The sequence below is a fragment of the Pseudomonas sp. PS01298 genome (assembly GCF_029959745.1).
Lineage (GTDB): Bacteria > Pseudomonadota > Gammaproteobacteria > Pseudomonadales > Pseudomonadaceae > Aquipseudomonas > Aquipseudomonas aylmerensis.
Genome location: NZ_JASCPP010000047.1, coordinates 1 through 48,143 on the forward strand (window position 1 = coordinate 1; position 48,143 = coordinate 48,143).

Sequence of the window (48,143 nt, forward strand, 5' to 3'; positions counted from 1 at the left end):
ACCACAGATCAAATGTGGGAGTGGGCATGCTCGCGAACGCGGTGGTTCAGTGCCAGAGATGCTGCCTGACACTGCGCATTCGCGAGCACGCCCGCTCCCACAGGTTGAGTTGCATTAATCCAGCCACGACGCAGTAGACCGCCAAGAGCGGATCCACCAGATAATCCCAGTAGTTTTCCGAAGCCTTGAGCCGCAGCGCGAACGCCAGGGTGCCCACCGCCAGCATCCACACCGCCAGCGCATTGCGCAGCCACAGCATCAACAGCGCGGCCGCGCCCACCAGCACAATCATCGGCCGCGGATTGAAGCCCCATCGGTAGGGATCGAAATACGTCAGGCCCAGCGTGGCCGGGTATAGCACCAGGCTCAGCAAGCCAAACAGCAGCAACATTTGCACGTGGTGCTGCCGGTTCAGCGGCTGTACCACGCCCACGCGACTCAAGCCCACCCACGCCAACAACACCAGGGTGCTGATCGCCAGGTCATCGGTAAAACTGCGCACGTACGCCGCCAATGGCAGCTCGTTGATAGGGATAAAACTCACCGCCACCAGCACCGGCAGCAGCCACGGACGCCAGGGTGCGGTGAAGCGCAGCGCGCACAGCAACACAAAGCCCAGCAGTACAAAACTCAAATGCGCCTGCCACATCGAAACCATCAGAGACGCTCCGCCAGCCAGGCTTCGTTGAAGCTGACATGTTTGATAAAGGTGTTATTCCACGAGTACACCAGGTGGTACATGCCGTCCGGGCTGCGGCTGAAGTACGGGTATTCGTATTCGAAATCGCAGCCTTGGGGTTTGCACACGCGGTAGTCGAGGTTGCTGAGAAAACGCTGCTCCAGCGGCAGGCGCCGGGCGCCGCTGGAGGCGCGGAAGCCTTCGCCGATGATCGCCTTATAGGCTTCGGGGGAGAACGGTTGGCCGAGCGGGTCTGGCGACTCATCCAGTTGCACCACGGTGCGCCAGTGGCTGAGCTGGGCGTCGGTGCCGTAGAGGCTGAGTTTGAAACGGCCATCCTCCAGGTCGTTCAGGGCCACCAGCAACCCATCGTCCACCGTGCCCACCGCAGCCAGCGACGAGTTGGGATTGGCCGGCTCCAGCGGGTACGGCTCGCTCCAGGTCTGGCCGGCGTCTTCGGTGCGGCTGGCCAGGACCCGGTGATGGGTGTCGCCGGCGTAGCGCAACATCGCCACGGCGCGCTTGCCGTCCAGCGGCACGATGGTCGGTTGCAGCGAGTGCTTGCCGCGACTGATGCGAAATTTGTCGATCACTGCGCCATCGGCACTCAAGTACAGGTACTCGGCAAACTTGCCCATGAACTCGTGGTACACCGGCAGACCGATCGAGCCGTCGGCATGGAACACCGGGGCGGCGCGCACCAGGGTGCTGATATTGAAGAACGGTGATGTCACCAACTGCCTTGGCGCCGACCAACTGGCGCCGAGGTCCTCCGAGACCATCAGATTGATCGCACTGGCGGCCCAGCCACCGACTGACACCGATACGTAAAACATCCACAGGCGTTTATCCGGCCCGAGGGCGATGACCGGGTTGCCCAGCTTGCGGATATAGCGCTGGGTGCCGTCGCGCGTGCTTTCCCGCGTGGCCAGCACCTGCTCGGCGCCCCATTCGCCGCTGCGCGCATCAAAGCGCGCGGTGCGCACCTGCACATCGGCCGCGCCTTCGCGGGAGCCGGCAAACCACACTGCCATCAAATCGCCGCCGGGCAGGGCGGTGACGGACGAGGAATGCACAAAGTCAGTGAGTTGGGTGGACACGAAGCGGCTGGTGTATTGCGCCGGCGCCGCCACTTTCGCGGGGTTCGGGCTGGCCTCGGCAAACGGTGCCAGCACATGGGGCGGATGGCTTTGCCAGGCCGCGAAGAATACGGCCAGCAGGCTGCAAATCAATAAGGCGGAGCGCATAGGGAACCTGTCGGCAAAAGGATTACTGCGCACGCTCATCCGGCAGGCGCTTCCTGCGACCGCTGAGCATCGATAACGGCAGGTTGTCCCGCACCTGGATACTTTCAAACAGCGCGGCCAGCACATGCACGCAGACCAGGCCAAGAAGCACATTGGCGGCCGTCTCGTGGATTTGCTGGGGCCAATCGGCACCCCATAGCGCATCGACTTCCTGCATCAGGAAGCCGCTGACGCCGAGGGTCAGCAAGGCCAGCAACATCAACAGCATCACCAGCGCACCAATGGGCGAATGACCCAACCGGTGCAGCGGGCGGCGGTTGAGCAGCGAGCGCGCGTGGGCACCCAGTCGTTTCGGCGTGGGCCAAAAGTCCGCCCAACGCGCACTGCGCGGTCCGACAAATCCCCACACCAGCCGTACCAGCAGCCAGGCCATGGCGTAGTAGCCCAGCCAGACATGCCAGTCATCGCCCGCTTCATTGAAGAAGTAATTGGCGACAAAGACCCCGGCGATCGACACATGAAACAGCCTCACCAACGGGTCCCACAGGCGCAGGGATTCGCCTGGCATCAGCCTTTGATCTCAGTCTTCACTGCTTTGCCGGTGACCGGGTCGTGGTAGATCTCGACTTTGCGCTTGTCTTTGTCGAAACCGTAGATCTCGTAGCAGTTGCCGTCGGTGACCTTGAACTTGCTGATTGTGTAGCCTTCGGCCTTGAGCTTGTCCTGGAAGGCTTTCTCGTCTTGCCATTGCGAGCGCTCGGCGGTGGTGCACTGCGGGCCGGCGATGGCCAGGGGGCTGGCGATAATCAGGGACAGCAGGAGAATTTTGCGCATGGAAAAGCTCTCAGCAGAAGTGGGAGGTTTCACAGTGCAAAACCAACCTTAGCGCAACCTTAGTTGGCAACGAGCCGTAACATCTTTGCCGAAATGCCCCGTGTCATAACCCGGCATGATGCCGCCGATTCCTACAGAGATTCCGCTATGCGCCTGCTCCTTGTCGAAGATGATCGTGCCCTCGGCCAGGGTATTCGGGTGGCGTTGGGCGCCGAGGGCTATACCCTCGATTGGCTGCAGGATGGCGTCGCGGCCCTGCATGCGCTGCGCACGGAGAACTTCGATTTGCTGCTGCTCGACCTCGGCCTGCCGCGCCTCGACGGCCTCGACCTGTTGCAGCAACTGCGCGCCGAGCAGCATGACGTGCCGGTGCTGATACTCACCGCCCGCGACGGCACCGCCGAACGCATCGCCGGGCTGGACGCCGGCGCCGACGACTACCTGGTCAAACCCTTCGACGTAGAAGAACTCAAGGCCCGCGTGCGTGCCCTGTTGCGCCGCAGCCAGGGGCGTGCGCAACCGATGCTGGAGCATGCTGGCATCCACCTCGACCCGGCCACCCAGCAAGTGCGCTACCTGGACGAAGACATCATCGTCACGCCGATGGAGTACCAACTGCTGCACCAACTGATGGTGCGCCCCGGCAAGGTGGTGACGCGCGAGCGGCTGTCCCGCGCGTTGTATGGCTGGCAGGACCGCGTCGAGAGCAACACCCTGGAAGTGCTGATTCACAACCTGCGTAAAAAGCTCTCCACCGACCTGATCCGCACTGTGCGCGGTGTCGGCTATGTGCTGGTGCTCAAACCATGAGCTCGGTTCGCGCGCGCATCCTCATCCCCGTCTTGCTGCTGATATTGGCGGGTGACGCCCTGATCAGTTGGCTGGTATTGCGCGACAGCCACCACGAAATCGAAGAGGTCTATGACGCCCAGCTCGCCCAGAGTGCGCGCCTGCTGCAAGGTGTCCTGCGCCAGCGCGATCCCGGCGAAGCGGACTGGGACCGGTTGTACGAGGCGTTTGACCAGGCCATGAGCCGGGTCGGCGTGGAGGGCGTCGCCCATCCTTATGAAACCCGGTTGACCTTCCAGGTATGGCGCACTGACGGCCAGTTGCTGGTGCGCTCCGCCGAAGCGCCGATCCTTGCAGCGCCGCCGACCACATTCGGCTCCCACGACATCCTCGACAACGGCAACGACTGGTGCGCTTTCCTGCTCGCCGATCCGCAACAGGGCTTACTGATCTGGGTGGGCGAGCGCGACGACATTCGCCAGGACCTGATCCAGCGCATCGTGCGCCACACGCTGTGGCCCACATTGATCGGCGTGCCGCTGCTGACGTTGTTGATCTGGCTGGTGATCGGCTGGGGCCTCAAACCGCTGCGCGCGATGGTCTTGTCGATTCGCGGACGCAATACCGACACCTTGCAACCGCTGCACCTCAAGCCCCTGCCGACTGACCTTGAGCCCATGCAAACCGCACTCAACCGACTGCTGGTCCAAGTGGACGACCTGCTCGAGCGCGAGCGCCGCTTCATCGCCGATGCCGCCCATGAACTGCGTACACCCTTGGCGATCCTGCGTATCCACGCCCAGAACGCGCAAAGCGCCGCGACTCCGGAGCAACAGCGCGAGGCCCTGGATTTCCTGGTCAATGGCGTCGACCGCGCCACCCGTATTGGCAGCCAGCTGCTGACCATGGCGCGCATCGAACCGCAACTGAACAACCCCAAGCGCATCCCCGTGCAACTCACCGAACTGGTGCGCGAAGAACTCGCCGAACTGACCCCGCTGGCCATGGAGCGCGGCGTGGAACTGGTGCTCGAAGGCAATGAAGAGTGCTGGGTCGAAACCGAGCCGGTGGCACTGGCCATCGCCCTGCAAAACCTGGTGACCAACGCGCTGAACTTTTCCCCTGCGGGCAGCGAAGTAAAAGTGGTGATTGGCACCGATTGCCTGAGCGTGGAGGATGAGGGGCCAGGTATCGACGAGGCGGAGTTGGCGCGCCTGTTCGAACGCTTTTACAGCCGCGGCAATGCCAACGGCGCGGGGCTGGGACTGGCGATTGTCGAGATGATCGTCGGCAAGATCGGCTGCCGCCTGGCATTGCATAACCTGGAGCAAGGCGGGTTATGTGCGCGGCTGGTGTTCAGCGTGCGCTGATGCACCGCTTTCGCAGCCTCGCTAAGGCTCGACAACTCCCACAGGTGAGCTTCATCGCGTCGGATATTGCGATCACACAGGGGATTGAAATAAGGGTGACACCGCCAATCCCCTGTGGGAGTTGTCGAGCTTCAGCGAGGCTGCGAAAGGATCACCTCGGTATGCCTGCCAGACCTGCGCATTTGCATCGCCGCCTTCCCGAAGTGTGACGGCTCGCCGTTTCAGTGCGGAACAATCCGTTTAAACTCGGGTCCAGTCATCACTCACTCTCACCTTGATAAGGACATCCTCCCGTGAAGCGAATCGCGCTGCTCTCCCTCGCCCTGGCCTTGGGCGCCTGCCAATCCAACCAACGCGACTCATCGCCCAGCCTGCTCAAGGACGGTATCCAACTGCGCCAGAAAACCGTGGCCGTGGATGCGGATCATGCCAAGGTCATCATGAAGGCCAGCGGTGGCACCAACCCTGTCGAATTCGCCGTGCGCCGCGAAGGCGACCCCGACCAGCGCCTGGAAACCCTCGGCACCGTCATGGACACCGGCGAAGGCAAAGTCTTCAACTGGATCGCCAAGCTCAACCAGACCGTCGCCAGCGCCGTGTTCAAGCGTTTTCCGCAGCTGGAACTCCAAGCGGATCCAGGCAAGAAACTCACCGTCTCCAGTTCAGCGAGAAGCCAGGGCAACGGTGCTTACTACAGCTGCGGCCCGGTGATGAGCACGTTCAGCCCGGAAAAGGCCAAGGTGTATCTGGTTGAGTTCCAGTTCAGGCTCAATAGTGCGGCGTGTGCCCAGCAGGTGTTTGATATTACGGATCCGGCGAATCGGGTGTTGATTGGAGGGGAAGGGAGTGAGGCGAAAGAGGGCTAAGCGAAGTTGATTAAACGGTGGGTTTTGCCCACCGTTTGCGTGGTAAAGGGTGGCCAGGTGCCTTGCCATCGGAAGGAAATTTGGTAGTCGAGGCGGTCGGGTTCGATCATGTGCTGGAAGTACGGCTGAATAATCGTTATCCAGTTAGGTTGAACGTTGAATACGTCGGCGTATATCGCGGTTTCTTCGCCTAAACCCAAGGTTTCAAAAACACTGTCTGGATCTGCGATATCCGCTGAATACTCATCCGCCTTCAAATCATTGCTGTGTTTTTCGTACCATCGCAGTCTGATTTTCATCAGCATTTTGGAAGCCTCTCTCTATCGGCGATTGCGGCACTTTTGGTGAAGACGCAACCGGGATATCTGGTGTGTATGGGGGACTGGTAGTGAGATGAAGGCGAGTTAAGTGGACGGACCAAATAAATGTGGATGCTGTGCTCGGAAGGACTTGAAGGTTTGATACTTCCAACGCTCTGTGCCAGGGGCTTCATCGGTCGTGCTGACTTCGCCGAAGTACCAATGCTCTGACTCGAAGACGGTTCCTTCTTCGTCCTCGTGGATGAAGTGAAAGCCAACTTCGTGGAGGCCTGGCGGAACCACCAACTCCCATTCGCGGGCAAGGCTTTGGCCGATGATGCGGGTTTGGCGAAAGTACTCGTAGTCAAAGGGCTGGGTGTGGCCGAGATGGCGAGCTTTTTCGGTGTAGACACAGACTCGGCTTGAGAACATGTCCGGGACCATGATGCAGGCGACAATCCAGCACTCAGGGTCACCGTCTGATCGTGCTTCAACCAGGTGACCTGCAACCTTGATCATCTGTTGAGCGCAATGCGCCAGAATTTCCGGTGTGGTTTGATTGCCTTCAACAAGGTTTTCAATAACTGGGATTTTTAGGTTGATGTAGTCGGGTCGCAGCGGTAACTCTTCGTAAAAACAGCCTTCGAAACTGTCTGCCCAGCGGGTCAGAGCTCTGAGGTGCCTGGGGATGTTGCGGAGTTTTTTGTTTGTGAGTGACAGTCTGCGCATTCAGCTGAATTCTCGAAGTCTGTGTTATTCGTTTGCATCTTCGTAATCAAACGCGATGAAGTAGTCGCTTTCTGAAAGAGCAATTTCATGAGAAAAACGTGCCTGTATCAGTGGTAGCCACTCCCTGCGCAACTCAAACATCCCGTTATTGACATCTTCGGCTGTCGACAATCCAAGCTCGGAAATCGCGGAATAGTCGTCTCCCATATCCGCCGAGTGCTCCGCGCCACGTAACTGCTCTGTGGTTCTGTCGAACCACTCCAATCTCACTTTTAGTCCCATGTAGCCCTCACAGGTATTTTCTGATATTTCGTTTTTTCTTCGGTTCTTTTAGCTGCTCGCCGGTTACGTGGCTGAACGCCCCTAGATGGCTCCCATCACTTGCTAGATAAACTTCCAACTCCCCATGTTGAGAGTCCCACTCATAGATTCTCCGGCCTTTTTCCTCAATCCAACGCTCTCTTAACCCGGCGCCTCCCTGTCTGGGAGTCATGGGTTTTGCTTTGATCAGGCCTGCAAAGCCAATAATTTGTTCGGTATTAGGCGCCTTGTGGTACTTGTGATCCCCAGCCTTGACACTGACAACCACATACAGCGGCCGAACCCCCGACTCCACCGGGAACACCAGAATAAAATCCCGATACTCCGGCGGATAAATCGGGTTCACCAGAATCTGTGCGGCCTTCTGCGTCGGCGGATAAATCCAGATTGCCGGCGCTTGCGGCGCGGCCTCCAAGGCTGGAATGCCCAGCGTGTCACTTGGATCAACGGCGGGCGTCCAGATCAGCTCCACGCCTTCGTCCAAATCCGCCACAAACTGATCGCCACGGGTTTGAAACTGCACGACATCAATCATCTGCCAATCGGCATGGTTACCCGTGTAAAACCCATACCCCTTGAGCGTACCGTCCTCGCGTTGCTCAATATGCAACCGCATCTGCGACCGCGCCCGCTGCATCGAACGCAGCTGCTCCTCGCTGTAGAGCGCGCTATCACCGAGCTCCGACGGCCAGGCCAGCGCCACCAACCCCGTCAATAAACCTCCGGCGACGGACCCGACGGCAGTGGCTGCCGACTCCAAAACCGCCGAACGCAACGCCAACTGCCCGAGGCCAGCGGGCAATGTGCTGCCGCTGATCTTGCGCAAGGCAACTGCGCCCCGGCTGTCCACCTCACGCCCACCCAGCAGGCTTAGATGGCCATACTCCTTGACCAACTCCAACGGGACATACCCCGCAGGGTTGAAGTAATGGGTGATGCCGTCAGGCAGTTGGCAGGGCTTGATGAAAACGCAGCCGCAAGGTTTGGCTAACGTGGGTACCGGGGCAGGGGTTGGCTCGAAAAAATCAACCGTCGGCGAATACGGCACACGCAATGGCTGCGGAATCAGGATGCGCTGTTTGAGTTGCTCTGCTTCGGTAGGGGGATAAAAGCGTTCTGACATGAGCGGCTCACTTCCTTGTGCGAGGAAGTGAGCCTACGGAGGCGAATCAGCGCCTGATACGCGCTTTGTTCGATGAGTTGCGTGGGAAAGTTCAGCGGCTTACCAGCGGCCCTCAGCACTGATACTTGAGCCCACCATCAGATGGCATGGGTCACCGCTGAAGTAGGTATTGTACCGCCCATACCCGCTGTAATACTGGCGGTCGAACACGTTATTCAGTGACCGATGCACTCAGGTGCTTGTCGATGTCATAGCGCGCCAGCAGGCCCACCACTGCGTAGCTGCCTTCCTTGGCGTAAGCAATGAAGAACCTTGGGACGCCAAGGTCTTTTTTTGTCCGCGGATCAGCCCAGCAGATGCTTGGAAATCAACCGCGAGATTTCCACGATCGACGTCTTCCCTGTGAACTCAAACCTCACTTTCCCCAGCGACGAAAAGTAAATCTCCAACTCCGAATCCAGGTCAAACGTCCCGGATGTCTCCACCGAATACGCGACGATGTTTTTATACGGCAGCGACGTGAAGTCCTTCTTGCTGCCGGTAATCCCCTGCACGTTGACCGCAATAATCCGCTTGGTGGTGAACACCACGCCGTCGCGCATGGCCTTGTAGGCGTCGATCACTTCTTCACCGTCGAGCAGCAGGGCCGAGACGCGTTCGGCGTATTCGTTGTTTTGCTTGAGCTTGAAGAAACCTTTGTTGTTGAAGTCGATCATGGGCCGGTCCTTAGATAAGTAGTGCCGTGGGTGTATGACGTTTTGCTCGCGGATCTGTATCTAACGCGCGCATTTTGAACGCCCTACCATGGCGTCCAACCCTGCAACGTTGGCCAAATGTTTCACGTCGACAGAACAATACCCCAGGAGCCGAAGAATGCCTGAACTGTCCAGCTGGCTGGCCTATGCGCTGATTTCACTCGGCATGGTGCTGACGCCCGGCCCGAACATGATTTACCTGATTTCTCGGTCGATCTGCCAGGGACGAACGGCGGGGTTTATCTCGCTGGGCGGCGTGGCGCTGGGGTTTGTGGTGTACATGCTGTGCGCGGCATTGGGGATAACGGCCTTGGTGATGGCAGTGCCATTTGCCTACGACGCCCTGCGCTTCGGCGGTGCGCTTTACCTGGTTTACCTGGCCTGGCAGGCGATCAAACCGGGTGGTCGTTCGCCGTTCCAAGTGCAGAGCCTGCCCCAGGACAGCCCGCGCAAGCTGTTCACCATGGGCCTGGTGACCAACCTGCTGAACCCCAAGGTGGCGGTGATGTATCTGTCGCTGCTGCCGCAGTTCATCGATCCGAACGGCCATGGCAGTGTGTTGGCGCAATCCTTGGTGTTGGGCTTTACGCAGATCTTCATCAGCGTGAGCGTCAACGCGGTGATTGCCACGATGGCGGGCTCCATCGCGGTGTTTTTCGTCACCCGGCCGGGTTGGCAGGTGGTGCAGCGCTGGCTGATGGGCTCGGTGCTGATGGGGCTGGCGGTGCGGATGGCGGTGGAGGGGCGGCGCTAGGTTGGCTTACTGGATGTCTTTAAGGTAATCCTTGAGGGCATTCAGCGGTGCCGGCAGTTCATCAAGCTGACCCACGCTTTGCACATCAGCCGCCAACCGTTGCAGTTCGCGACCCATCACCGTATTGGCGCCGCCCAATGCCTCAAGTGCCTGGTCAACACAGTCCGCTATCTTGGATTGAATAGCCGCCAGGTTTCCCTGGCGCACCAGCAGCCCAAACACTTCGCGCTCATACCCATCCATCACCAGGTCATCCCGCAAAACCGGGCTGCCGCCGTCCGTCTCGTGCACCAGTTTCAGTGCAAAGAGCGCAACCGCTTCCAGCGTCAATTCCATGGTTTCGGTGCCTCTGTTTTTTGGGGGGAGGGCGATGATCACTGTTCTTTGGTCGAAAAAAAAGACCTGGGTGCAGGAGTCAGCTACCAGGCTGGATAGGGCCGGCGGCATTGATATCGGCGCAGTCTCGGAAAGACAGGGATAAACGCATTCTTTACTTGATGGCTGCAACTCGCCGATACTAGGATGAGATCAGTTCTCAAATGCATCTATCTATCAGGCCGAGGCTTTCCGTGTCGTCGTCATCCACTCCCCCAGTGCCTCACGTCGATGTTCGCACCTTGTATGTCAATCATCACGCGTGGCTGCTGGGTTGGTTGCGCAAGCGAATGCGCCATGGCGACCACGCTGCCGACCTGGCCCACGATATCTTTGTGCAGATCCTCGGCAAGCCGGAACAATTGCAGGAACTGCGCCAGCCGCGTGCCTGGTTGAGTACCGTGGCGCGTGGCGTACTGGTGGATCGGGTTCGCAGGCAGCGGATCGAGCGAGCCTACCTGCAGGCCATTGCGCACCTGCCGGAAGCCGAGGTGCCATCGCCCGAGTCGCAGTTGATTCTGTTGGAAACACTGTCTCGCGTAGATGCATTACTCAATGGCCTCCTCCCCAAGGTGCGCATGGCCTTCCTGATGTCGCGCCTCGAGGGCCTCAGCTACAAGGAAATCGCTGAGCGCCTGGCCGTCAGTCTCAGCTCGGTAGAGAAGTACATGGCCAGCGCCATCCGCCACTGCTACCTGGCCCAACGATGAGCCTTCACTCTCTTCCCGAACTCCCAGACGCTGTGCTCGACCAGGCCATCGGCTGGCTGGTCAGGATCGAGTCCGGTGGCTCGAATCCCGAGTTGCTGGAGGCCTGCCAACGCTGGCGTCAAGCCGATGTGATGCATGAAGCCGCCTGGCAAGCATTGCGCAAAAGCGACGCGGCTTTCCAGGGCTTGGCCGCTTTACCCGGCACAGTAGCGCTGGATACCCTACAAAGCCTGAACAGTGGTCGCCACAGCCGGCGCCACGCGATCAAGTTGCTGGGGATGGGGCTTGTGGTCAGTGGTGTGGCCGGCTGGTCGCTGCGTGAAAGCACGTGGGTACCCTGGGGAGCGGACTATGCCACCGGGGTCGGCGAGCGACGCCAGTTCATGCTCAATGATGGCACCCGCCTGCAATTGAACACCGCCAGTGTGGTGGACGTTCAATTCACTGCCCAGCACCGACTGATCGGACTACGCCGTGGCGAAATTTTCATCGATACCGGCAAGGACAACGCCGCGCCGGACGGGCGCCGCAGCTTCTGGGTCAGCACCCCGCACGCACGTTTGCAGGCCATCGGAACCGCTTTCGCCGTGCGTGACGACCATCAGGGCACGCGAGTGCGTGTAGAAGACGGTGTGGTGGCTATTCATGGCCAAGGTGAGCCGGTCTTGATCGCTGCCGCCGAGGAATATGTGATCGATGCCAACGGCAGTCACCGTGTCGACGTAAGCAGCATTAACGCCAGTGCGTGGACACGTGGCCAGTTGGTGGCCAAACGCATGCTGCTGCGCGACCTTGCCGCCGAACTGGCGCGTTATCGTCACGGCTGGCTGCGCTGTGATCCGGATATTGCGCAACTGGAAGTATCCGGCGTATTCCAGCTTGATGACATTGACCGGGCCCTGAGTGCATTGAGCGATTCGTTGCCCGTACGTGTTGAACGTTTTACCCCGCTCTGGACCCGCATCGTTGCCCGTTAAACGCGATGAGAAAAAATCTCAAAAACGTTTACGGGTTTCTCCGAGCCCTTCGACAGACAGGAAATACATTCAGTCATTCGAAAGGAGCTCAGCGTCCATGTCCTCTGCCTTTAATTTCCCTCAGCCGCTCCAGCGCAGTGCGCTTGCGCTTACCCTGCGTAGTGTTTTGCTGGCCGGTGTGACCAGCCTGCCCCTGGCCAGTTTTGCGGTGCAGGCAGAAAACGTCGACAGCCGTCATTACGATTTGGCGGGCGGGCCGCTGGACGACTCGCTCAATCGCTTTGCACAGGTTGCCGGTATCAGCCTTCCCTTTGATCCGGCGTTGGTGCAAGGCAAACGCGCGCCGGCGCTGCGTGGTGATTATGGCGTACACGAAGGCCTCAACCGCCTGCTCGTCGACAGTGGCCTGGCGGCTATTCGGACTGCCAGTGGCAACTATTTGCTGGTCGCGCGCACCCGCGACAGTGATGCACTCGAATTGGGCGCTACCACCATCAGCGGCCTGAGCCTCGGGGCAGCCACTGAGAACAGTGGTTCCTACACCACTGGGGTCATGCAGACCGCAACCAAATTGCCGTTGTCCCTGCGCGAGACCCCGCAATCCGTGACGGTGATTACGCGCCAGCGCATGGATGACCAGGCCATGCGCAGTCTCGATGATGTCGTCCAGGCCACCCCGGGGCTACGAATGTCGGCTGCGCGCCCGGCCAACAGCGAGTTTTTCGCCCGCGGCTTTCCTATCACCAATATTATGTTCGATGGCCTGCCGACCACTTACAACGCCGACTGGGTCGCCACCGCCGATCTGGCGCCTTACGACCGTGTCGAAGTAGTCCGTGGCGCCACCGGCATGATGCAAGGCGCCGGCAACCCGTCGGCAGCCATCAACATGGTGCGCAAGCGTCCCACCAAAGAGTTCCAGGCCAGTATCACCGGCAGTGCCGGCAGTTGGGACAACTATCGCAGTGAGTTGGATGTGTCCGGCCCGGTTACTGACAGCGGCAGCGTGCGAGGCCGTTTTGTGGGTGCCTACCACGACAAGGACAGCTATCAGGATTACGCAGGGCGTGAGCGCGGCGTGTTCTACGGCGTCACCGAGTTTGACCTGACCGACAGCACCACCCTCACCGTGGGTGCATCCGATCAGAACGACAATAACAACATCAATTGGGGCGGCTTACCGGTGAACCCGAACGGCAGCCACATGGGCTTCTCCCGTTCCAAATCGTTCGGCTACAGCTGGTCGCACCAGGACATCGATAACAAAACGCTGTTTGTCGAGCTCGACCAGCGTTTCGACAACGACTGGCGCCTGCATGCAGGGGCGTCGAAAAACTGGTCTGACTTCAAGTTGGTGGGTGCGGTCCTGGAACGTAACAACGACACGACCTACCGGCAAAGAGTGTTCAACCAAGGGCGTGACTACGACCAGTCCACCTATGATTTCTTTGCCAGCGGCCCCTTCGCCCTGATGGGGCGTCAGCATGAGCTGGTAGTCGGCGCCAGCAAGCGCCAACTCAAGACCGAGGCCGTGGGTGGCACGACCTTCATCAATAATATCGACATCAACCATTTCAACCCGAATACGCCCCGGCCGTTCGTTCCCGATATCTATTCCATCAACGACAAGGTCGATCAAGAGGGCCTATACGTCACCACGCGCTGGAATCTCGCCGACCCGCTGAAAGTCATTCTCGGCGCGCGCCTGGACTGGTACGACTCGACCTCGATCTATAACGAGACCAACGACCAGTACTACACTTCGGGCAAAACCAAGGAAACGCGCCACGTCACCCGTTATGCCGGCTTCATCTACGACCTGGACGACAACCACTCCTTCTACGCCAGCTACACCGACATCTTCCAGCCCCAGAGCGAAAAGAACAGCGACGGCGCCGGGATCAAGCCCATCACCGGCGAAAACTACGAAGTGGGTATCAAGGGCGAATACTTCGGTGGCGCACTGAACGCCAGTGCCTCGCTGTTCCAGATCGACCAACTGAACCGCGCGGCGGAAGTGGCGGACGCCAGCACCTGCCGGGTTATTCCTGTCGGCGCCTATGGCTGTTACGAAGCCGCTGGCAAAGTTCGCAGCCAGGGTATCGAGCTGGAGATCAACGGTGCACTGACGCCAAACTGGCAGGTCGGCGCCGGTTACACCTTCGCTCAGGCGAAGTACAAAAAGGATGCGGACAGTTCCAAGGAAGGCACCCTGTTCGACACTGACGTGCCTCGCCACATGTTCAAGGCCAGCACCACCTACCACCTGCAGGGTGATCTGAACAAGCTGCGTGTCGGTGCAAACGTCTACAGCCAGAGCAGTACCTTCAATAAAGGCCGTAACGTTTTCGGCAACTACCATATCGAACAGGAGGCCTATGCGTTGGTGGGGCTGATGGCTGGCTACCAGGTCAGTAAACACCTCGACACCCAACTGAACATCAACAACGTGTTCGATAAAAAGTACTACCAGGGGATTGCCAGTAACTCTACGTGGAGTCCGTACGATGTGTATGGTGATCCGCGTAACTTTACGGTCACTGCCAAGTACACTTTCTGATTGGAGGGGGGCTGGCGTGATCGCCCGTAGCCAGCTCCCACAGGAGACTGCATTTCAAGGTAGCGACGGCGGCGACCGGTCATTTCGCGGGCTGGCCACTTTTCTACAGACGAAAAAAAAGACCTTGAATTTCAAGGTCTTTTTTTAAGATGGTGCCCCGAGGGAGACTCGAACTCCCACTCCTTTCGAAAACGGATTTTGAATCCGCCGCGTCTACCAATTCCGCCATCAGGGCTCAATGGCGGCGAAGTATAGAGAGGTGATTACCGTTGGTCAATCACGTTTCATGGTCAATTTTGACTATTTCCGCTAGACTTCCCGGCCCTGCTAGACGAACCCCATCATGCGCGTTGCTGACTTTACTTTTGAGCTCCCTGATTCGCTGATCGCTCGCCATCCTTTGGCCGAGCGTCGCGCCAGTCGACTGCTGACCCTGGACGGGGTGAGCGGTGCCCTCGCACACCGTCAATTCACTGATTTGCTTGAGCATTTGCGCCCTGGCGATCTGATGGTGTTCAACAATACCCGGGTGATTCCGGCACGGCTGTTTGGCCAGAAAGCGTCCGGCGGCAAGCTGGAAATTCTGGTGGAGCGGGTGCTGGATAGCCATCGCGTGCTGGCCCATGTGCGCTCCAGCAAGTCGCCGAAACCGGGCTCGAGCATCCTCATCGATGGTGGTGGCGAAGCCGAGATGGTCGCGCGTCATGATGCGCTGTTCGAGCTCAAGTTCGCCGAAGAGGTGTTGCCGATGCTGGAACGCGTCGGCCATATGCCGTTGCCTCCTTATATAGACCGCCCCGACGAAGACTCGGACCGCGAGCGCTATCAGACGGTGTATTCCCAGCGCCTCGGCGCCGTGGCTGCACCGACTGCCGGGCTGCATTTCGACCAGCCGCTGCTGGATGCGATCGCCGCCAAGGGCGTCGAGACCGCCTATGTGACCCTGCACGTGGGGGCCGGCACGTTTCAGCCGGTGCGTGTGGATAAGATCGAAGATCACCATATGCATAGCGAATGGCTGGAAGTCAGCCAGGAAGTCGTGGACGCGGTTGACGCGTGCAAGGCACGCGGCGGGCGGGTGATTGCGGTGGGCACCACCAGCGTGCGTTCCCTGGAGAGTGCAGCGCGTGATGGCGTGCTCAAGCCGTTCAGCGGCGACACCGATATCTTCATTTACCCGGGCCGGCCGTTCCATGTGGTCGATTGCCTGGTCACCAACTTCCATTTGCCGGAATCCACGCTGTTGATGCTGGTGTCGGCATTTGCCGGTTATCCCGAGACCATGGCCGCTTATCAAGCCGCCATCGATAACGGATACCGTTTTTTCAGCTACGGTGATGCGATGTTTATCACCCGTAATCCGGCGCCGCGCGGCCCAGAGGAACAACTATGAGTCGTATGTCGTTTGAACTGCTCGCCACCGACGGCAAAGCCCGTCGGGGTCGCCTGACTTTCCCGCGCGGCACCGTCGAGACCCCGGCGTTCATGCCCGTGGGCACCTACGGCACCGTCAAGGGCATGCTGCCGCGTGACATCGTCGCCACCGGCGCGGAAATCATCCTCGGCAACACCTTCCACCTGTGGCTGCGCCCAGGCACGGAAGTGATCAAGAAGCACGGCGACCTGCATGACTTCATGAAGTGGCAAGGCCCGATCCTGACCGACTCGGGTGGTTTCCAGGTGTTCAGCCTGGGCGCCATGCGCAAGATCAAGGAGGAGGGCGTGACCTTCGCCTCGCCGGTGGACGGTTCCAAGGTGTTCATGGGCCCGGAAGAGTCGATGCAGGTGCAGCGTGACCTGGGCTCCGACATCGTGATGATTTTCGACGAGTGCACGCCGTACCCGGCCGATGAAGACGTCGCGCGGATTTCCATGGAGCTGTCCCTGCGTTGGGCCCAGCGCTCGAAGAATGCGCATGGCGACAACACTGCCGCACTGTTCGGTATCGTCCAGGGTGGCATGCACGAAAGCCTGCGCAAACGCTCGCTCGAAGGCTTGGACAAGATTGGCTTTGACGGCCTGGCCATCGGCGGTTTGTCGGTGGGCGAGCCCAAGCACGAAATGATCAAGGTGCTGGATTACCTGCCGGGCCTGATGCCGGCTGACAAACCTCGTTACCTTATGGGCGTTGGCAAACCCGAGGATCTCGTAGAGGGTGTGCGCCGCGGTGTGGACATGTTCGATTGCGTGATGCCAACCCGTAATGCCCGCAATGGGCATCTGTTCATCGATACAGGCGTGCTGAAGATCCGTAACGCGTTCCATCGCCATGATGATTCGCCGCTGGATCCCACCTGTGATTGCTACACCTGCCAGAACTTCTCCCGTGCTTATCTGCACCATCTGGACAAGTGTGGGGAAATGCTGGGTAGCATGTTGAATACCATCCACAATTTGCGTCACTACCAAGTCCTGATGGCTGGTTTGCGCGAGGCTATTCAACAGGGTACATTGGCCGCCTTCGTCGATGCCTTCTATGCCAAGCGCGGGCTCCCTGTGCCGCCCTTGGACTGAGTTTTCCGACCCTAAGATTCACTATTTGCAACTGGAGTGCTAAATGAGCTTTTTTATCTCTAACGCCATGGCTGATGCCGCTGCGCCTGCCGCTGCCGGTCCTATGGGCGGTGGTTTCGAGTGGATTTTCCTGGTCGGCTTCCTGGTCATCTTCTACCTGATGATTTGGCGTCCACAGGCCAAGCGCGCCAAAGAGCAGAAGAACCTGCTCGGCAGCCTGCAGAAAGGTGATGAAGTTGTGACCACCGGCGGCATCGCTGGCAAGATCACCAAGGTTTCCGACGCTTTCGTGGTTCTGGAAGTCTCCGACACCGTAGAAATGAAGTTCCAGAAGGGCGCCATCGCCGCCACGCTGCCTAAAGGCACGCTCAAAGCGATCTGAGTAACAACCTTTACCAATCGACGGGGCGCGCAAGGCGCCCCGCGTTATAAGCGGGCGGCGTGATGCTGAACAAATACCCTCTGTGGAAATACGTACTGATCCTGGCGGTGCTGGCGATCGGTTTTATTTATTCCGCTCCCAATCTCTATCCTGATGACCCGGCGATCCAGATCACTGGCGCCAGCACTTCGCTGCAAGTCAATCAGGCTGACCTGGAACGCGCGAGCAAGGCACTGACCGACGCTGGCATCCAGGTTAAAGCGGCAACGTTGGCGGCTGATGCGAAGGGCGGCTTGCTGCGCCTGACCAAGGCAGAAGACCAATTGCCGGCCAAAGACGTTGTGCGCAAGGTCATGGGTGATGACTACGTCGTCGCGCTGAACCTGGCACAGACCACGCCGACCTGGTTGCGCAAGATCGGCGCGCACCCGATGAAGCTGGGCCTGGACTTGTCCGGTGGTGTGCACTTCCTGCTGGAAGTCGACATGGACAAAGCCCTCGACGCTCGCCTGAAAGTCTACGAAGGCGACGTGAAGAGCCTGCTGCGCAAAGAGAAGTTGCGTTATCGCAGCCTGCCGCAGCTCAACGGTGCCATCCAGCTGGGCTTCTCTGACGAAGCTTCGCGCGAACAGGCCCGTGCGCTGATCCGCAAGAATTTCAACGATTTCGACATCGTGCCGGCTGACCTCAATGGCCAGGCTGTACTGCGTCTGGCGATGACCCCAGCCAAGCTGGCGGAAATCCGCGAATACTCCATCAAGCAGAACTTGACCACGGTACGTAACCGCGTCAACGAGCTGGGTGTGGCCGAGCCGATCGTTCAGCGCCAGGGTGCCAACCGCATCGTGGTTGAGCTGCCGGGCGTGCAGGACACTGCTGAAGCCAAGCGTATCCTGGGCAAGACTGCCAACCTGGAATTCCGTCTGGCGGCTGAGCCGGGTGCTACCCGCGCGACTGCCGAAGAGTTCGAGTTCCGCGAAGGCAACCGTCCTCCAGCGCTGATCGAGCGTGGCTTGATCATCACCGGTGACCAGGTGACTGACGCCAAGGCCGGTTTCGGCGAGCACGGTACCCCTGAAGTGAACATCCGCCTGGATGGCCACGGCGGCGAACTGATGAGCCGCGCCACGCGCAGCAACGTCGGTCGCAGCATGGCGGTTATCTTCATCGAGCAACGCCCGGTGACCACCTACACCAAGCAGATCGTCAACGGCGTCGAGAAAGACGTGCCGGTACAGACCTTCAAGGAAGAGAAGAAGATCATCAGCCTGGCGACCATCCAGTCGCCGCTGGGTGCTCAATTCCGTATCACTGGCCTGAACGGCCAGGGTGAGTCCTCGGAGCTGGCCCTGTTGCTGCGTGCCGGTGGCCTGGCTGCACCGATGTACTTCGCTGAAGAACGTACCATCGGCCCGAGCCTGGGTGCCGACAACATCACCAAGGGTATCGACGCGGCCTTGTGGGGCATGCTGTTCGTGTCGCTGTTCATCATCGCCATCTACCGTTTCTTCGGCATCATCGCCACCGTGGCCCTGGCGGGCAACATGGTGATGCTGCTGGCCCTGATGTCGCTGCTGGGCGCTACACTGACCCTGCCAGGTATCGCCGGTATCGTACTCACCATGGGTATGGCGGTAGACGCCAACGTGCTGATCTTCTCGCGGATTCGTGAAGAGATCGCCGCCGGCATGACTGTGCAGCGTGCAATCAACGAAGGCTTCGGCCGGGCATTTACCGCGATTCTCGACTCCAACCTGACCACCTTGCTGGTCGGCGGGATTCTCTTTGCCATGGGCACCGGCCCGGTCAAAGGTTTTGCGGTGACCATGTCCCTCGGTATCTTTACCTCGATGTTCACGGCCATCATGGTGACCCGCGCAATGGTCAACCTGATCTTTGGCGGGCGTGACTTCAAGAAGTTGTGGATTTAAGGGGCTGCCATGTTACGTACAATCAACTTCATGGGCGTTCGCAACGTTGCGTTCGGCGTCACCGTGCTCCTTACCGTTCTGGCGTTGTTCAGCTGGTTCCATAAGGGCCTGAACTACGGTCTGGACTTCACCGGCGGTACGCTCATCGAGCTGACCTACGAGAAGCCGGCCGACGTCACCCTGGTGCGCAACGAGCTGGTCAAGGCCGGCTATCACGAAGCCATCGTGCAGAGCTTCGGTGCCACCACCGATCTGCTGGTGCGTATGCCGGGCGAAGACCCGCAACTGGGTCACCAGGTCGCCGAAGCCTTGCAGAAGGTCGGCGGTGACAACCCGGCGTCGGTCAAGCGCGTCGAGTTCGTCGGCCCGCAGGTCGGTGAAGAGCTGCGCGACCAGGGCGGCCTCGGCATGCTGATGGCGCTGGTCGGCATCATGATCTACCTGGCGTTCCGCTTTCAGTGGAAATTCGGTGTCGGCGCGATTGTGTCGCTGATCCACGACGTGATCGTGACCGTGGGCATCCTGGCGTACTTCCAGATCACCTTCGATCTGACCGTGCTCGCGGCGGTACTGGCGATCATTGGCTACTCCCTCAACGACACCATCGTGGTATTCGACCGGGTTCGTGAGAACTTCCGGGTACTGCGCAAGGCGTCGTTGATCGAGAACATCAACGTTTCTACCACCCAGACCCTGTTGCGGACCATGGCGACGTCGATTTCCACCCTGCTGGCGATCGCGGCACTGATGATCTTCGGCGGCGACAACCTGTGGGGCTTCTCCCTGGCGCTGTTCATCGGCGTTCTGGCGGGTACCTACTCGTCGATCTACATCGCCAACGTGGTGCTGATCTGGCTGAACCTCAACAGCGAAGACCTGATCCCTCCTGCTGCGACTGGCAAGGAGGTCGACGACCGCCCTTGATGGGCGCTTGTTGATCTGCTGTTACAAAGAAGGCACGAGTATTGAACTCGTGCCTTTTTTTTTGCTCCAAGGCTGGGTATAGCGCGGATCTTTCGGTCCGTTTGTGATGGTCAGGAGGTTCACGTGAACAAGTCGTTGCTGGTTGGTGCGGTATTGGGTGCTGTCGGTGTGACTGCCGGGGGTGCTGTTGCCACCTACAGCCTGGTGAAAAGCGGCCCTGAGTATGCGCAAGTGCTGGCGGTGCAGCCGGTAAAAACCCAGATCAAAACCCCGCGCGAGGTCTGCAAGGACGTCGCAGTGACCCGGCAAAAGCCGGTTCAGGATCAACACCAGATCGTCGGTACAGTAGTCGGCGCACTGGCCGGTGGCCTGTTGGGCAACCAGGTCGGTGGTGGTAATGGCAAGAAGCTGGCTACTGTAGCCGGCGCGGTCGGTGGCGGTTACGCCGGTAACAAGGTTCAGGAAGGCATGCAGAACCGCGATACCTACACCACCACTCAAACCCGTTGTAACACCGTCAATGACATCAGCGACAAGGTGGTCGGTTATGACGTGCGTTACAACCTGGATGGCAAGGAAGGGTCTGTGCGCATGGACCGTGATCCGGGTGGCCAGATTCCAGTCGATAAAGAAGGTCGGCTGATCCTGGGTCAGAACCAGCAGTAATTGATAAGCCTGGCACTGATCCAGATGTAGGGGGTGGCTTGCCTGCGATTGCGCTGGGTCAGCAGCTGATTAGCTGGCTGACAGCAATCGCAGGCAAGCCAGCGCCTACATTGGATTGTGTTGAGTCAGTGGTACTGGGTTTTTCCAAATCCCAGGCATAAAAAAAGCACCCCTCGGGGTGCTTTTTTTGTGCTCGCTCGCTTAGCGTTTCAGCGAAGCCGGCAGGTGCGGCTGGATCGCCGTCAGTACTGCCTTGAAGCATTTGGTGTTGCCGGCAACCACGTGGCCTTTCTCAAGGAAGTCGTGACCGCCGGTGAAGTCGCTCACCAGGCCGCCTGCTTCCTGGATCAGCAGGGCGCCTGCAGCCATGTCCCACTCGGACAGGCCCGATTCCCAGAACGCATCAAAACGACCTGCGGCCACATAGGCCAAGTCCAGGCTGGCGGCACCGGCGCGGCGGATGCCGGCGGTCTGGCCAACCAGGGCGCGGAACATGCCCAGGTAGTTTTCCAGGTTGTCCATCTGGTCGTCACGGAACGGGAAGCCGGTGCCGAGCAGGGCGCCGTCCAGGCTGGTACGGCCGCTGACACGCAGGCGACGACCATTCAACTGGGCGCCACGGCCACGGCTGGCGGTGAATTCTTCCTGGCGAACCGGGTCGAGTACGACGGCGTGTTCCAGGCGGCCACGGTATTTGCAGGCAATGCTCACAGCAAAGTGTGGGATGCCGCGCAGGAAGTTGGTGGTGCCATCCAGTGGGTCGATGATCCACAGGTAGTCTTCGCCTTCGCCGCTACCTTTGTGCAGGCCGGTTTCTTCACCGAGGATGCCGTGGGTAGGGTAGGCCTTGCGCAGGGCGTCGATGATTTTCTGTTCGGCGGCGCGGTCCACCTCGGATACATAATCCTTGGCGTCTTTTTCGTCGACCTTGATGGTATCCAGGCGCTCGATGGAGCGGAAGATCAATTCACTGGCGCTGCGGGCGGCGCGCAGCGCGATATTCAGCATGGGCTGCATGGATGTGTCACCTAAGGTTGTTAAAGAAAGCCGGGCATTCTAGCAGAAACTTTCTTCAGGTGAAGGACGACGTTAGCTTTCATGGCATAACCTTAGGCTGTTCTGTAAGATTTGCTCCCCTTTCCCGTGTCCGAGAGCGCCTCCCTTGCTGCAAAACATCCGTGTCGTCTTGGTCAATACCAGTCATCCCGGCAACATCGGCGGGGTGGCGCGAGCCATGAAAAACATGGGGCTGACGCGCCTGGTGCTGGTCGAACCGCGCGTGTTCCCCCATCACGAGGCTGATGCCCGTGCGTCCGGCGCCAATGACATCCTCGAAAAGGCCCAGGTCGTCGCCACCTTGGAAGACGCCCTGGTCGGTTGCAACCTGGTGCTCGGCACCAGCGCTCGCGATCGCCGCATTCCCTGGCCGCTGCTGGATCCGCGCGAGTGCGGGACCAAGGTCGTGGAAGACGCGGCTGGCGGCGCTGAGATCGCGCTGGTGTTTGGCCGTGAAGACTCCGGCCTCACCAATGAAGAGCTGCAGCGATGTCATTACCACGTGCACATTCCATCAGACCCGGAGTTCAGCTCGCTGAACCTCGGGGCAGCGGTGCAGGTGTTGAGTTATGAAGTGCGCATGGCCTGGCTGGCCGCAGAAGGGCAGCCGAGCAAGGTCGAGAAGGGCGAAGTGGCGTCGACCAAGAGTGGCGAGTTGGCCACCATGGACGAACTGGAGCGATTCTATGAACACCTGGAGCAAACCCTGGTGGCCATCGAGTTCCTCGATCCGGAAAAACCACGGCACTTGATGGCGCGCCTGCGTCGGTTGTACGGACGCAGCTCGGTCAGCCGGGCGGAAATGAATATATTGCGTGGCATCCTCACGGAAACCCAGAAGGCGGCCCGTGGCGAGCTTCTTAAGCGGAAGGATTAAAAATGTTCGAGCGTTTGCGAGAAGATATCCAGAGTGTTTTCCACCGTGACCCGGCGGCGCGCAACGCCTTTGAAGTGCTGACGTGCTACCCGGGCATGCATGCAATCTGGATCCATCGCCTGTCCGGCGCCTTGTGGGGCATGGGCTGGAAATGGCTGGCGCGGCTGGTGTCGAACTTCGGTCGCTGGCTGACCGGGATCGAAATCCACCCGGGGGCCAAGGTCGGGCGTCGCTTCTTTATCGACCATGGCATGGGCATTGTGATCGGCGAGACGGCTGAAATTGGGGATGACGTAACCCTCTACCAGGGCGTGACCCTCGGCGGTACCAGCTGGAACAAAGGCAAGCGCCACCCAACCCTCGAAGACGGTGTGGTGGTCGGGGCGGGTGCCAAGGTGCTGGGTCCGTTCACGGTCGGCGCGGGCGCCAAGGTCGGCTCCAATGCGGTGGTGACCAAGGCGGTACCGGCCGGCGCGACCGTGGTCGGCATTCCTGGGCGGATCATCGTCAAGCCGGAAGTCGGCGATGAGCAGGAAGCCAAGCGCAAGGCCATGGCCGAGAAGATCGGCTTCGATGCCTACGGCGTCAGCGAAGACATGCCGGACCCGGTGGCACGCGCCATCGGCCAGTTGCTCGATCATCTGCAGGCCGTAGATGGCAAGCTGGAGGGCATGTGCGGTGCGCTGAAGGATCTGGGCAGCCCTTACTGTGCGAAAGATCTGCCTGAGTTGCGCGAAGAAGACTTCGCCGAGATCAAGGACGAAGCATCAGCCACCAAGGCAGGCTAGATATTACGGTTGATAGAACTCTCCTGTGGGAGCTGGCTTGCCGGTGATAGCGGTCTGCCAGCTACCCCTTGAGCTGCTGATCCACCGCCAATCGCAGGCAAGCCAGCTCCCACATTTGATCTCCATTGGTCATGAGGTCGGGCGTTGACCTTGTTCCTGCTGGTCGTCCCCACCCCATCCTGCTATGATTCGCGCGCCCTTTTTACGGGTAATCCTGACTAAAGTACTAGGTCTTATAGTTGACTTAAATACTCGGGAATCGCATACTTGCTCCCATTCTGAAACACCTTGGTACTTGTCCATGAGACTGACTACAAAAGGCCGATACGCGGTGACCGCCATGCTTGACCTGGCCTTGCACGCGCAAACTGGGCCGGTGTCCCTGGCCGATATCTCCGAGCGCCAAGGCATTTCCCTGTCCTACCTCGAGCAGCTGTTCGCCAAGTTGCGCCGCAGCAACCTGGTTTCCAGCGTGCGTGGGCCGGGCGGCGGCTATCAACTGTCCCGCGACATGCAGGGCATCCAGGTAGCCCAGGTCATCGACGCGGTGAACGAATCCGTCGATGCAACCAAATGCCAGGGTCTGGGTGACTGCCACGCCGGCGACACCTGCCTGACGCACCACCTGTGGTGCGACTTGAGCCTGCAGATCCATGAGTTTTTGAGTGGTATCAGCTTGGCTGATCTTGTGACTCGCCGTGAGGTGCAAGAAGTAGCCCAGCGTCAGGACCAGCGCCGTTGCAACACCAAGGCGCCGCGTCTGGACAAGATTGAAGCGTCCGCCGTCGAGTGACAGCCGAAGAGCTAACGGCACGCCAGCCAGCCTGATTTAGGAGAAAGTCCATGAAATTGCCGATTTACCTTGATTACTCAGCGACCACCCCGGTTGATCCGCGTGTCGCGCAAAAGATGAGTGAATGCCTGCTGGTTGACGGAAACTTCGGCAACCCGGCCTCCCGTTCCCACGTATTCGGCTGGAAAGCCGAGGAAGCGGTCGAGAACGCTCGTCGCCAGGTCGCCGACCTGGTGGGTGCAGACCCGCGTGAAATCGTCTGGACCTCCGGTGCCACCGAGTCCGACAACCTGGCAATCAAGGGCGCGGCGCATTTCTATGCGACCAAGGGCAAGCACCTGATCACCACCAAGATTGAGCACAAGGCTGTCCTCGACACCATGCGCCAACTGGAGCGTGAGGGTTTCGAGGTGACCTACCTCGAGCCAACCACCGACGGTATCGTCACCCCGGCCATGATCGAGGCCGCGCTGCGTGAAGACACCATCCTGGTTTCCGTGATCCACGTGAACAACGAAATCGGCACCATCAACGACATCGCGGCCATTGGCGAGCTGACCCGTTCCAAGGGCATCCTGCTGCACGTCGACGCTGCCCAGTCCACCGGCAAGGTCGACATCGACCTGTCGAAACTGAAAGTCGACCTGATGTCGTTCTCTGCCCACAAGACCTACGGCCCTAAAGGCATCGGCGCGCTCTACGTGAGCCGCAAGCCTCGCGTGCGTATCGAAGCCACCATGCACGGCGGCGGTCACGAGCGCGGCATGCGTTCGGGCACCCTGGCGACCCACCAGATCGTCGGCATGGGCGAAGCTTTCCGCGTAGCCAAGGAAGACATGGCTGCCGAAAACGTGCGCATCAAGGCCCTCAGCGATCGCTTCTACAAGCAGGTCGAGAACCTTGAAGAGCTGTACATCAACGGCAGCATGACCGCCCGTGTACCGCACAACCTGAATTTGAGCTTCAACTACGTCGAAGGCGAGTCGCTGATCATGGCACTCAAGGACCTGGCGGTTTCGTCCGGTTCGGCCTGCACCTCGGCCTCGCTTGAGCCTTCGTATGTCCTGCGCGCCCTGGGCCGCAACGACGAACTGGCACATAGCTCAATCCGCTTTACGTTCGGCCGCTTCACCACCGAAGAACAAGTCGACTACGCCGCGCAGAAAGTCTGCGAGGCCGTCAACAAGCTGCGCGTTTTGTCGCCGCTGTGGGACATGTACAAAGACGGTGTCGATATTTCCAAGATCGAGTGGGCGGCACACTAAATATAGAAGCCGCCACCCAAGCTCTGTAGGAACGTGGCGGAAAACGCAGGCGTTTTTACAGGGTTCCAGAGCGGCCCTGATGAGTGAGGATTCAGTACCATGGCTTACAGCGAAAAGGTCATCGACCACTACGAAAACCCGCGCAACGTCGGCAAGATGAACGCGGAAGACCCTGATGTCGGCACCGGCATGGTCGGCGCTCCGGCGTGCGGCGATGTGATGCGCCTGCAGATCAAGGTTAACGAAGCTGGCGTTATCGAAGACGCCAAATTCAAGACATATGGCTGCGGTTCCGCCATTGCCTCCAGCTCCCTCGCTACCGAGTGGATGAAAGGCAAGACCCTGGATGAGGCTGTCACCATCAGCAACACCCAGCTGGCCGAAGAACTGGCCCTGCCGCCGGTGAAAATTCACTGCTCGGTACTCGCTGAAGACGCCATCAAGGCGGCCGTTCGCGACTACAAGCAGAAGAAAGGCTTGATCTAAGCATTTGGCGACGAGTAAGGAGTCAACGATGGCTATCAGCATGACAGAAGCGGCTGCGCAGCACATTCGCCGCTCCCTGAATGGGCGCGGTAAAGGTGAGGGGATTCGTCTGGGTGTTCGCACCACGGGCTGTTCCGGCCTTGCCTACGTGCTGGAGTTTGTCGACGAGGTGGTTGCGGAAGACCAGGTGTTCGAAAGTCACGGCGAGAAAGTGATTATCGACCCCAAGAGCCTGACCTACCTGGACGGCACCGAACTCGATTTCGTCAAGGAAGGGTTGAACGAAGGCTTCAAGTTCAACAACCCCAACGTGCGCGGTGAATGTGGCTGCGGCGAAAGCTTCAACATCTGAGGCTATTCGTGGGTACTCCTTGTCATTTCGCTTTATTCGAGCTGCAGCCGAGTTTCCGGCTGGACCTCGAACAGCTGGCCACGCGCTACCGTGAATTGGCGCGTGGCGTGCACCCGGACCGCTTCGCTGACGCTTCCGAGCGTGAGCAACGCCAGGCCCTGGAGCAATCGGCCAGCCTCAACGAAGCCTATCAGACGCTCAAAAGCCCTCCGAAACGCGCGCGTTACCTGCTCGCGATGAACGGTGGCGAGTTGCCGCTGGAAGTCACGGTGCACGACCCGGACTTCCTGATGCAGCAGATGCAGTGGCGCGAAGAGCTCGAAGACTTGCAGGACGAAGCTGATCTGGCGGGTGTCGCGGTCTTCAAGCGTCGTCTGAAAACGGCCCAGGATGAGCTTAACGAAAGCTTCGCAGCCTGTTGGAACGATGCTGCGCAACGCGAACAGGCCGAACGCCTGATGCGGCGCATGCAGTTCCTCGACAAGCTCACCTACGAAGTGCGCCAGTTAGAAGAGCGCCTCGACGATTAACCCAGTGCTGCCCGTGATGCACGCCTGATAGACAGATAAGACCTGATTACCATGGCTCTACTGCAAATCGCCGAACCCGGCCAAAGCCCTCAACCGCACCAGCGTCGCCTGGCGGTGGGGATTGACCTGGGCACCACCAATTCCCTGGTTGCTGCCTTGCGCAGCGGCCTGTCCGAGCCGCTGCCCGACGCCAATGGCCAGGTGATCCTGCCGTCCGCCGTGCGCTATCACGCTGATCGCACCGAAGTGGGCGAGTCGGCCAAGCTGGCCGCGTCTACCGATCCCTTGAACACCGTGCTGTCGGTCAAGCGCTTGATGGGTCGTGGTCTGTCCGACGTCAAGCAATTGGGCGACCAGTTGCCGTACCGCTTTGTCGGTGGCGAATCCCATATGCCGTTCATCGACACTGTCCAGGGGCCGAAGAGCCCGGTGGAAGTGTCGGCCGATATTCTCAAGGTGCTGCGCCAGCGTGCGGAATCCACCTTGGGCGGCGAACTGGTGGGCGCGGTGATCACCGTTCCGGCGTATTTCGATGATGCTCAGCGTCAAGCCACCAAGGACGCGGCGAAACTCGCCGGCCTCAACGTGCTGCGCCTGCTCAACGAGCCGACTGCGGCGGCCGTGGCCTATGGCCTGGATCAGCACGCAGAAGGCCTGGTCGCTATTTATGACCTGGGCGGCGGCACCTTTGATATTTCGATCCTGCGCCTGACCGGCGGTGTCTTCGAAGTGCTCGCCACCGGCGGCGACAGCGCCCTGGGCGGCGATGACTTCGACCACGCCATTGCGGGCTGGATCATCACCAGCGCCGGCTTGTCGGCTGACCTGGATCCGGGCGCGCAACGCAACCTGTTGCAAACCGCCTGTGCGGCCAAGGAAGCGTTGACTGATGCTGCTTCGGTTGAAGTGTCCTACGGTACTTGGTCGGCTCAACTGACCCGCGAAGCCTTCGATGCGTTGATCGAGCCGATGGTTGCCCGCAGCCTCAAGGCTTGCCGTCGCGCCGTGCGTGATTCCGGAATCGAGCTGGAAGACGTCGGTGCCGTGGTCATGGTGGGTGGTTCCACCCGTGTGCCGCGCGTTCGCGAGGCCGTGGCCGAAGCCTTTGGTCGCCAGCCGCTGACTGAAATCGACCCGGATCAGGTAGTCGCCATTGGTGCTGCGATCCAGGCCGATACCCTGGCTGGGAACAAGCGCGATGGTGGCGAATTGCTGCTGCTCGACGTGATTCCGCTGTCCCTGGGCCTCGAAACCATGGGCGGCCTGATGGAGAAGGTGATTCCACGTAATACCACCATCCCCGTTGCCCGCGCCCAGGACTTCACTACTTACAAAGATGGCCAGACGGCCATGATGATTCATGTGCTGCAAGGCGAGCGCGAGTTGATCAGCGATTGCCGCTCCCTCGCGCGCTTTGAATTGCGCGGCATTCCGGCGATGGTGGCCGGTGCGGCGAAGATTCGCGTGACCTTCCAGGTCGACGCCGATGGCCTGCTCAGTGTCGCTGCGCGCGAACTCGCGTCCGGCGTCGAAGCCAGCATCCAGGTCAAGCCGTCCTACGGCCTGACCGACGGCGAAATCGCCAAGATGCTTAAGGACTCGTTCCAATATGCCGGTGACGACAAGGTCGCCCGCGTATTGCGTGAGCAGCAAGTGGATGCCCAGCGCCTGCTCGAAGCGGTGCAGGGCGCCCTTGAAGCGGATGGCGAGCGCCTGTTGGATGCCGAAGAGCGCATGGTCATCGACCTGCAAATGCAGGAACTGGCTGAACTGATGAAAGGCAACGATGGTTACGCCATCGAGCAGCAGACCAAGCGCTTGTCGCAGGTCACGGATGCGTTTGCCGCCCGGCGCATGGATCAGACGGTGAAAGCCGCACTGGCCGGGCGCAACCTGAATGAAATCGAGGAATAATTAATGCCGCAGGTCATTTTTCTGCCACACGCCGAGCATTGCCCGGACGGTATGGTCGTGGAGGCTGAGACCGGCAAGTCCATCCTCGAAGTTGCCCATGACAACCACATCGAGATCGAAAGCGCCTGTGGCGGTGTGTGCGCCTGCACCACCTGCCACTGCGTGATTCGCGAGGGCTTCAACTCCCTGGAAGAAGCGGATGAGCTCGAAGAGGACTTTCTGGACCGCGCCTGGGGCCTGGAGGCGACTTCTCGCCTAAGCTGTCAGGCAAAGGTCGGAACTGAAGACATCACCGTCGAAATCCCGAAATATTCCCTCAACCATGCAGCCGAAGCGCCGCATTGATTCAAGGAAATGTCATGAGCCTGAAATGGGTTGATGTACAAGAGATCGCTATACAACTTGCGCAAGCCCACCCGGAGGTCAATCCTCTGACGGTCAACTTCGTCAAGCTGCGCAATCTGGTGATGGAGCTGCCGGACTTCGACGACATCCCCGACCGGGGTGGCGAAAAGGTTCTGGAGGCGATTCAAGGCCTGTGGATCGAAGAAGCAGACTGAACCGCCTTTTTACGCAGTTAGGCAATACCCAATAACCCGCGTATAATTCGCGGGTTTAATTTTTCGTAAATTACCGTTTCTGGAGTTACACCATGGCTGTTCAACGTACTTTCTCCATCATCAAGCCTGACGCTGTTGCAAAAAACGTCATCGGCGAGATCACCACTCGTTTCGAAAAAGCCGGCCTGAAGGTTGTAGCTTCGAAACTCAAGCAACTGTCCAAAGCTGAAGCTGAAGGCTTCTACGCTGAGCACAGCGCTCGTGGCTTCTTCGGCGACCTGGTTGCCTTCATGATCTCCGGTCCTGTTGTTGTTCAGGTCCTGGAAGGCGAAAACGCTATCGCTCTGAACCGTGAGCTGATGGGCGCTACCAACCCTAAAGAAGCAGCTGCCGGCACCATCCGTGCTGATTTCGCTGAGTCCATCGACGCCAACGCTGTACACGGTTCGGACTCCGAAGCCGCTGCTGCTCGCGAAATCGCTTACTTTTTCGCTGCTACTGAAGTAACCGCTCGCTAAGCATCGGCTTAAAGAGTGAGGGTGAATCCATGACTACATCGACTGTTAAAACCAACCTGCTGGGTCTGACTCAACAGGAAATGGAAAAATTCTTCGACTCAATCGGGGAGAAGCGTTTCCGTGCCGGTCAGGTAATGAAGTGGATTCACCACTTTGGCGTCGACGATTTCGACGCCATGACGAACGTCAGCAAGGCTTTGCGCGACAAGCTCAAGGCTATTGCTGAAGTGCGTGGTCCGGAAGTGGTCAGCGAGGACATCTCCAGCGACGGCACCCGTAAATGGGTGGTGCGCGTGGCGTCCGGCAGCTGTGTCGAGACCGTGTACATTCCCCAGGGCAAACGCGGCACCTTGTGCGTTTCGTCCCAGGCAGGCTGTGCCCTGGACTGCAGTTTCTGCTCCACCGGCAAGCAAGGCTTCAATAGCAACCTCACCGCCGCCGAAGTCATCGGCCAGGTGTGGATTGCCAACAAATCCTTTGGCAGCGTCCCGGCAACCGTCGACCGTGCCATCACCAACGTGGTGATGATGGGCATGGGTGAGCCGCTGCTGAACTTCGACAACGTCGTTTCGGCCATGCATCTGATGATGGACGACCTGGGCTACGGCATCTCCAAGCGCCGTGTGACCCTGTCGACCTCCGGCGTGGTGCCGATGATCGATGAGTTGTCCAAGCACATCGACGTCTCCCTGGCGTTGTCGCTGCACGCACCCAATGACGCATTGCGTAACCAATTGGTGCCGATCAACAAGAAGTATCCGCTTAAGATGCTGCTCGAGTCTTGCCAGCGCTATATGTCGTCCCTGGGCGAAAAGCGCGTGCTGACCATTGAGTACACCCTGCTCAAGGACATCAACGACAAGGTCGAACACGCGGTCGAGATGATCGAGTTGCTCAAGAACATCCCGTGCAAGATCAACCTGATTCCGTTCAACCCGTTTCCACATTCTGGCTACGAGCGGCCGAGCAACAACGCCATCCGCCGTTTCCAGGATCAACTGCACCAGGCCGGCTACAACGTCACCGTACGCACCACCCGTGGTGAAGACATCGACGCTGCCTGTGGCCAATTGGTAGGACAGGTGCTGGATCGCACCCGTCGCAGCGAACGTTATATCGCGGTGCGCGAACTGAGCGCCGCCGACGATATGCCACAAAGCGCTGCGAATCGAAACTGAGAGAGGATCTCTATGCCCTTGCGCCTTGCGCTGCTTTTACTGGTGACCGGCCTTGCGGCCGGATGTGTTTCATCGGGACATGAAAGCCCGTTGCAAACCGGTAAAGGCCGTGACGCGGCGCGAGTTGCCTATGTGCAACTGGGGTTGGGGTACCTGCAGCAAGGCATGAGCGAACAGGCCAAGGTGCCATTGAAAAAGGCCCTGGCGCTGGACAGCGACGATGCCGACGTCAACGCGGCATTGGCCCTGGTATTCCAGGCCCAGGCCGAGCCTGAACTGGCCGATCAGTATTTCAACAAAGCCCTGGCCGTCCGGCCTGCCGATCCGAGGTTGCTGAACAATTACGGCAGCTTCCTGTTCGCGCAGCAACGTTATGACCAGGCAGCCGTTAATTTCCAGCAAGCCAGCGCCGATACCCTCTATCCTGAACGCTCGCGGGTGTTCGAGAACCTTGGGGTGACCTCGATGCGCCTCGGCCAGCGCGACAGCGCACGCCAGCAACTGGAAAAAGCCCTGCACTTGAACGGTCGTCAGCCACGCGCGTTGCTCGAAATGGCTGAGTTGTCCTACGAAGACAGGCATTATGTGCCGGCACGTGACTATTACGAGCGTTTTAGCCTGCTCAGCGGGCAAAATGCACGTAGTCTATTGCTCGGTGTGCGCCTGGCGACGGTTCATGAAGAACGCGACACGGCCGCACGTTTTGGCCAGCAACTCGAACGACTCTATCCCGGTACGCCGGAATATCAGCAATACCTGTCGGAGCAATGATGAAAGCGGCGCACCCGGAAGTTGTAGCAGCTAATCGCGTAAACCCAGGCGACACCTTGCGTCAGGCCCGCGAAAGCAATGGTTGGTCGTTGGCGGAAGTGGCCCTCAAGCTCAATTTGACCACCACCTCCCTGGGCAACCTGGAAGCCGGCGCGTTCGACAAGCTGCCTGGGCATACCTTCGCCCGCGGCTACATCCGCGCCTACGCCAAGCTGCTGGGGATCGACCAAGCCGTATTGGTCCAGGAATTCGACCAGTTCACCGGCACCGACTCCCAGGGCAGCAATGTCCACGGCCTGGGCCGCATCGAAGAGCCGGTGCGGGTTTCCCACACGATTTTACGCATTGTCAGCCTGTTGCTGCTGATCGCTGTCATTGGCGGCGGGTTTGTCTGGTGGCAAGACCAGACCTCCCAGCGCTCCAAGGACCTGACCAGCAACGCCATGGAGCACGTCGAAGTCGAAAGCGCCGACGGCACCACCCAGATTCACCCGCTCGATGAGCCAGAGGACCAGGCTGTGGCTGAGAGCCAGGCCGCGCCTGAAGCGCCGGTTGCCACTGAGCCGCCAGCAGCAGAAACCGCACCTGCCGCAACCGCTGCCGTACCAGCACCTGCGACGCCGTCTGCACCGGCTCACACACCGGCAGCTCCGGCCGCCCAGGCGCACACTCCAGCGACTCCGGCGCAGGCGCCAGCGGCCCCAACGCCGGCCGCTCCGGCAGCGCCTGCGATTTCACCGCCTACCGCCCCGGCATTGATCGCGGGTGATGGGCGCGTACAGATCACCTTCATCGCTGACTGCTGGACGCAGGTCACCGATGGCAATGGCAAAGTGCTGTTTAGCGGTCTGAAGCGTAAGGGAGATACTCTTGACCAAGGCGGCAAGCCTCCTTTGACGCTGCGTCTGGGCTTTGCCCGTGGCGCGCAAGTGGCCTACAACGGCCAGCCTGTGGACGTGGCGCCGTTCACCAGTGGCGAGACCGCTCGCCTCAAGTTGGGACAATAGTCATGCACGGCGAATCTCCAATCAAACGTCGCGTATCGCGCAAGATCTGGGTCGGCTCGGTGCCGGTGGGCGGCGATGCCCCCATCGCGGTGCAGAGCATGACCAACAGCGACACCAATGACGTGGCCGCCACCGTTGCCCAGATCAACCGTCTGGAAGCGGCCGGCGTGGACATCGTACGGGTATCCGTGCCGGACATGGATGCTGCCGAAGCCTTCGGTCGCATCAAGCAACTGGTCAAGGTGCCGTTGGTGGCCGACATTCACTTCGACTACAAGATCGCACTGCGCGTAGCCGAACTGGGTGTGGACTGCCTGCGTATCAACCCGGGCAACATCGGTCGCGAAGACCGTGTGCGTGCCGTGGTGGATGCGGCGCGTGATCGCGGCATTCCGATCCGCATCGGCGTCAACGCCGGCTCCCTGGAAAAAGACCTGCAAAAGAAATACGGCGAGCCGACCCCGGCGGCGCTGGTTGAATCGGCGCTGCGCCATGTTGAACACCTTGAACGCCTGAATTTCCAGGACTTCAAGGTCAGCGTGAAGGCCTCCGACGTGTTCATGGCCGTAGAAGCCTACCGCCTGCTGGCCAAGGAAATCGTGCAGCCGCTGCACCTGGGTATCACCGAAGCCGGCGGTTTACGTTCAGGCACAGTGAAATCTGCGGTGGGTCTCGGTATGCTGCTCGCCGAAGGGATTGGCGATACTATCCGCATCTCCCTCGCGGCAGACCCGGTAGAGGAAGTGAAGGTCGGTTACGACATTCTCAAATCCCTGCATTTGCGTTCCCGTGGCATCAACTTCATTGCCTGCCCGAGCTGCTCGCGGCAGAACTTCGACGTGGTGAAAACCATGAACGAACTGGAAGGGCGCCTCGAAGACCTGCTGGTGCCGCTGGATGTCGCGGTAATCGGTTGTGTGGTCAACGGCCCGGGTGAAGCCAAAGAGGCGCACATCGGCTTGACCGGCGGCACACCGAACTTGATCTACATCGACGGCAAGCCGTCGCAGAAGTTGACGAATGACAATCTGGTGGATGAGCTCGAAAGACTGATCCGCGAGAAAGCGGCCGAAAAGGTCGCGGCTGACGCAGCGCTGATCGCGCGCGGCTGATTGAACGAATTTAAGGATTTGATGTGAGCAAGTCTCTGCAAGCCATTCGTGGCATGAACGACATCCTGCCTGAGCAGACGCCCCTGTGGCGTTACTTCGAGAGCACTGTCGCGCGCCTGCTGGATAACTACGGTTACAAGCAGATCCGCATGCCGATCGTCGAGTTCACCGAGCTGTTCAAGCGCTCGATCGGTGAAGTGACCGACATCGTCGAAAAAGAGATGTACACCTTCGAGGACCGCAACGGCGACTCCCTGACCCTGCGTCCGGAAGGCACAGCCGCGTGCGTGCGCGCCGTGCTCGAGCATGGCCTCACCGGTGGCGGCCAGCCACAGAAACTCTGGTACATCGGCCCGATGTTTCGCCACGAGCGCCCGCAGAAAGGCCGTTATCGCCAGTTCCACCAGATCGGCCTGGAGGTGTTCAACCTCGACGGTCCGGACATCGACGCCGAGCTGATCGTGCTGACCTGGCGCCTGTGGGGCCTGCTGGGCATCCGCGACGCGGTCAAGCTTGAGCTCAACAGCCTGGGCACCAGCGAGTCGCGCGGTCGCTATCGCGAGGCCCTGGTCGAATACCTGTCCGCCCACCTGGACAAACTGGATGAAGACAGCCAGCGCCGTCTGAAAACCAACCCGTTGCGCGTCCTTGATACCAAGAACGCCGACACCCAGGCCGTGCTGGTTGATGCGCCGAAAATGGCCGACTACCTGGACGACGAATCCCGACTCCACTTCGAGGGCCTCAAGGCTCGCCTGGAGGCGGCCGGGATTCCGTACGTGATCAACCCGAAGCTGGTACGTGGCCTCGATTACTACAGCAAGACCGTGTTCGAGTGGGTCACCGACAAGCTCGGTGCCCAGGGCACCGTGTGTGCCGGTGGGCGTTACGACGGCCTGGTTGAACAGATGGGCGGCAAGCCGACCGCGGGTGTAGGTTTTGCCATGGGTATCGAGCGGCTGATCCTGCTGCTGGAAACCCTGGAGCAGGTCCCGGAAGAAATCTCCCGTCAGGTGGATGTGTACCTGTGCGCGTTCGGCGAGGCGGCCGAACTGGCAGCCCTGGCCCTGAGCGAAAAGGTTCGCGACCAACTGCCGAACCTGCGCCTGCAGATCAATGCCGGCGCCGGCAGCTTCAAGAGCCAGTTCAAGAAGGCCGACAAGAGCGGTGCGCTGTATGCACTGATCCTCGGCGATGACGAGCTGGCCCAGCAAGTGATAGGTTTCAAACCCCTGCGTGGCCAGGGCGAGCAACAGAACATTGCCTTTGATGCGCTCGCCGCGCACTTGGCCACCTGCGTCGTGCAGGGTTGAAGCTGTCGAACAGCCGAATTTAGCGATTAAGGAGTATTGGGGTGTCGAGTACTGATGATGAGCAACTGGCCGAGTTCAAGGACTGGTGGCAGCGTAACGGCAAGCCCCTGGTTACTGGCGGCCTGCTGGCTTTAGTGGTGGTGTTCGGCTGGCAAGCCTGGACCAAGTATCAGGCCAACCAATCCCAGGGCGCCTCGATCCTCTATCAGCAATTGCTGGAAACCACGTTGACGCCTGACGGCAAACCCGACCCTGCACAAGTAGCGGATCTGGCCGGCAAGTTGAAGAACGAATTTGGCGGTACCACTTACGCCCAGTACGGCAGCCTGTTCGTCGCGAAAGTCGCGGTCGACACCGGCAAGCTGGATGACGCAGCCACCGAGCTGAAGGCCATCGCCGACAAACCGACCAACCCGACCCTGGGTGAAATCGCACGTCAGCGCCTGGCTCAGGTATTGGCGGCACAGAACAAGGCTGACGAAGCACTCAAACTGCTCGACGGCGATGCTGACAAGGCATTTGTAGCCACTCGCGAAGAGCTCAAGGGCGACCTGTTGGTCCAATTGGGTCGTACCGACGAAGCCAATGCTGCGTACCAAAAAGCCAAGGCGGCGCTGTCTGATGAAGCGGCGGTCGGTGGCTTACAAATCAAGCTGGACGACTTGGCCAAAGGGGATGCGTGACGTGATCCGTTGGAAACATGCAGCATTGCTGGCTCTGGCCGTTCTGGCCGCGGGTTGCAGCAGCAACAGTAAAAAAGAACTGCCTCCGGCCGAGCTGACCAGCTTCAAGGAAGAAGTGGTCCTGCAAAAGCAGTGGAGCCGCTCCATCGGTGACGGTCAGGGCGACACCTACAACATGTTGGTACCGGCAATCGACGGTGACAACATTGTGGCCGCTGACGTGACCGGCGTCGTGATCTCCATGGATCGCATGAATGGCGATGTGAAGTGGAAGAAAGACCTCGAATTGCCTGTGTCCGGCGCCGTTGGCGTGGGTTATGGCCTGGTGATGCTCGGCACGCTCAAGGGCGAAGTCGTGGCGCTGGATTCCAGCACCGGTGAAGAGAAATGGCGCGCTCGCGTGACCAGTGAGGTTCTCGCACCGCCTGCCACCAACGGCGATATCGTCGTGGTGCAGACCCAGGACGACCGTGTGATCGGCCTCGACGCCAGCACCGGTGAACAGCGCTGGTTGTACGACAGCACCCCGGCGGTACTGACGTTGCGCGGTACCAGTGGTCCGATTGTGACCAACAATCTGGCCGTTGCAGGCCTGTCGACCGGTAAAGTGGTCGCCCTCGATACCCAGAACGGCGTGCCGGCCTGGGAGACCCGTGTGGCCATCCCGCAAGGTCGTTCGGAACTCGATCGCGTGGTCGATATCGATGGTGGCTTGCTGCTGTCGGGTGAAACGATCTACGTCGCCACTTACCAGGGCCGTGTAGCGGCGCTGGACCTGCAGAGCGGTCGCGTCAACTGGCAGCGTGATGCTTCCAGCTACGCGGGTGTCGCCCAAGGGTTTGGCAGCGTCTACGTCAGCCTGGCATCCGGCACCGTTGAAAGTGTGGATGAGCGCACCACCACTGCGCTGTGGAGCAACGACTCGCTGGCCCGCCGTCAACTGTCGGCACCGGAAGTGTTCTCCAGCTACGTGGCTGTTGGCGACTTCGAAGGCTACCTGCACCTGCTGAGCCAGGTGGACGGTCGCTTTGTAGGTCGTGAGCGTATCGACAGCGACGGCCTGCGTGCCCGTCCGCTGGTCGTGGGTAACATGCTTTATGTGTTTGGCAACAGCGGCAAGCTGGAAGCCCTGACCATCAAGTAAGAACTATGCTTGGGGTAACCCCCAGGCGGCCCCGTTTCGGCGGGGCATGCGGCATTTGAATATGCTGCCCCGAGCACCAGCCGCTGCCTTGCAGCGGCTTTTGTATTTTCTGAAATAACGAAGTGGAGAGCCGCATGGTTCCCGTAATCGCCCTGGTGGGCCGACCTAACGTCGGCAAGTCCACCTTGTTCAACCGCCTGACCAGGACTCGCGACGCCATCGTCGGCGACTTGTCCGGTCTGACCCGTGATCGCCAATACGGTGAGGCAAAGTGGCAAGGGCGCTCCTACATTATTGTCGACACCGGTGGTATCTCCGGTGACGAGCATGGCATGGACGAAAAAATGGCCGAGCAGTCGCTGCTGGCCATTGAAGAAGCCGATGTCGTGTTGTTCCTGGTGGACGCCCGTGCGGGCTACACCGCTGCCGACCAGATGATTGGCGAGCACCTGCGCAAGCGCAACAAGCGTTCATACGTGGTCGCCAACAAGATCGACAACATCGATCCTGAACTGGCCCGTGCCGAATTCAGCCCGATGGGCCTGGGCGACGCGATCCCGATCGCCGGTGCACACGGTCGCGGCATCACCCAGATGCTGGAAATTGCCCTGAGCAGCTTCCCCAAGGATGACGCTGAGGAAGAAGAGGGCGAGGAAGAGATCGTCGCCGAGGGTGAGGAAGCCAAGCGCATTCCTGGCCCGAGCGAAAAAGACGGTATCAAGATCGCCATCATCGGCCGTCCGAACGTGGGCAAGTCGACCCTGGTCAACCGCATGCTCGGTGAAGACCGGGTTATCGTGTATGACCAACCCGGCACCACGCGCGACAGTATCTACATCCCGTTCGAGCGTAACGACGAGAAGTACACGCTGATCGACACCGCCGGTGTGCGCAAGCGCGGCAAGATCCACGAGGAAGTTGAAAAGTTCTCCGTGGTGAAAACCCTGCAGGCGATCAAAGACGCTAACGTGGTGATCTTCGTGATGGACGCCCGCGAAGGCGTGGTGGACCACGACCTCAACTTGCTGGGCTTTGCCCTGGAAGCCGGTCGCGCCCTGGTGATCGCGATCAACAAGTGGGACGGCATGACGCCGAGCGAGCGCGATTTCGTCAAGATCGAGCTGCAGCGCCGGCTGTTCTTCGTCGAGTTCGCCGACATCCACTTCATCTCGGCACTGCACGGTACCGGCGTGGGCAACCTCTACGCATCCGTACAGAACTCGTTCAAGTCCGCGGTCACCCGCTGGCCGACCAACCGCCTGACCCAGATCCTCGAAGACGCGGTGGGCGAACACGCGCCACCGATGGTCAACAATCGCCGGATCAAACTGCGTTACGCCCACTTGGGTGGTGCCAACCCGCCGATTATCGTGATCCACGGTAACCAGATCGAGAAGGTGCCAAAGTCCTATGTGCGTTACCTGGAGAACACCTACCGCCGTGTCCTGAAGCTGGTCGGTACGCCGATCCGCATCGAGTTCAAGGGCGGCGAGAACCCATACGAAGGCAACAAGAACACACTGACTGACCGTCAGGTGAACAAGAAGCGTCGTTTGATGACTCACCACAAGAAGGCCGACAAGAAGCGCCGCGACAAGCGATAGCAGCAGCTTCAAGTCGTCAGCTACAGGCTGCAAGAGAGGGCTCCTTTGGAGCCCTTTTTTGTGCCTGGCAGTTTGTCGCTTGACCTGCTTGCAGCTTGCAGCTTAAAACTTGGGGCTCACCTGCAGGGGCCTCCGATGATCACCAGTAAGCTGCCAAATGTCGGCACGACCATTTTCACCACGATGTCGCAACTCGCTGCCGAAACCGGCGCGCTCAACCTGTCCCAGGGCTTTCCCGATTTCAATGGCCCGCAGGGTTTGCTCGACGCGGTAGGCAAGCATATCGCCCTTGGCCATAACCAATATGCGCCGATGACCGGGCTGCCCGTGTTGCGTCAGCAAGTAGCCGCCAAGATCGCCCGCAGCTACGGCGCCACGGTGAATGCGGACACTGAAGTGACCATCACCCCAGGCGCCACCGAGGCGATCTTCTGCGCGATCCAGGCGGTGATTCGCAGTGGTGACGAAGTCATCGTCTTCGATCCCTGCTACGACAGCTACGAGCCCTCGGTCGAACTGGCTGGTGGCCGTTGCGTGCATGTGCCACTGAGCCTGCAAGGCTTTGCGCTCGACTTCGAAAAGATCAAGGCCGCGCTTTCATCGCGCACGCGCATGATCATCCTCAACACCCCGCACAACCCCACCGGCGCGCTGATCAGCCGCGCCGAGCTGGACCAGTTGGCCGAATTGATCCGCGACCGCGATATCTATCTGGTCAGCGATGAAGTCTACGAGCACCTGGTATTCGATGGTGTGCCCCACGTCAGCGTGCTGGCCCATGAAGAGCTGTACCAGCGCGCCTTTGTGGTCAGCTCCTTCGGCAAGACCTATCACGTCACCGGCTGGAAAACCGGCTACGTGGTCGCGCCACCGGCCCTTAGCGCCGAACTGCGCAAGGTGCATCAATATGTCAACTTTTGCGGCGTAACGCCTTTGCAGTACGCTCTGGCGGACTTCATGGCCGAACACCCGGAGCACGTCGAGGAACTGCCGGCCTTTTATCAGGCCAAGCGCGATCTGTTCTGTGATCTGCTGGCGCCGTCGCGTTTGAGCTTTACCCGGGTGACCGGCACCTACTTCCAATTGGTGGATTACTCACAGATTCGCCCGGACCTGGATGACGTCGCCATGTCGCTGTGGATGACCCGCCAACACGGTGTGGCGACCATTCCGGTCTCGGTGTTCTATCAGGATCCACCCCAAGGCCAGCGCCTGGTGCGCCTGTGCTTTGCCAAACGCGAGGAGACGCTGCAGCAGGCAGCGGAAAAACTATGCGCGATCTGAGTGCACTGCCCGACCTGAACATTGCCTTGGTCCAGACCAGCCTGGTGTGGCATGACCGTCAGGCCAACCTCGAGCATTTCGAGCTGTTGCTGGAGCAGGCGCGCGGCGCCGACCTGATCGTGTTGCCGGAGATGTTCACTACCGGCTTCTCCATGGAGTCGGCCACCCTCGCCGAACCGGAAAACGGCCCTACCCATCATTGGCTCCAGGCCCAGGCGAAGAAGTACAACGCGGTAATTACCGGCAGCGTGATCATCCAGGCCGCCGACGGCAGCCATCGCAATCGCCTGCTGTGGGCACGGCCGGATGGCGAGGTGTTGCACTACGACAAGCGTCATCTGTTTCGTATGGCCGGTGAGCACGATCACTACACCCCCGGCGAGCGTCAGGTGCTGTTCGAACTCAAGGGCTGGCGCATTCGCCCGCTGATTTGCTACGACCTGCGTTTCCCGGTGTGGAGCCGTGACGCCCAGGACACTGACTTGCTGCTGTACACCGCCAATTGGCCGGGGGCGCGGCGTCATCATTGGAACCGTCTGTTGCCGGCGCGGGCTATCGAAAACCTGTGTTATGTGGCGGCGGTGAATCGGGTTGGTACCGACGGCAAGGGTTTTGCCTACACCGGTGACAGCCAGGTGCTGGATTTCCAGGGCGAGACCGTGCTGAGTGCGGGGGAGGCGGATGGGGTTTTTCAAGTTCGTCTTGAGGCCGGGGAGCTGGCGGATTATCGCACTCGGTTTCCTGCCAATTTGGACGCCGACACGTTTCACTTGGGCTGATGGGGCGATGTTGAGTACGGGTACCTCGACCTTCCAGTCGAGGTACCAGGGGATTAGCTTTTAGAGGGCAAATTCGCTGCTTCGAATGGCCGCGTAGTAGTTCTTGCTTTGCTGGGCGATGTCTTTGGCTTCTGTGCTGTTGGGATCCAGTGTTCGATATTGCTCATAAAACTTGTGTCCCAAACCTCCTTTTTGTCCGGACGTTTCTTCCAGCTGCTTGCAATAATCCTCTCCCAACATGGATTTGGCGGTACTTGGATTCATCTTTCCAAAGATCATTGCAGGTGTGATGACTTGCATTTCACAATTGCCGCCGGCCTCGGATTTATAGGTGGCATTGATGCCGCTGTAACCGAGTGGGTCTACATCTCCATCAATTCTTTTTATATTGATGCCGCCTTTTTTTTTCAGGTCGGCAACCACGTTGTCTACTTTTTCGCTATTGATAATGACGGTCGTGCGGGTGAGGTCTTTGATTTTGCCCATGTCGCCGCCGTAGTCATTATTTATTTTGGTCAATGCTCGATCAATTGTTTTCATAGGAGCGGTAATTAACTTGCCGCCATAATCTTTAGCTATTTTTTTGGAAAAATCATCGTTTTCCGATTTCGAGGTGTACATCTTTTCGTAGATGAACGTTCCCAGCTTGGTATGCCCTTTTTTTATACCCAAACGTTCAGGGTCACTATTGTTTGTAGGCGGGAGGGTTTCTTTATTGTCCGTTGACCATTCGTTTGGCCTTTGCTGTCGGGGGCTTGCTTGTTGTGCAGGCGTGTGCACGATAAAGGGGTTGCCGGCTGGATGAGAAGGAGCGGTCGTAATCATGAGCGAGTGCTCTCACTGTGATTATTATCTTGCGGATCAATACGGAAGATTTCATCAGAGAGATTTTTGCAGTGATAATGCTGTTTCATGTGATTCCTCAATACTTACCTCAAATGCATTCCCTTAGAGATTAATGCAGGGCGCTCCTCACCTTGCAGGCGGTTATTGGGTGGTTGCATCTAAGTTTAAAGTTCCATCCATGCCGTAAGGTCTATGTCTGGAGCAGGTAGGCAGGTAGGCAGGGAGGCGTTAAGTCTCTCGAAAAGTATTTGGTATGATTTGAATACTTAATAAAAAAGCCCCTGAGTTTTAACTCAGGGGCTTTTTGCATTGCCGCGATCAGGTTTACGCCGCTTTCGCTTCCAACTGGCTCAACGAGCGGTTCAGCGCGCTGAACAGTGCCTTGAAGCTCGCCGTGGTGATGTTTTCATCAATGCCCACGCCGTGCACAGGACGCTCGCCGTTCACGCGCAGTTCGATGTAGGCCGCAGCCTTGGCGTTGGTGCCGGCGCCGATTGCGTGTTCGTTGTAGTCCATGATCTCGACCGCTACCGGCAGGCCGGCTACCAGGGCTTCCAGTGCACCGTTGCCTTTGCCTTTCCAGTGCAGGTTGGTTTCGCCCTGGCCTTTGCCCGACACTTCCACCTCGACAAAGCTGTTGCCATTCTCTTCCTGCAGGCGATGGCTGACCAGCGCGTACGGGGTGTTGGCCTGCAAGTATTCACGCTGCAGCAATGCGTAGATCTGCGGGGCGGTCATCTCCAGGCCCACGCGGTCGGTTTCAGCCTGGACCACCTGGCTGAACTCGATCTGCATGCGGCGTGGCAAGCTGATGTCGTATTCCTGCTCCAGCAGGTAGGCGATACCGCCTTTGCCCGACTGGCTGTTCACGCGGATCACCGCTTCGTAGCTGCGGCCGATGTCCGCCGGGTCGATCGGCAAGTACGGCACTTCCCACAGGGCGTCGTCTTTCTGCTGGGCAAAACCCTTGCGGATCGCATCCTGGTGGGAGCCGGAGAACGCGGTGTGCACCAGGTCGCCGACATAGGGGTGACGTGGGTGCACCTGGATCTGGTTGCACTCCTCAACGACCTTGCGCACGCCGTCGATGTCGGAGAAGTCCAGCTGCGGGTCGAGGCCCTGGGTGTACATGTTCAAGGCCACGGTGACCAGGTCGACGTTGCCGGTACGCTCGCCGTTGCCGAACAGGCAGCCTTCGACACGATCGGCGCCGGCCATCAGGCCCAGCTCGGTGGCGGCAACGCCGGTGCCACGGTCGTTGTGGGTGTGCAGGCTGATGATCACGCTGTCACGACGGTTGATATGGCGACCGAACCATTCGATCTGGTCGGCATAGATGTTCGGCGTGGCGCACTCGACGGTGGCGGGCAGGTTGAGAATCACCTTGTGCTCAGGCGTTGGGTTCCACACCTCGATCACTGCGTCACATACTTCCTTGGCGAATTCCAGTTCGGTGGCGCTGAAGGTTTCCGGGGAGTATTCGAAGGTCCACTGGGTGTCTGGCTGTTGGGCCGCGTATTTGACAAACAGCTTGGCTGCGTTGACCGCGATGGCCTTGATGCCTTCCTTGTCCTGGTTGAACACGATGCGGCGGAACGACGGCGACGTGGCGTTGTAAAGGTGCACGATGGCCTTCTTGGCGCCGCGCAGCGATTCGAAGGTGCGTGCGATCAAGTCTTCACGGCCCTGGGTCAGCACCTGGATGGTGGTGTCCTCGGGGATGTGGTTGTCTTCGATCAGGGTGCGCACGAAGTCGAAGTCGGTCTGCGAGGCGGCCGGGAACGACGCTTCGATTTCTTTCACACCCACCGCGACCAGGGTCTTCCAGAAACGCAGCTTCTTCACCGCGTCCATCGGCTCGATCAGCGACTGGTTGCCATCACGCAGGTCGGAGCTGCACCAGATCGGCGCTTCGGTGATGGTTTTCGACGGCCAGGTGCGATCCGGGATATCGATGGTCGGGAACGCGCGGTATTTCGAAGACGGGTCTTTGAGCATGCTCATCGGGAAATCCTTTGTTGTAGGGGCCGAGAAAAGGCGGCCTGCCGTAGAACTGTTTTTAGGGATAAAACGTAAAGACGAGGCAGATCGATTCAGCCTGGCAGTCGTGCGCTGACAAGGCACAGGCTGCGGTGCTGGCGGAGCTGAATGAGGGTGTGAGAGGTTTTCATAAGCTCAACCCTAACCGCCGGGGTGAAAGATGGCAAGCAGTCGAGAAAAATTGAGATAAGTTCTGCTATTGGCGTAGGAAACGAGAGTTTATGCCTGAGAATGAGTCAGCGGCTGTTTTTAATTGCGCACCCATTATCGGGTGCGCAATTCCACGTTTCAGGGCTGGAACGCGCCGATGAAGATCGCCGGGTCGACCCGTGCATCGTTCAGACTGACATTCCAATGCATGTGCGGCCCCGTTGCGCGGCCCGTCGAACCGACCTTGCCGACCACCGCCCCGCGCGCCAGTTGCTGGCCGACTTTCACGTCGATCTTCGACATATGGCAGAACATGCTGATGAAGCCCTGGCCATGGTCGACGAACACGGTGTTGCCATTGAAGAAGTAGTTGCCGACCAGAATCACCTTGCCGTTGGCTGGCGTCTTGATCGGCGTGCCGGCTGGCACGGCGAAGTCCAGGCCCGAATGAGGGTTGCGTTCTTCACCGTTGAAGAAACGGCGTACGCCGAACTTGCTCGACAGGGGCCCGTTCACCGGTTTATCCAGCACCAGGTTGCTTGGCAGGTTCGGGCTGAAACTGCGGTACGCCTTGATCTGCACCGCCAGTTCCGCCTCGATGCGCTTGAGCTGCGCGGGATCGGGGTTGACCTGGCTTTTGTTTTTCAGGGTGATGCGCTGTTCCGGGTACTTTTTGTAGCCGACGATAAACGGCAGGTTGCGCCCACCGCTGCTGATGCGCTCATTGCCGGGCTTGACGGTCAGTGGAATGCCGACAATCGCCAGCCAGTTGTCCGCCTCCTTTACCACCAGCACCGGTTTACCTTGATACGTCGCTTTCGGCGCGGCGGCCGAAGGGCCCAGTTCGACCACGGCCACGCCGCCCGGCACAGGTTTGTTCAGGGTGCGGATAATGTAGCTGTCGGCGTGGGCATTGAAGGCGAGGCACAGCAGCATCAATACACTTAAAAGACGTGGCATCAATCAATCCAATAACGAAAGGGTGACGGGTGTCAGGTGGTTATCTTCCACCCGCACTTGCAGTTGGCCTTCCCCGAGACGCGCGGTGAGGCGCTGGCCGGTGTGGGTCTGTGCGGCATTGCGAATGGCCTGGCCACGCTCGTCGAGCAGAATGCTATAGCCACGGCCCAGGGTCGCCAGCGGGCTGACCACTTGCAGCGTCTGTACCTGGCTTTGCAGTTGCAGGCGGCGCGCCTTGAGGCCCTCGCGCATGGCGCGGGGCAGACGTTCGGCGAGGCTGTCCAGGCGTTGGCGCAACAGCGCCAGTTGACGGCCCGGGTGCTGACCGGCAAGGCGGGTTTCCAGGCGGATCAGGCGTTCGCGCCGGGTGTTGAGGTTGCGTTCGAAGGCGCGGCGCAGGCGCATGTCCAGGTCATCCAGGCGCTGGGCCTGCTGGCGCAGGCGCTCACCGGGATGGCGCAGGCGCCGGGCCATGCCTTCCAGGCGCAGGCGGTCGTGGCGCAGGCGGTTGCGCATCAGCATCACCAGGCGGCGGTGCAGGTTTTCGACCTGGCGCACCAGGTGGCTGGCGTCGGGCGCGAGCAGTTCGGCGGCGGCGGAGGGCGTGGGCGCGCGCACGTCGGCGACGAAGTCACTGATCGATACATCCGTTTCATGGCCGACGGCACTCACGATCGGCGTGACGCACGCATCCACCGCGCGGGCCACGGCCTCTTCGTTGAAGCACCAGAGGTCTTCCAGCGAGCCGCCGCCACGCGCCAGGATCAACGCATCGAAGCCGCGCGCATCTGCCAGTTTCAGCGCTCGCACAATCTGAGGTATGGCTTCGCGGCCTTGCACGGCGGTGGGGATCAATGTCAGTTCGACGTTCGGGGCCCGGCGGCGGAACACGCTGATGATGTCGCGGATCACCGCGCCCGTCGGCGAACTGATAATGCCAATGCGTCGAGGGTGCGCCGGCAGCGGCACCTTGCGTTCAGCACTGAACAGGCCTTCGGCGCTGAGTTTTTCCTTCAAGGCATCAAAGGCCAGGCGCAGCGCGCCATCACCGGCCGGATCCACGGTATCGAGGATCAACTGGTAGTCGCCGCGGCCCTCGAACAGCGAGACCTTGCCACGCACCTTGACCGCCAGGCCGTCTTTCAACGCCTGGCGCACCCGCGCAGCGTTGTTGCGAAACAACGCGCAACGCACTTGGGCGCCGCTGTCCTTGAGGGTGAAATACACATGGCCGGAGGCCGGGCGCGCGAGGTTGGAGATCTCGCCCTCGACCCAGATATTGGTGAACACGTCTTCCAGCAACACCCGCGCGCGGCCGTTGAGCTGGCTGACAGTCAGGACTTCGCGGTCCAGGCCCAGACGGGCAAAGGGATCTTTAATCATGGGCGGCAGTTTATAGGCATTCGTGCAGGGTTTGACAGAACTGCTCCACCAGCGCGCTCGGCGACTGCTGGCAGGCCAGGGCCACGGTGCTCAGGCAGTCCGGGTCGGCCAGGGGCAAAAAGTGCACGTTGGCGGGCGCGATGTCCTGCATGGATTTTGGTAACAAGGCAATACCGAAGCCGGCCTGGATCAGCTGCAGCTGGGTGGTCTTGCGCGACATCACCCGAGCGGCTTTGGGGAAAAATCCTGCGCGCATGCACAACTCGGCTGACAGATAACTCAATCCGCCGCGCTGCGGATGCGGGATCGAGATAAACGCCTGATCCTTGAGTTGGGCCAATTCGACCGGCGCCTGACTGCGCGCCAAGGGATGGTTCGGCGGTACCGCCAGCAGCAGTTGTTCACTGTATAAAGGCACTACACGCACGCCTTCGCGCTGGCGCAGTACGGGGAGGCGCAACAGGCCCACTTCCAGGCGACCGTCGGCGATTTCTTCCAACTGCGCTTCGGAGGACAGTTTGACGATGTCCATCGACACGCCGGGGCAGCGCGCGAGCCAAGTACTGATGCCCTCAAGCAAAGGCCCGCTCATCGGCACGGTGCTCGAATGGCTCAGGCGCAGCGTGCCGAGTTGGCCGTTGCCCACCTGCGTCGCCATTTCGCTGGCTTTGAGCAACTCGCTCAGCAGGTTGCGTGCACGCGGATAGAAGGCCTCACCGGCGGCCGTCAAGCGCGGCTGGCGCGCCGTGCGTTCGAACAGCGGGGTTTGCAGCTGGATCTCCAGCTCCTTGATCTGCCGGCTCAGTGCCGATTGCGCGACAAACAGGCGCTCGGCGGCAGCGCTGAAACTGCCACTGTCGGCGATTTCGACGAAGTAGCGCAGTTGGCGGGTAGAGATCACGCGTCATGCCTTTTCGAGATGGGTGGAGGGCTTTGAAGATATTAGTCGCAACCCTCGCGAATGGCTAAAGTGATGGCCATCTCTTACAAGGAATCACCCATGGGCCCGGTTGAACTGATGAGTCAGTGGTCGTTTGGCGGTGTGGATTGGCTGGTGATCGGCCTGGGCATTGTCGTGGCCTACATCGTGTTTGGCATCGCCGGCTTCGGCACGGCGCTGGTGGCGGGGCCGATCCTGATCGTGTTCATGCCGCTGTCGAAGATCATCCCGTTGCTGGTGCTGCTGGATTTTGTCGCGGCGTTTGGCAACCTGCTGCAGTCGCGCCGGGATGTGAACAAGCCGGAGCTGCTGCGGTTGCTGCCCTGCATGGCGATTGGCTGCACCCTGGGCGTGGTGTTCTTGCTCAACCTGCATTCGGACCTGTTGCTGCTGTTGATGGGACTGTTTATCAGCGCCTACGCGATTTACAGCCTGGCCGTAAAGGCGCGGCCGACCCAGCTGGCGGCGGGCTGGTCGATCCCGATGGGCACGGTCGGCGGGCTGTTTGGTGCGTTGTTCGGCAGTGGTGGCTTCTTATATGCCATCTACCTCAACAGCCGCTTGCCCAAGGACGCGGCGCGTGCCACGCAAAGCGCGCTGATCAGTTGCAGCACGGTGGTGCGCTTGACTCTGTTCCTGATTGCCGGGGTCTATGCGGATCTGCCGTTGCTGATGTTGGCGCTGTGCCTGTTGCCGGCGATGGCCCTGGGATTGTGGTGCGGGCGCAGGCTGACGATGCGCATGTCTCGCGAGGCGTTCGTGCGGTTGGTGACATGGCTGGTGCTGGCGAGTGGGATTGCGTTGATCGGGCGGTATTTGAGTACTTGACCTGTGTGGGGCAGGGATTAAGCTGCCAGCCTTCAGGGCCTCTTCGCGAGCAAGCCCGCTCCCACATTTTGATTTGTGAATAGGTTCAAATGTGGGAGCGGGCTTGCTCGCGAAGGCGCCAGACGGCCCACCGCAGGACTCCCAGGCCTCATGCACTCGCAAAGCATCCTTGTCCCG

General features: G+C 59.7%; 51 protein-coding genes and 1 tRNA gene. 35 read left to right on the top strand and 17 right to left on the bottom strand.

Going from position 1 to position 48,143, the window contains the following annotated elements; translation table 11 throughout:
• Nucleotides 1-46: 46 nt before the first annotated feature.
• Genes QMX97_RS17290 through QMX97_RS17305 form a run of 4 tightly spaced genes read right to left on the bottom strand, consistent with a single transcriptional unit; the run spans nucleotide 47 to nucleotide 2,760 of the window.
• Complete coding sequence (locus QMX97_RS17290; RefSeq protein WP_282397311.1) at nucleotides 47-658, bottom strand: hypothetical protein; 612 nt, start codon at nucleotides 656-658, stop codon at nucleotides 47-49.
• Entirely contained in the window at nucleotides 658-1,926 is a 1,269-nt protein-coding gene (locus tag QMX97_RS17295; RefSeq protein ID WP_282397312.1) for a sialidase family protein, read from the bottom strand. The genes QMX97_RS17290 and QMX97_RS17295 overlap by 1 nt, the downstream gene beginning before the upstream one ends.
• A 22-nt stretch (nucleotides 1,927-1,948) precedes the next feature.
• Entirely contained in the window at nucleotides 1,949-2,494 is a 546-nt protein-coding gene (locus QMX97_RS17300; protein ID WP_282397313.1) for a cytochrome b/b6 domain-containing protein, read from the bottom strand.
• On the bottom strand, nucleotides 2,494-2,760 hold the full coding sequence (locus tag QMX97_RS17305) for a PepSY domain-containing protein (RefSeq protein WP_065908564.1): 267 nt from the start codon (nucleotides 2,758-2,760) through the stop codon (nucleotides 2,494-2,496). Before QMX97_RS17305 ends, QMX97_RS17300 begins: the two co-directional genes overlap by 1 nt.
• Before the next feature lie 147 nt (nucleotides 2,761-2,907).
• On the opposite strand from QMX97_RS17305, the gene QMX97_RS17310 reads away from it, so the two are divergent.
• The 3 genes from QMX97_RS17310 (at nucleotide 2,908) to QMX97_RS17320 (ending at nucleotide 5,785) form a co-directional block, all read left to right on the top strand.
• Nucleotides 2,908-3,570, top strand: a complete 663-nt coding sequence (locus QMX97_RS17310) for a response regulator (protein ID WP_282397314.1) — start codon at nucleotides 2,908-2,910, stop codon at nucleotides 3,568-3,570.
• A complete protein-coding gene (locus QMX97_RS17315; protein ID WP_282397315.1) occupies nucleotides 3,567-4,919 on the top strand; it encodes a sensor histidine kinase in 1,353 nt (450 codons plus the stop codon). The genes QMX97_RS17310 and QMX97_RS17315 overlap by 4 nt, the downstream gene beginning before the upstream one ends.
• Nucleotides 4,920-5,212: 293 nt before the next feature.
• The gene (locus tag QMX97_RS17320; protein ID WP_282397316.1) at nucleotides 5,213-5,785 is read left to right on the top strand and encodes a hypothetical protein; all 573 of its coding nucleotides are present in this window, start codon (nucleotides 5,213-5,215) and stop codon (nucleotides 5,783-5,785) included.
• Here the strand turns inward: QMX97_RS17320 and QMX97_RS17325 are convergent.
• The 5 genes from QMX97_RS17325 to QMX97_RS17345 all read right to left on the bottom strand — a co-directional run bounded on the left by QMX97_RS17325 (nucleotide 5,782) and on the right by QMX97_RS17345 (nucleotide 8,973).
• The gene (locus QMX97_RS17325; RefSeq protein WP_282397317.1) at nucleotides 5,782-6,090 is read right to left on the bottom strand and encodes a colicin E3-like toxin immunity protein; all 309 of its coding nucleotides are present in this window, start codon (nucleotides 6,088-6,090) and stop codon (nucleotides 5,782-5,784) included. The two genes, QMX97_RS17320 and QMX97_RS17325, sit on opposite strands and share 4 nt — an antisense overlap.
• Nucleotides 6,091-6,189: 99 nt before the next feature.
• Entirely contained in the window at nucleotides 6,190-6,813 is a 624-nt protein-coding gene (locus QMX97_RS17330; RefSeq protein ID WP_282397318.1) for a DUF3916 domain-containing protein, read from the bottom strand.
• Between the two features lie 24 nt (nucleotides 6,814-6,837).
• Nucleotides 6,838-7,095, bottom strand: coding sequence for a colicin E3-like toxin immunity protein (locus tag QMX97_RS17335; protein ID WP_282397319.1), 258 nt, complete (start codon nucleotides 7,093-7,095; stop codon nucleotides 6,838-6,840).
• A 7-nt stretch (nucleotides 7,096-7,102) separates the two neighbouring features.
• On the bottom strand, nucleotides 7,103-8,257 hold the full coding sequence (locus tag QMX97_RS17340; RefSeq protein WP_282397320.1) for an S-type pyocin domain-containing protein: 1,155 nt from the start codon (nucleotides 8,255-8,257) through the stop codon (nucleotides 7,103-7,105).
• A gap of 344 nt (nucleotides 8,258-8,601) precedes the next feature.
• A complete protein-coding gene (locus QMX97_RS17345) occupies nucleotides 8,602-8,973 on the bottom strand; it encodes a PH domain-containing protein (RefSeq protein ID WP_065908583.1) in 372 nt (123 codons plus the stop codon).
• Nucleotides 8,974-9,130: 157 nt separating this feature from the next.
• Here QMX97_RS17345 and QMX97_RS17350 point away from each other — a divergent pair, with 157 nt between their 5' ends.
• The gene (locus tag QMX97_RS17350) at nucleotides 9,131-9,766 is read left to right on the top strand and encodes a LysE family translocator (protein WP_106802678.1); all 636 of its coding nucleotides are present in this window, start codon (nucleotides 9,131-9,133) and stop codon (nucleotides 9,764-9,766) included.
• A 6-nt stretch (nucleotides 9,767-9,772) separates the two neighbouring features.
• On the opposite strand, the gene QMX97_RS17355 is transcribed toward QMX97_RS17350, so the two are convergent.
• The gene (locus QMX97_RS17355; RefSeq protein ID WP_106802679.1) at nucleotides 9,773-10,102 is read right to left on the bottom strand and encodes a hypothetical protein; all 330 of its coding nucleotides are present in this window, start codon (nucleotides 10,100-10,102) and stop codon (nucleotides 9,773-9,775) included.
• A 233-nt stretch (nucleotides 10,103-10,335) separates the two neighbouring features.
• Here QMX97_RS17355 and QMX97_RS17360 point away from each other — a divergent pair, with 233 nt between their 5' ends.
• The 3 genes from QMX97_RS17360 to QMX97_RS17370 all read left to right on the top strand — a co-directional run bounded on the left by QMX97_RS17360 (nucleotide 10,336) and on the right by QMX97_RS17370 (nucleotide 14,388).
• Entirely contained in the window at nucleotides 10,336-10,851 is a 516-nt protein-coding gene (locus QMX97_RS17360; protein ID WP_226939934.1) for a sigma-70 family RNA polymerase sigma factor, read from the top strand.
• Nucleotides 10,848-11,828 carry a FecR family protein gene (locus QMX97_RS17365; RefSeq protein ID WP_282397321.1) on the top strand — a complete coding sequence of 327 codons (981 nt, stop codon included), beginning with the start codon at nucleotides 10,848-10,850 and terminating at the stop codon, nucleotides 11,826-11,828. Before QMX97_RS17360 ends, QMX97_RS17365 begins: the two co-directional genes overlap by 4 nt.
• Before the next feature lie 97 nt (nucleotides 11,829-11,925).
• The gene (locus QMX97_RS17370) at nucleotides 11,926-14,388 is read left to right on the top strand and encodes a TonB-dependent siderophore receptor (protein ID WP_282397322.1); all 2,463 of its coding nucleotides are present in this window, start codon (nucleotides 11,926-11,928) and stop codon (nucleotides 14,386-14,388) included.
• Nucleotides 14,389-14,538: 150 nt separating this feature from the next.
• Here QMX97_RS17370 and QMX97_RS17375 read toward each other — a convergent pair.
• A tRNA-Leu gene (locus tag QMX97_RS17375) sits at nucleotides 14,539-14,623 on the bottom strand.
• 108 nt (nucleotides 14,624-14,731) lie between these two features.
• Here QMX97_RS17375 and queA point away from each other — a divergent pair.
• The 6 genes from queA to QMX97_RS17405 all read left to right on the top strand — a co-directional run bounded on the left by queA (nucleotide 14,732) and on the right by QMX97_RS17405 (nucleotide 20,805).
• A complete protein-coding gene (gene queA, locus QMX97_RS17380) occupies nucleotides 14,732-15,781 on the top strand; it encodes a tRNA preQ1(34) S-adenosylmethionine ribosyltransferase-isomerase QueA (protein WP_282397323.1) in 1,050 nt (349 codons plus the stop codon).
• 5 nt (nucleotides 15,782-15,786) lie between these two features.
• Entirely contained in the window at nucleotides 15,787-16,902 is a 1,116-nt protein-coding gene (tgt, locus tag QMX97_RS17385) for a tRNA guanosine(34) transglycosylase Tgt (RefSeq protein ID WP_003175976.1), read from the top strand.
• Between the two features lie 43 nt (nucleotides 16,903-16,945).
• Nucleotides 16,946-17,284: a preprotein translocase subunit YajC gene (yajC, locus tag QMX97_RS17390; RefSeq protein WP_003175975.1), complete on the top strand. Its 339-nt coding sequence runs from the start codon at nucleotides 16,946-16,948 to the stop codon at nucleotides 17,282-17,284.
• 62 nt (nucleotides 17,285-17,346) lie between these two features.
• Nucleotides 17,347-19,215 carry a protein translocase subunit SecD gene (secD, locus tag QMX97_RS17395; RefSeq protein WP_106802682.1) on the top strand — a complete coding sequence of 623 codons (1,869 nt, stop codon included), beginning with the start codon at nucleotides 17,347-17,349 and terminating at the stop codon, nucleotides 19,213-19,215.
• A 9-nt stretch (nucleotides 19,216-19,224) separates the two neighbouring features.
• Nucleotides 19,225-20,139, top strand: coding sequence for a protein translocase subunit SecF (gene secF / locus QMX97_RS17400; protein ID WP_065908613.1), 915 nt, complete (start codon nucleotides 19,225-19,227; stop codon nucleotides 20,137-20,139).
• 123 nt (nucleotides 20,140-20,262) lie between these two features.
• A complete protein-coding gene (locus tag QMX97_RS17405; RefSeq protein ID WP_065908615.1) occupies nucleotides 20,263-20,805 on the top strand; it encodes a glycine zipper 2TM domain-containing protein in 543 nt (180 codons plus the stop codon).
• Between the two features lie 201 nt (nucleotides 20,806-21,006).
• On the opposite strand, the gene suhB is transcribed toward QMX97_RS17405, so the two are convergent.
• Nucleotides 21,007-21,822 carry an inositol-phosphate phosphatase gene (gene suhB / locus QMX97_RS17410; protein ID WP_003175971.1) on the bottom strand — a complete coding sequence of 272 codons (816 nt, stop codon included), beginning with the start codon at nucleotides 21,820-21,822 and terminating at the stop codon, nucleotides 21,007-21,009.
• A gap of 145 nt (nucleotides 21,823-21,967) precedes the next feature.
• On the opposite strand from suhB, the gene trmJ reads away from it, so the two are divergent.
• The 21 genes from trmJ to QMX97_RS17515 all read left to right on the top strand — a co-directional run bounded on the left by trmJ (nucleotide 21,968) and on the right by QMX97_RS17515 (nucleotide 40,819).
• Nucleotides 21,968-22,738, top strand: coding sequence for a tRNA (cytosine(32)/uridine(32)-2'-O)-methyltransferase TrmJ (trmJ, locus tag QMX97_RS17415; RefSeq protein ID WP_282397324.1), 771 nt, complete (start codon nucleotides 21,968-21,970; stop codon nucleotides 22,736-22,738).
• Between the two features lie 2 nt (nucleotides 22,739-22,740).
• Nucleotides 22,741-23,526, top strand: coding sequence for a serine O-acetyltransferase (cysE, locus tag QMX97_RS17420; protein WP_065908617.1), 786 nt, complete (start codon nucleotides 22,741-22,743; stop codon nucleotides 23,524-23,526).
• A 301-nt stretch (nucleotides 23,527-23,827) separates the two neighbouring features.
• On the top strand, nucleotides 23,828-24,319 hold the full coding sequence (gene iscR, locus QMX97_RS17425) for a Fe-S cluster assembly transcriptional regulator IscR (protein ID WP_003194020.1): 492 nt from the start codon (nucleotides 23,828-23,830) through the stop codon (nucleotides 24,317-24,319).
• A gap of 50 nt (nucleotides 24,320-24,369) precedes the next feature.
• Nucleotides 24,370-25,584: an IscS subfamily cysteine desulfurase gene (locus tag QMX97_RS17430; protein ID WP_017530022.1), complete on the top strand. Its 1,215-nt coding sequence runs from the start codon at nucleotides 24,370-24,372 to the stop codon at nucleotides 25,582-25,584.
• Nucleotides 25,585-25,683: 99 nt separating this feature from the next.
• The gene (gene iscU, locus QMX97_RS17435) at nucleotides 25,684-26,070 is read left to right on the top strand and encodes a Fe-S cluster assembly scaffold IscU (RefSeq protein WP_003209682.1); all 387 of its coding nucleotides are present in this window, start codon (nucleotides 25,684-25,686) and stop codon (nucleotides 26,068-26,070) included.
• Between the two features lie 28 nt (nucleotides 26,071-26,098).
• Entirely contained in the window at nucleotides 26,099-26,422 is a 324-nt protein-coding gene (gene iscA / locus QMX97_RS17440; protein ID WP_003175963.1) for an iron-sulfur cluster assembly protein IscA, read from the top strand.
• A gap of 8 nt (nucleotides 26,423-26,430) precedes the next feature.
• Complete coding sequence (hscB, locus tag QMX97_RS17445; protein ID WP_106802684.1) at nucleotides 26,431-26,952, top strand: co-chaperone HscB; 522 nt, start codon at nucleotides 26,431-26,433, stop codon at nucleotides 26,950-26,952.
• A 51-nt stretch (nucleotides 26,953-27,003) separates the two neighbouring features.
• Nucleotides 27,004-28,866 carry a Fe-S protein assembly chaperone HscA gene (gene hscA / locus QMX97_RS17450; protein WP_106802685.1) on the top strand — a complete coding sequence of 621 codons (1,863 nt, stop codon included), beginning with the start codon at nucleotides 27,004-27,006 and terminating at the stop codon, nucleotides 28,864-28,866.
• Nucleotides 28,867-28,869: 3 nt separating this feature from the next.
• Nucleotides 28,870-29,211, top strand: coding sequence for an ISC system 2Fe-2S type ferredoxin (gene fdx, locus QMX97_RS17455; RefSeq protein WP_015885743.1), 342 nt, complete (start codon nucleotides 28,870-28,872; stop codon nucleotides 29,209-29,211).
• A gap of 14 nt (nucleotides 29,212-29,225) precedes the next feature.
• Entirely contained in the window at nucleotides 29,226-29,426 is a 201-nt protein-coding gene (gene iscX, locus QMX97_RS17460) for a Fe-S cluster assembly protein IscX (protein WP_065908623.1), read from the top strand.
• Nucleotides 29,427-29,518: 92 nt separating this feature from the next.
• Complete coding sequence (ndk, locus tag QMX97_RS17465) at nucleotides 29,519-29,944, top strand: nucleoside-diphosphate kinase (protein ID WP_060754319.1); 426 nt, start codon at nucleotides 29,519-29,521, stop codon at nucleotides 29,942-29,944.
• 29 nt (nucleotides 29,945-29,973) lie between these two features.
• Nucleotides 29,974-31,122, top strand: coding sequence for a 23S rRNA (adenine(2503)-C(2))-methyltransferase RlmN (gene rlmN / locus QMX97_RS17470; RefSeq protein WP_065908625.1), 1,149 nt, complete (start codon nucleotides 29,974-29,976; stop codon nucleotides 31,120-31,122).
• A gap of 12 nt (nucleotides 31,123-31,134) precedes the next feature.
• On the top strand, nucleotides 31,135-31,893 hold the full coding sequence (gene pilW, locus QMX97_RS17475; protein ID WP_065908627.1) for a type IV pilus biogenesis/stability protein PilW: 759 nt from the start codon (nucleotides 31,135-31,137) through the stop codon (nucleotides 31,891-31,893).
• A complete protein-coding gene (locus QMX97_RS17480) occupies nucleotides 31,893-32,900 on the top strand; it encodes a RodZ family helix-turn-helix domain-containing protein (RefSeq protein WP_262135482.1) in 1,008 nt (335 codons plus the stop codon). The genes pilW and QMX97_RS17480 overlap by 1 nt, the downstream gene beginning before the upstream one ends.
• Before the next feature lie 2 nt (nucleotides 32,901-32,902).
• Nucleotides 32,903-34,012, top strand: a complete 1,110-nt coding sequence (ispG, locus tag QMX97_RS17485; protein WP_025859271.1) for a flavodoxin-dependent (E)-4-hydroxy-3-methylbut-2-enyl-diphosphate synthase — start codon at nucleotides 32,903-32,905, stop codon at nucleotides 34,010-34,012.
• A gap of 23 nt (nucleotides 34,013-34,035) precedes the next feature.
• Entirely contained in the window at nucleotides 34,036-35,325 is a 1,290-nt protein-coding gene (gene hisS, locus QMX97_RS17490; protein WP_065908631.1) for a histidine--tRNA ligase, read from the top strand.
• Between the two features lie 41 nt (nucleotides 35,326-35,366).
• Entirely contained in the window at nucleotides 35,367-36,008 is a 642-nt protein-coding gene (locus tag QMX97_RS17495; RefSeq protein ID WP_065908632.1) for a tetratricopeptide repeat protein, read from the top strand.
• A complete protein-coding gene (bamB, locus tag QMX97_RS17500; RefSeq protein ID WP_065908633.1) occupies nucleotides 36,001-37,152 on the top strand; it encodes an outer membrane protein assembly factor BamB in 1,152 nt (383 codons plus the stop codon). The genes QMX97_RS17495 and bamB overlap by 8 nt, the downstream gene beginning before the upstream one ends.
• 134 nt (nucleotides 37,153-37,286) lie before the next feature.
• Entirely contained in the window at nucleotides 37,287-38,756 is a 1,470-nt protein-coding gene (der, locus tag QMX97_RS17505; protein ID WP_065908635.1) for a ribosome biogenesis GTPase Der, read from the top strand.
• 135 nt (nucleotides 38,757-38,891) lie between these two features.
• Nucleotides 38,892-40,040 carry a pyridoxal phosphate-dependent aminotransferase gene (locus QMX97_RS17510; RefSeq protein WP_282397325.1) on the top strand — a complete coding sequence of 383 codons (1,149 nt, stop codon included), beginning with the start codon at nucleotides 38,892-38,894 and terminating at the stop codon, nucleotides 40,038-40,040.
• Nucleotides 40,028-40,819 carry an amidohydrolase gene (locus QMX97_RS17515; protein WP_282397326.1) on the top strand — a complete coding sequence of 264 codons (792 nt, stop codon included), beginning with the start codon at nucleotides 40,028-40,030 and terminating at the stop codon, nucleotides 40,817-40,819. Before QMX97_RS17510 ends, QMX97_RS17515 begins: the two co-directional genes overlap by 13 nt.
• Before the next feature lie 60 nt (nucleotides 40,820-40,879).
• Here QMX97_RS17515 and QMX97_RS17520 read toward each other — a convergent pair whose 3' ends face one another.
• From QMX97_RS17520 to QMX97_RS17540, 5 genes are all read right to left on the bottom strand, one after another.
• Entirely contained in the window at nucleotides 40,880-41,644 is a 765-nt protein-coding gene (locus QMX97_RS17520) for a hypothetical protein (RefSeq protein WP_282397327.1), read from the bottom strand.
• Nucleotides 41,645-41,989: 345 nt separating this feature from the next.
• Complete coding sequence (leuA, locus tag QMX97_RS17525; RefSeq protein ID WP_065908640.1) at nucleotides 41,990-43,669, bottom strand: 2-isopropylmalate synthase; 1,680 nt, start codon at nucleotides 43,667-43,669, stop codon at nucleotides 41,990-41,992.
• A gap of 324 nt (nucleotides 43,670-43,993) precedes the next feature.
• Nucleotides 43,994-44,815 (bottom strand): M23 family metallopeptidase, encoded by an 822-nt coding sequence (locus QMX97_RS17530; RefSeq protein WP_120449806.1) that lies wholly within the window; start codon nucleotides 44,813-44,815, stop codon nucleotides 43,994-43,996.
• A 3-nt stretch (nucleotides 44,816-44,818) separates the two neighbouring features.
• On the bottom strand, nucleotides 44,819-46,198 hold the full coding sequence (gene xseA / locus QMX97_RS17535) for an exodeoxyribonuclease VII large subunit (RefSeq protein ID WP_282397328.1): 1,380 nt from the start codon (nucleotides 46,196-46,198) through the stop codon (nucleotides 44,819-44,821).
• Nucleotides 46,199-46,208: 10 nt separating this feature from the next.
• Complete coding sequence (locus tag QMX97_RS17540; protein WP_282397329.1) at nucleotides 46,209-47,099, bottom strand: LysR family transcriptional regulator; 891 nt, start codon at nucleotides 47,097-47,099, stop codon at nucleotides 46,209-46,211.
• A gap of 99 nt (nucleotides 47,100-47,198) precedes the next feature.
• On the opposite strand from QMX97_RS17540, the gene QMX97_RS17545 reads away from it, so the two are divergent.
• Nucleotides 47,199-47,966, top strand: a complete 768-nt coding sequence (locus QMX97_RS17545; RefSeq protein ID WP_106802691.1) for a sulfite exporter TauE/SafE family protein — start codon at nucleotides 47,199-47,201, stop codon at nucleotides 47,964-47,966.
• Nucleotides 47,967-48,143 lie beyond the last annotated feature (177 nt).

What these genes read in the sequence shown, in the direction of transcription:
- QMX97_RS17340 (WP_282397320.1), bottom strand. Translation starts at nt 8,257, where the DNA reads ATGTCAGAACGCTTTTATCCCCCTACCGAAGCAGAGCAACTCAAACAG.
- QMX97_RS17295 (WP_282397312.1), bottom strand. Translation starts at nt 1,926, where the DNA reads ATGCGCTCCGCCTTATTGATTTGCAGCCTGCTGGCCGTATTCTTCGCG.
- secD (WP_106802682.1), top strand. Translation starts at nt 17,347, where the DNA reads ATGCTGAACAAATACCCTCTGTGGAAATACGTACTGATCCTGGCGGTG.
- QMX97_RS17430 (WP_017530022.1), top strand. Translation starts at nt 24,370, where the DNA reads ATGAAATTGCCGATTTACCTTGATTACTCAGCGACCACCCCGGTTGAT.
- secF (WP_065908613.1), top strand. Translation starts at nt 19,225, where the DNA reads ATGTTACGTACAATCAACTTCATGGGCGTTCGCAACGTTGCGTTCGGC.
- der (WP_065908635.1), top strand. Translation starts at nt 37,287, where the DNA reads ATGGTTCCCGTAATCGCCCTGGTGGGCCGACCTAACGTCGGCAAGTCC.
- bamB (WP_065908633.1), top strand. Translation starts at nt 36,001, where the DNA reads ATGCGTGACGTGATCCGTTGGAAACATGCAGCATTGCTGGCTCTGGCC.
- QMX97_RS17325 (WP_282397317.1), bottom strand. Translation starts at nt 6,090, where the DNA reads ATGCTGATGAAAATCAGACTGCGATGGTACGAAAAACACAGCAATGAT.
- leuA (WP_065908640.1), bottom strand. Translation starts at nt 43,669, where the DNA reads ATGAGCATGCTCAAAGACCCGTCTTCGAAATACCGCGCGTTCCCGACC.
- iscR (WP_003194020.1), top strand. Translation starts at nt 23,828, where the DNA reads ATGAGACTGACTACAAAAGGCCGATACGCGGTGACCGCCATGCTTGAC.
- QMX97_RS17315 (WP_282397315.1), top strand. Translation starts at nt 3,567, where the DNA reads ATGAGCTCGGTTCGCGCGCGCATCCTCATCCCCGTCTTGCTGCTGATA.
- QMX97_RS17330 (WP_282397318.1), bottom strand. Translation starts at nt 6,813, where the DNA reads ATGCGCAGACTGTCACTCACAAACAAAAAACTCCGCAACATCCCCAGG.
- rlmN (WP_065908625.1), top strand. Translation starts at nt 29,974, where the DNA reads ATGACTACATCGACTGTTAAAACCAACCTGCTGGGTCTGACTCAACAG.
- queA (WP_282397323.1), top strand. Translation starts at nt 14,732, where the DNA reads ATGCGCGTTGCTGACTTTACTTTTGAGCTCCCTGATTCGCTGATCGCT.
- tgt (WP_003175976.1), top strand. Translation starts at nt 15,787, where the DNA reads ATGTCGTTTGAACTGCTCGCCACCGACGGCAAAGCCCGTCGGGGTCGC.
- QMX97_RS17335 (WP_282397319.1), bottom strand. Translation starts at nt 7,095, where the DNA reads ATGGGACTAAAAGTGAGATTGGAGTGGTTCGACAGAACCACAGAGCAG.
- hscA (WP_106802685.1), top strand. Translation starts at nt 27,004, where the DNA reads ATGGCTCTACTGCAAATCGCCGAACCCGGCCAAAGCCCTCAACCGCAC.
- pilW (WP_065908627.1), top strand. Translation starts at nt 31,135, where the DNA reads ATGCCCTTGCGCCTTGCGCTGCTTTTACTGGTGACCGGCCTTGCGGCC.
- QMX97_RS17370 (WP_282397322.1), top strand. Translation starts at nt 11,926, where the DNA reads ATGTCCTCTGCCTTTAATTTCCCTCAGCCGCTCCAGCGCAGTGCGCTT.
- iscU (WP_003209682.1), top strand. Translation starts at nt 25,684, where the DNA reads ATGGCTTACAGCGAAAAGGTCATCGACCACTACGAAAACCCGCGCAAC.
- QMX97_RS17345 (WP_065908583.1), bottom strand. Translation starts at nt 8,973, where the DNA reads ATGATCGACTTCAACAACAAAGGTTTCTTCAAGCTCAAGCAAAACAAC.
- QMX97_RS17530 (WP_120449806.1), bottom strand. Translation starts at nt 44,815, where the DNA reads ATGCCACGTCTTTTAAGTGTATTGATGCTGCTGTGCCTCGCCTTCAAT.
- QMX97_RS17515 (WP_282397326.1), top strand. Translation starts at nt 40,028, where the DNA reads ATGCGCGATCTGAGTGCACTGCCCGACCTGAACATTGCCTTGGTCCAG.
- QMX97_RS17480 (WP_262135482.1), top strand. Translation starts at nt 31,893, where the DNA reads ATGAAAGCGGCGCACCCGGAAGTTGTAGCAGCTAATCGCGTAAACCCA.
- QMX97_RS17355 (WP_106802679.1), bottom strand. Translation starts at nt 10,102, where the DNA reads ATGGAATTGACGCTGGAAGCGGTTGCGCTCTTTGCACTGAAACTGGTG.
- QMX97_RS17545 (WP_106802691.1), top strand. Translation starts at nt 47,199, where the DNA reads ATGGGCCCGGTTGAACTGATGAGTCAGTGGTCGTTTGGCGGTGTGGAT.
- QMX97_RS17520 (WP_282397327.1), bottom strand. Translation starts at nt 41,644, where the DNA reads ATGATTACGACCGCTCCTTCTCATCCAGCCGGCAACCCCTTTATCGTG.
- QMX97_RS17290 (WP_282397311.1), bottom strand. Translation starts at nt 658, where the DNA reads ATGGTTTCGATGTGGCAGGCGCATTTGAGTTTTGTACTGCTGGGCTTT.
- QMX97_RS17300 (WP_282397313.1), bottom strand. Translation starts at nt 2,494, where the DNA reads ATGCCAGGCGAATCCCTGCGCCTGTGGGACCCGTTGGTGAGGCTGTTT.
- suhB (WP_003175971.1), bottom strand. Translation starts at nt 21,822, where the DNA reads ATGCAGCCCATGCTGAATATCGCGCTGCGCGCCGCCCGCAGCGCCAGT.
- ndk (WP_060754319.1), top strand. Translation starts at nt 29,519, where the DNA reads ATGGCTGTTCAACGTACTTTCTCCATCATCAAGCCTGACGCTGTTGCA.
- iscX (WP_065908623.1), top strand. Translation starts at nt 29,226, where the DNA reads ATGAGCCTGAAATGGGTTGATGTACAAGAGATCGCTATACAACTTGCG.
- QMX97_RS17305 (WP_065908564.1), bottom strand. Translation starts at nt 2,760, where the DNA reads ATGCGCAAAATTCTCCTGCTGTCCCTGATTATCGCCAGCCCCCTGGCC.
- cysE (WP_065908617.1), top strand. Translation starts at nt 22,741, where the DNA reads ATGTTCGAGCGTTTGCGAGAAGATATCCAGAGTGTTTTCCACCGTGAC.
- QMX97_RS17510 (WP_282397325.1), top strand. Translation starts at nt 38,892, where the DNA reads ATGATCACCAGTAAGCTGCCAAATGTCGGCACGACCATTTTCACCACG.
- xseA (WP_282397328.1), bottom strand. Translation starts at nt 46,198, where the DNA reads ATGATTAAAGATCCCTTTGCCCGTCTGGGCCTGGACCGCGAAGTCCTG.
- QMX97_RS17365 (WP_282397321.1), top strand. Translation starts at nt 10,848, where the DNA reads ATGAGCCTTCACTCTCTTCCCGAACTCCCAGACGCTGTGCTCGACCAG.
- ispG (WP_025859271.1), top strand. Translation starts at nt 32,903, where the DNA reads ATGCACGGCGAATCTCCAATCAAACGTCGCGTATCGCGCAAGATCTGG.
- iscA (WP_003175963.1), top strand. Translation starts at nt 26,099, where the DNA reads ATGGCTATCAGCATGACAGAAGCGGCTGCGCAGCACATTCGCCGCTCC.
- yajC (WP_003175975.1), top strand. Translation starts at nt 16,946, where the DNA reads ATGAGCTTTTTTATCTCTAACGCCATGGCTGATGCCGCTGCGCCTGCC.
- QMX97_RS17310 (WP_282397314.1), top strand. Translation starts at nt 2,908, where the DNA reads ATGCGCCTGCTCCTTGTCGAAGATGATCGTGCCCTCGGCCAGGGTATT.
- QMX97_RS17350 (WP_106802678.1), top strand. Translation starts at nt 9,131, where the DNA reads ATGCCTGAACTGTCCAGCTGGCTGGCCTATGCGCTGATTTCACTCGGC.
- fdx (WP_015885743.1), top strand. Translation starts at nt 28,870, where the DNA reads ATGCCGCAGGTCATTTTTCTGCCACACGCCGAGCATTGCCCGGACGGT.